At 47.4% G+C, this 57,671-nt stretch carries 57 protein-coding genes and 3 tRNA genes (1 of these 60 running past the window's edge); 49 read left to right on the top strand and 11 right to left on the bottom strand.

The window, feature by feature from the left end; translation table 11 throughout:
- The first annotated feature begins 638 nt into the window (after positions 1-638).
- The 3 genes from EFBL_RS00715 to nfsA are packed head-to-tail and all read left to right on the top strand — an operon-like array spanning position 639 to position 2,607.
- Positions 639-1,220 (top strand): HXXEE domain-containing protein, encoded by a 582-nt coding sequence (locus tag EFBL_RS00715; protein ID WP_096180227.1) that lies wholly within the window; start codon positions 639-641, stop codon positions 1,218-1,220.
- Positions 1,221-1,261: 41 nt separating this feature from the next.
- Positions 1,262-1,873, top strand: a complete 612-nt coding sequence (locus tag EFBL_RS00720; RefSeq protein WP_096180228.1) for a TetR family transcriptional regulator — start codon at positions 1,262-1,264, stop codon at positions 1,871-1,873.
- Positions 1,870-2,607 (top strand): oxygen-insensitive NADPH nitroreductase, encoded by a 738-nt coding sequence (gene nfsA, locus EFBL_RS00725; RefSeq protein ID WP_096180229.1) that lies wholly within the window; start codon positions 1,870-1,872, stop codon positions 2,605-2,607. The genes EFBL_RS00720 and nfsA overlap by 4 nt, the downstream gene beginning before the upstream one ends.
- A gap of 2 nt (positions 2,608-2,609) precedes the next feature.
- Here nfsA and EFBL_RS00730 read toward each other — a convergent pair whose 3' ends face one another.
- Both EFBL_RS00730 and EFBL_RS00735 read right to left on the bottom strand, forming a co-directional pair.
- The gene (locus EFBL_RS00730; protein ID WP_096180230.1) at positions 2,610-3,260 is read right to left on the bottom strand and encodes a hypothetical protein; all 651 of its coding nucleotides are present in this window, start codon (positions 3,258-3,260) and stop codon (positions 2,610-2,612) included.
- Positions 3,261-3,300: 40 nt separating this feature from the next.
- Entirely contained in the window at positions 3,301-3,513 is a 213-nt protein-coding gene (locus EFBL_RS00735; protein WP_096180231.1) for a hypothetical protein, read from the bottom strand.
- A 145-nt stretch (positions 3,514-3,658) separates the two neighbouring features.
- Here EFBL_RS00735 and EFBL_RS00740 point away from each other — a divergent pair, with 145 nt between their 5' ends.
- The 8 genes from EFBL_RS00740 (at position 3,659) to EFBL_RS21590 (ending at position 8,992) form a co-directional block, all read left to right on the top strand.
- On the top strand, positions 3,659-4,744 hold the full coding sequence (locus EFBL_RS00740; protein WP_096180232.1) for an HD-GYP domain-containing protein: 1,086 nt from the start codon (positions 3,659-3,661) through the stop codon (positions 4,742-4,744).
- 82 nt (positions 4,745-4,826) lie between these two features.
- Entirely contained in the window at positions 4,827-4,994 is a 168-nt protein-coding gene (locus EFBL_RS20390; protein WP_165912549.1) for a hypothetical protein, read from the top strand.
- A gap of 99 nt (positions 4,995-5,093) precedes the next feature.
- Positions 5,094-6,077 (top strand): 2-hydroxyacid dehydrogenase, encoded by a 984-nt coding sequence (locus EFBL_RS00745; RefSeq protein ID WP_096180233.1) that lies wholly within the window; start codon positions 5,094-5,096, stop codon positions 6,075-6,077.
- A 124-nt stretch (positions 6,078-6,201) separates the two neighbouring features.
- Complete coding sequence (gene bcaP / locus EFBL_RS00750) at positions 6,202-7,629, top strand: branched-chain amino acid transporter BcaP (RefSeq protein ID WP_096180234.1); 1,428 nt, start codon at positions 6,202-6,204, stop codon at positions 7,627-7,629.
- A gap of 383 nt (positions 7,630-8,012) precedes the next feature.
- Positions 8,013-8,099 (top strand) — tRNA-Leu (locus EFBL_RS00755).
- 134 nt (positions 8,100-8,233) lie between these two features.
- Positions 8,234-8,308 (top strand) — tRNA-Val (locus tag EFBL_RS00760).
- Between the two features lie 85 nt (positions 8,309-8,393).
- Positions 8,394-8,484, top strand: a tRNA-Ser gene (locus tag EFBL_RS00765).
- Between the two features lie 376 nt (positions 8,485-8,860).
- Positions 8,861-8,992: a hypothetical protein gene (locus tag EFBL_RS21590; RefSeq protein ID WP_269432668.1), complete on the top strand. Its 132-nt coding sequence runs from the start codon at positions 8,861-8,863 to the stop codon at positions 8,990-8,992.
- A gap of 13 nt (positions 8,993-9,005) precedes the next feature.
- Here the strand turns inward: EFBL_RS21590 and EFBL_RS00770 are convergent, their stop codons facing one another.
- Positions 9,006-9,929 (bottom strand): selenium metabolism-associated LysR family transcriptional regulator, encoded by a 924-nt coding sequence (locus EFBL_RS00770; RefSeq protein ID WP_096180235.1) that lies wholly within the window; start codon positions 9,927-9,929, stop codon positions 9,006-9,008.
- 119 nt (positions 9,930-10,048) lie between these two features.
- Here EFBL_RS00770 and EFBL_RS00775 point away from each other — a divergent pair, with 119 nt between their 5' ends.
- The 6 genes from EFBL_RS00775 (at position 10,049) to murC (ending at position 15,989) form a co-directional block, all read left to right on the top strand.
- Positions 10,049-10,669, top strand: coding sequence for a CAP domain-containing protein (locus EFBL_RS00775; protein ID WP_096180236.1), 621 nt, complete (start codon positions 10,049-10,051; stop codon positions 10,667-10,669).
- A 202-nt stretch (positions 10,670-10,871) separates the two neighbouring features.
- Positions 10,872-11,159, top strand: a complete 288-nt coding sequence (locus EFBL_RS00780; RefSeq protein ID WP_096180237.1) for a hypothetical protein — start codon at positions 10,872-10,874, stop codon at positions 11,157-11,159.
- A 298-nt stretch (positions 11,160-11,457) separates the two neighbouring features.
- Entirely contained in the window at positions 11,458-11,691 is a 234-nt protein-coding gene (locus tag EFBL_RS00785; protein WP_096180238.1) for a hypothetical protein, read from the top strand.
- Positions 11,692-11,838: 147 nt separating this feature from the next.
- Positions 11,839-13,125: an EF-P 5-aminopentanol modification-associated protein YfmF gene (yfmF, locus tag EFBL_RS00790; protein WP_096180239.1), complete on the top strand. Its 1,287-nt coding sequence runs from the start codon at positions 11,839-11,841 to the stop codon at positions 13,123-13,125.
- Complete coding sequence (gene yfmH, locus EFBL_RS00795) at positions 13,118-14,404, top strand: EF-P 5-aminopentanol modification-associated protein YfmH (RefSeq protein WP_096180240.1); 1,287 nt, start codon at positions 13,118-13,120, stop codon at positions 14,402-14,404. Before yfmF ends, yfmH begins: the two co-directional genes overlap by 8 nt.
- 241 nt (positions 14,405-14,645) lie before the next feature.
- Positions 14,646-15,989: a UDP-N-acetylmuramate--L-alanine ligase gene (gene murC / locus EFBL_RS00800; protein WP_096180241.1), complete on the top strand. Its 1,344-nt coding sequence runs from the start codon at positions 14,646-14,648 to the stop codon at positions 15,987-15,989.
- A 245-nt stretch (positions 15,990-16,234) separates the two neighbouring features.
- Here the strand turns inward: murC and queC are convergent, their stop codons facing one another.
- The 6 genes from queC to EFBL_RS00830 form a co-directional block, all read right to left on the bottom strand.
- Complete coding sequence (queC, locus tag EFBL_RS00805; RefSeq protein WP_096180242.1) at positions 16,235-16,942, bottom strand: 7-cyano-7-deazaguanine synthase QueC; 708 nt, start codon at positions 16,940-16,942, stop codon at positions 16,235-16,237.
- Between the two features lie 5 nt (positions 16,943-16,947).
- Positions 16,948-17,604, bottom strand: a complete 657-nt coding sequence (locus tag EFBL_RS00810) for a radical SAM protein (protein ID WP_096180243.1) — start codon at positions 17,602-17,604, stop codon at positions 16,948-16,950.
- Positions 17,591-18,013 carry a 6-carboxytetrahydropterin synthase QueD gene (gene queD, locus EFBL_RS00815; RefSeq protein ID WP_096180244.1) on the bottom strand — a complete coding sequence of 141 codons (423 nt, stop codon included), beginning with the start codon at positions 18,011-18,013 and terminating at the stop codon, positions 17,591-17,593. Before queD ends, EFBL_RS00810 begins: the two co-directional genes overlap by 14 nt.
- Positions 18,014-18,162: 149 nt before the next feature.
- Positions 18,163-18,624, bottom strand: coding sequence for a bactofilin family protein (locus EFBL_RS00820; protein WP_096180245.1), 462 nt, complete (start codon positions 18,622-18,624; stop codon positions 18,163-18,165).
- Between the two features lie 14 nt (positions 18,625-18,638).
- Positions 18,639-19,574: a M23 family metallopeptidase gene (locus tag EFBL_RS00825; protein WP_165912550.1), complete on the bottom strand. Its 936-nt coding sequence runs from the start codon at positions 19,572-19,574 to the stop codon at positions 18,639-18,641.
- A gap of 150 nt (positions 19,575-19,724) precedes the next feature.
- Positions 19,725-20,480, bottom strand: coding sequence for a tRNA threonylcarbamoyladenosine dehydratase (locus tag EFBL_RS00830; protein ID WP_096180247.1), 756 nt, complete (start codon positions 20,478-20,480; stop codon positions 19,725-19,727).
- A gap of 316 nt (positions 20,481-20,796) precedes the next feature.
- Between EFBL_RS00830 and thpR the strand changes: the two genes are divergently transcribed.
- On the top strand, positions 20,797-21,333 hold the full coding sequence (thpR, locus tag EFBL_RS00835; protein ID WP_165912551.1) for an RNA 2',3'-cyclic phosphodiesterase: 537 nt from the start codon (positions 20,797-20,799) through the stop codon (positions 21,331-21,333).
- A gap of 54 nt (positions 21,334-21,387) precedes the next feature.
- Here thpR and adhP read toward each other — a convergent pair whose 3' ends face one another.
- The gene (gene adhP / locus EFBL_RS00840) at positions 21,388-22,401 is read right to left on the bottom strand and encodes an alcohol dehydrogenase AdhP (protein ID WP_096180249.1); all 1,014 of its coding nucleotides are present in this window, start codon (positions 22,399-22,401) and stop codon (positions 21,388-21,390) included.
- 215 nt (positions 22,402-22,616) lie between these two features.
- On the opposite strand from adhP, the gene EFBL_RS00845 reads away from it, so the two are divergent.
- From EFBL_RS00845 to EFBL_RS00855, 3 genes are read left to right on the top strand one after another with little or no spacing between them, the layout of a single operon-like run.
- Positions 22,617-23,780 carry an iron-containing alcohol dehydrogenase gene (locus tag EFBL_RS00845; protein WP_096180250.1) on the top strand — a complete coding sequence of 388 codons (1,164 nt, stop codon included), beginning with the start codon at positions 22,617-22,619 and terminating at the stop codon, positions 23,778-23,780.
- Entirely contained in the window at positions 23,777-25,066 is a 1,290-nt protein-coding gene (locus tag EFBL_RS00850; RefSeq protein WP_096180251.1) for a sensor histidine kinase, read from the top strand. The genes EFBL_RS00845 and EFBL_RS00850 overlap by 4 nt, the downstream gene beginning before the upstream one ends.
- Positions 25,063-26,493 (top strand): sigma-54-dependent transcriptional regulator, encoded by a 1,431-nt coding sequence (locus EFBL_RS00855; protein ID WP_096180252.1) that lies wholly within the window; start codon positions 25,063-25,065, stop codon positions 26,491-26,493. Before EFBL_RS00850 ends, EFBL_RS00855 begins: the two co-directional genes overlap by 4 nt.
- A gap of 104 nt (positions 26,494-26,597) precedes the next feature.
- On the opposite strand, the gene ftsW is transcribed toward EFBL_RS00855, so the two are convergent.
- A complete protein-coding gene (gene ftsW, locus EFBL_RS00860) occupies positions 26,598-27,719 on the bottom strand; it encodes a putative lipid II flippase FtsW (protein WP_096180253.1) in 1,122 nt (373 codons plus the stop codon).
- Positions 27,720-28,165: 446 nt separating this feature from the next.
- Between ftsW and EFBL_RS00865 the strand changes: the two genes are divergently transcribed.
- The 28 genes from EFBL_RS00865 to EFBL_RS01000 all read left to right on the top strand — a co-directional run.
- Entirely contained in the window at positions 28,166-29,218 is a 1,053-nt protein-coding gene (locus EFBL_RS00865; protein WP_165912552.1) for a LacI family DNA-binding transcriptional regulator, read from the top strand.
- 19 nt (positions 29,219-29,237) lie between these two features.
- Positions 29,238-29,804, top strand: a complete 567-nt coding sequence (locus EFBL_RS00870) for a TRAP transporter small permease (RefSeq protein WP_165912553.1) — start codon at positions 29,238-29,240, stop codon at positions 29,802-29,804.
- The gene (locus tag EFBL_RS00875; RefSeq protein ID WP_096180256.1) at positions 29,801-31,081 is read left to right on the top strand and encodes a TRAP transporter large permease; all 1,281 of its coding nucleotides are present in this window, start codon (positions 29,801-29,803) and stop codon (positions 31,079-31,081) included. The genes EFBL_RS00870 and EFBL_RS00875 overlap by 4 nt, the downstream gene beginning before the upstream one ends.
- Before the next feature lie 155 nt (positions 31,082-31,236).
- The gene (locus tag EFBL_RS00880; RefSeq protein WP_165912554.1) at positions 31,237-32,274 is read left to right on the top strand and encodes a TRAP transporter substrate-binding protein; all 1,038 of its coding nucleotides are present in this window, start codon (positions 31,237-31,239) and stop codon (positions 32,272-32,274) included.
- A gap of 37 nt (positions 32,275-32,311) precedes the next feature.
- The gene (locus tag EFBL_RS00885; protein ID WP_207907586.1) at positions 32,312-32,737 is read left to right on the top strand and encodes a MaoC family dehydratase; all 426 of its coding nucleotides are present in this window, start codon (positions 32,312-32,314) and stop codon (positions 32,735-32,737) included.
- Positions 32,738-32,828: 91 nt separating this feature from the next.
- Complete coding sequence (locus EFBL_RS00890) at positions 32,829-34,589, top strand: FAD-binding protein (protein ID WP_096180259.1); 1,761 nt, start codon at positions 32,829-32,831, stop codon at positions 34,587-34,589.
- Positions 34,570-35,355 carry an enoyl-CoA hydratase/isomerase family protein gene (locus EFBL_RS00895; protein ID WP_096180260.1) on the top strand — a complete coding sequence of 262 codons (786 nt, stop codon included), beginning with the start codon at positions 34,570-34,572 and terminating at the stop codon, positions 35,353-35,355. The genes EFBL_RS00890 and EFBL_RS00895 overlap by 20 nt, the downstream gene beginning before the upstream one ends.
- A 4-nt stretch (positions 35,356-35,359) precedes the next feature.
- Positions 35,360-36,505 (top strand): acyl-CoA dehydrogenase family protein, encoded by a 1,146-nt coding sequence (locus tag EFBL_RS00900; RefSeq protein WP_096180261.1) that lies wholly within the window; start codon positions 35,360-35,362, stop codon positions 36,503-36,505.
- Positions 36,506-36,535: 30 nt separating this feature from the next.
- Positions 36,536-37,741 carry a CaiB/BaiF CoA transferase family protein gene (locus EFBL_RS00905; RefSeq protein WP_096180262.1) on the top strand — a complete coding sequence of 402 codons (1,206 nt, stop codon included), beginning with the start codon at positions 36,536-36,538 and terminating at the stop codon, positions 37,739-37,741.
- A gap of 33 nt (positions 37,742-37,774) precedes the next feature.
- Positions 37,775-38,203 (top strand): MaoC family dehydratase, encoded by a 429-nt coding sequence (locus EFBL_RS00910; RefSeq protein ID WP_207907587.1) that lies wholly within the window; start codon positions 37,775-37,777, stop codon positions 38,201-38,203.
- Positions 38,196-39,392 carry a hydroxyacid-oxoacid transhydrogenase gene (locus tag EFBL_RS00915; RefSeq protein ID WP_096180264.1) on the top strand — a complete coding sequence of 399 codons (1,197 nt, stop codon included), beginning with the start codon at positions 38,196-38,198 and terminating at the stop codon, positions 39,390-39,392. Before EFBL_RS00910 ends, EFBL_RS00915 begins: the two co-directional genes overlap by 8 nt.
- A 19-nt stretch (positions 39,393-39,411) precedes the next feature.
- Positions 39,412-40,173 (top strand): SDR family NAD(P)-dependent oxidoreductase, encoded by a 762-nt coding sequence (locus EFBL_RS00920; RefSeq protein WP_096180265.1) that lies wholly within the window; start codon positions 39,412-39,414, stop codon positions 40,171-40,173.
- Between the two features lie 37 nt (positions 40,174-40,210).
- Positions 40,211-41,140 carry a DMT family transporter gene (locus EFBL_RS00925; RefSeq protein ID WP_096180266.1) on the top strand — a complete coding sequence of 310 codons (930 nt, stop codon included), beginning with the start codon at positions 40,211-40,213 and terminating at the stop codon, positions 41,138-41,140.
- A gap of 28 nt (positions 41,141-41,168) precedes the next feature.
- The gene (locus tag EFBL_RS00930) at positions 41,169-42,101 is read left to right on the top strand and encodes a fumarylacetoacetate hydrolase family protein (RefSeq protein ID WP_096180267.1); all 933 of its coding nucleotides are present in this window, start codon (positions 41,169-41,171) and stop codon (positions 42,099-42,101) included.
- Positions 42,067-43,533: an alpha-ketoglutaric semialdehyde dehydrogenase GucD gene (gene gucD, locus EFBL_RS00935; protein ID WP_096180268.1), complete on the top strand. Its 1,467-nt coding sequence runs from the start codon at positions 42,067-42,069 to the stop codon at positions 43,531-43,533. Before EFBL_RS00930 ends, gucD (EFBL_RS00935) begins: the two co-directional genes overlap by 35 nt.
- A gap of 73 nt (positions 43,534-43,606) precedes the next feature.
- A complete protein-coding gene (locus EFBL_RS00940) occupies positions 43,607-44,701 on the top strand; it encodes a molybdopterin-dependent oxidoreductase (protein WP_096180269.1) in 1,095 nt (364 codons plus the stop codon).
- Positions 44,670-45,380, top strand: a complete 711-nt coding sequence (locus EFBL_RS00945; RefSeq protein WP_096180270.1) for a hypothetical protein — start codon at positions 44,670-44,672, stop codon at positions 45,378-45,380. The genes EFBL_RS00940 and EFBL_RS00945 overlap by 32 nt, the downstream gene beginning before the upstream one ends.
- Before the next feature lie 418 nt (positions 45,381-45,798).
- Complete coding sequence (locus tag EFBL_RS00950) at positions 45,799-46,605, top strand: IclR family transcriptional regulator (RefSeq protein WP_096180271.1); 807 nt, start codon at positions 45,799-45,801, stop codon at positions 46,603-46,605.
- Positions 46,606-46,618: 13 nt separating this feature from the next.
- The gene (locus tag EFBL_RS00955) at positions 46,619-47,755 is read left to right on the top strand and encodes a glycoside hydrolase family 88 protein (protein ID WP_096180272.1); all 1,137 of its coding nucleotides are present in this window, start codon (positions 46,619-46,621) and stop codon (positions 47,753-47,755) included.
- 73 nt (positions 47,756-47,828) lie between these two features.
- Positions 47,829-48,971: an acyl-CoA dehydrogenase family protein gene (locus EFBL_RS00960; protein ID WP_096180273.1), complete on the top strand. Its 1,143-nt coding sequence runs from the start codon at positions 47,829-47,831 to the stop codon at positions 48,969-48,971.
- A 15-nt stretch (positions 48,972-48,986) separates the two neighbouring features.
- Positions 48,987-50,228, top strand: coding sequence for an iron-containing alcohol dehydrogenase (locus EFBL_RS00965; RefSeq protein WP_096180274.1), 1,242 nt, complete (start codon positions 48,987-48,989; stop codon positions 50,226-50,228).
- A gap of 13 nt (positions 50,229-50,241) precedes the next feature.
- A complete protein-coding gene (locus tag EFBL_RS00970; RefSeq protein ID WP_096180275.1) occupies positions 50,242-51,180 on the top strand; it encodes a CoA transferase subunit A in 939 nt (312 codons plus the stop codon).
- A gap of 5 nt (positions 51,181-51,185) precedes the next feature.
- Positions 51,186-51,968: a CoA-transferase subunit beta gene (locus EFBL_RS00975; RefSeq protein ID WP_096180276.1), complete on the top strand. Its 783-nt coding sequence runs from the start codon at positions 51,186-51,188 to the stop codon at positions 51,966-51,968.
- A 25-nt stretch (positions 51,969-51,993) separates the two neighbouring features.
- Positions 51,994-52,761, top strand: coding sequence for an electron transfer flavoprotein subunit beta/FixA family protein (locus tag EFBL_RS00980; protein ID WP_096180277.1), 768 nt, complete (start codon positions 51,994-51,996; stop codon positions 52,759-52,761).
- Positions 52,762-52,786: 25 nt separating this feature from the next.
- A complete protein-coding gene (locus tag EFBL_RS00985; protein WP_096180278.1) occupies positions 52,787-53,764 on the top strand; it encodes an electron transfer flavoprotein subunit alpha/FixB family protein in 978 nt (325 codons plus the stop codon).
- A gap of 86 nt (positions 53,765-53,850) precedes the next feature.
- A complete protein-coding gene (gene gucD, locus EFBL_RS00990) occupies positions 53,851-55,323 on the top strand; it encodes an alpha-ketoglutaric semialdehyde dehydrogenase GucD (protein WP_096180279.1) in 1,473 nt (490 codons plus the stop codon).
- Between the two features lie 39 nt (positions 55,324-55,362).
- Positions 55,363-56,661 (top strand): MFS transporter, encoded by a 1,299-nt coding sequence (locus tag EFBL_RS00995; RefSeq protein WP_096180280.1) that lies wholly within the window; start codon positions 55,363-55,365, stop codon positions 56,659-56,661.
- Positions 56,662-56,728: 67 nt separating this feature from the next.
- On the top strand, positions 56,729-57,671 hold the 5' portion of the coding sequence (locus EFBL_RS01000) for an ornithine cyclodeaminase family protein (protein ID WP_096180281.1). Its footprint extends 47 nt past the window's final position; 943 of the gene's 990 nt are visible here — the first part of the coding sequence; it begins with the start codon at positions 56,729-56,731; the stop codon falls past the right edge of the window.

The following is a 57,671-nucleotide window of genomic DNA, read 5'->3' on the forward strand; positions in this document are numbered from 1 at the left end:
CTTCTTGAAACCCCTTCGTATGAAACGAGGGGGGAACTAAAAAGTGACATTTTCATAGAACAGTTAAGGTGACATTTTCACTGAATCTTGACAGTATATATTATCTTTCTTCTAATGGCATTTGTATAACGACATTTTATTCTATTTGTTGCATATTTTAAAGATTTAATACACCAAACAACCAACTGGAAATTACAAAGGGCTGATCAACACGATAATCCGTATAGCCAATTTTTATATAAAGCATGCGTATCGGGGAATAGGTCTGATTATCAGTCCTATTTTATATTTCTTGATTTTCTCTCCCTAATAGAACTGATTTTCAGCCTAATTCGAGGAATTTTTTGAGCTGGCAAGTAAAAAATAGCATATAGGGCTGAAAAACAGTCTTATATCTGGAAGTATCTTTGAATCATCAAAATTAGGCCTGAAATCCAGTTCTATTTTGCTCGAAGATGGCTGCTAACAGGTGGCAATATTCACATCGGAAACAGCCGCTGGAAAAAGTAACTTGACATGTAGGGATGATTTGCGTATATTCGTGTTAAACATATGTTTTAATTGGTTGTTTAAAACAAAAGTTTAAACGTGTAACGGTACCGGCGCAGCGTCAGATTAAGACTTTGGAGGGGATGACAATGATGGCTTACTTGGATGCTTGGCTTGATTTGAAGACGGTTGTCTGGTTGTTCCCGGTTGTGTTCATGTTTCATGATTTGGAGGAAATCATTACTGTTGAGGGGTGGGGACGGAGAAACAGGCACAAGCTGAACCGGTTGCTGTCAGCCAGGCTGGCTACCAATTTTGAAAAAATACTGAACATGACAACCGCCCAGTTTGCCGTAGCAGTTACAGTGATCCTGGTGTTTGTCTCGTCTTCCACTTTCCTGGCTGCAAACGAAGGAAGCTACCTGTTCTTTGTCACTTGCATCACCGTGGCCTTTCTTCACGTGTTCACCCATGCGGGACAGTCTCTTTTGCTCGGCGCCTACACCCCCGGGGTTGTAACGGCTGTTACCATAGTGCTTCCCTACTCGGCTTATGTGTACCATCGTTTGTTTGACAGCGGATTGATCGGATGGCAAACAGTAGGGCTATGTGTACTGCTGAGCTTGCTGGCAGTCCCTGTTGTAATAACGGCGCTTGCTGCGGGGAGACATATGGTTCCTTCCGGTTCCGGGGATCGATGCACAGGCAAGGAGACCGGACTGGTGAATTGAGTTGCGCTTCCCATTATGTACGGGTGTAAAGGAGGGAGAGTATGGACACGGATCCAAAAGATGTTAAGCTGAGAATCCTGCTGGCTGCCAAGAAACTATTTGCGAAGAACGGTTTTGAAGGAACGACGGTGCGTCAGATCTGTGAGGAGGCGGGGGCCAATGTGGCGCTCGTTTCCTACCATTTCGGCGGGAAGGAAAATGTGTTCTACGCCCTGATCGACACATTCTTTCCGGGAAAAAAACTGCACGAACACGAAGAGCAATTGCAGGATCCGGTGAAGGGAATCAAATTCCTGATTGCCGAGACAATCCGGTTCCGGATGCTGGATCCGGAGTTGGCCAGAATCATGCAGCAGGAAGTCTTTATGGAAAGTCCCAGGCTGGAAAGGATTATGCAATATGCCTTGCCAATCTGGAGGAGACTGGGGGAATTGCTGGACAAAGGAAGGGAGCAGGGAATCTTTCACTTCCGATCCACGACCCACACGGTGCTGCTAATCATAAGCACGCTGGTATTGCCAAACAGCAACCGGATTCATCTGGAACTGACCCAAGGGGAGGAACAACCCTTGGAAAAACGGGTGGAAGACACAACCCGGTTTATACTCGGTGGACTTGGATATCAATATGTCAACGGGGGTGACAAGGAGTGAACCAAACCGTTAAACTCCTGCAACAGCATCGATCAATTCGCAAATACAAAACCGAACCGCTGTCGGAGGATCAGATTCTCGCCATTATTCAATCCGCACAGATGGCTTCCTCCTCAAGCAATGTACAAGCCTACAGCGTGATTGGCGTAACGGATCCCGGAATGAAAAAAGAATTGGCCGTTTTGACCGGAAACCAGGCTTATGTGGAACAATGTCCGTTGTTCTTGATATGGTGTGCTGATATGTTCCGATTGCGGGAAGCATGCACCCTCCAGGACACCGAGATGGTTCATGGCACCATGGAGAATTTTATTGTAGCTACGGTGGATGTGGCTTTGGCGGCGCAAAATGCTGCTGTGGCAGCCGAATCCATGGGGCTTGGCATCGTCTATATCGGCGGAATTCGAAACAACCCGCGGGAGGTGTCAAAGCTGCTCATGCTTCCCGAACTTGTGTATCCGGTGTTTGGCATGTGTGTGGGCGTTCCCGATCATGATCCCGGCATCAGACCCCGGTTGGCCTCAGAAGCGGTCTACCATCGCAATACATATGACAGCAGCAAAACAAGGCTGGAGATTGAAAAGTACGATCAGGTGATGCGAGAGTATTACCTGGAGAGAACCAAGGGGAAGCGGGATACCGTCTGGTCAAAAGAAATGGCCGACAAATATCGTCAGCCGGTTCGTGCCCATATGCGGGCCTTTCTGGAAGAACAGGGATTTCGTTTCGAATGAACTTACAAAGAGAAACGAAAAACGAACGCAATCAGCAATCCAATCGTAATGGCCACAATGGACAGTAACACCCCGAACAGCAAGTAAGCCAACAGAGGCCCCCAGAATGCCTGTCCGGTGGATACTCCGTAAATGCGCTTGATAATCAGCACCATGACCACGATTTGAAATGCAAAGGCGCTCCAGCTTAGAAGGACATATCCAATCATCAGCACCAGTTTTGCCAGAAGGTGAAAGGAGTCCTGTCCGGTGGGAGCAGCTGCAAACGGAAGCAGAAGGGCCGGGACAACCAGCGGCATTACGTGATACGGATACAGTAAGTAAAGCTCTCGGGAGCGAGCGGTTCTTTCAACCGGGTCCCTGGGAAAGTTCCGGTTGTTGACCATCAACAGTCCCAGCGGCACCAGTTGGCGGAACAGAAAACGGGTGAAAAGCAAGCCGCCAATTGGGGCTATTGCCGCAACTGCAAGCAACCACGGATGGGTTACCGCTGTCCCCCTCTGCATCAAATAAAGAGTGACAACAGCTGACAAGCTGACAACGACCATTGTCAAAAAGAAGATTTTATTGGACTTTACATAGTTTTTCTCAGCCAAGAGGCGGTCGATGGTCCGCCCCGGATATGTAAAAAGGTCGAGAATGGTTTGCAGCATCGTCAGACCTCCTCGACCCCATGATACGTGAAGCCCATCCTTATTTCAACGTAAGAATGCAAGGCACTCCATAGCCAATGGCTCCCGGTTGGCCCATTTTGTTCATGTAAACGATTCCCCGCTGACATTTCGCCGGACATGCAATGCATGTATCCACGGTTACGATTTTCATCTGCGGTTGCGGATGGGCATCAGACTTTTTCTTCTTCCCCCCGGGTTTGGAAGCTGGTTTCTGTTGCGGTTTGCCTGCCATGTATGTCCCTTCCTTCGTGGAAATACAGTTATCCATATGTAGGAGGGAGGAAGGGTGTGCATGGAAAAAGAAGGTTAAAAGGGAGAACTTGACGAATTATTTGAATATCTGAAAAACGAGAATCCCAATTTAAGGTGGCTGCAGCATGCATATTACACAAACAACCTATTTGCAACCAGGAGATAAACTTGGCAGGCCAGTATTCACCGAGACAGGAAGAGTCCTTGTGGGGGCAGGTGTAGAATTAACTGCGGGGATGATCCGGCGGTTGCAGGAATTGGGGATTGAAACCGTGTATGTGTCTGATTCACGGACAGACGATATTGTGCCGGAAGATTCGGTTTCCGATGAAACCAGACAACGGGCTGTCCAGATGGTGCATGATACTTTTTCTTCCATGATTGAAGCAAAAAAGTGGAACCGGACCATCTCTCTTTCCAGACTGGGAACCGAATTTCGCAAGGCATTTGAGGATATTCTGCATGAATTGCAGGACAGGAAAGAGCTGTTGATTCATCTGTCCAAGATCTATACCTCGAGCAATTATTTGTACACCCATTCGGTCAATGTGGGGATTTATTCGGCCGCGTTGGGCATGGCGGTCGGGCTTAACCGCAACCAATTGATTGAACTGGGGATTGGGGCAATGCTTCACGATATTGGAAAGACCATGGTGCCGCTTGAAATATTGGAGAAACCCGGGGCTCTGACCCCGGCCGAGTTCTCGGAAATCAAGAAGCACCCCACCTACGGGTATGACATCTTGCGAGAATTCCCGGACATCCCGCTTTTGTCGGCGCACTGTGCACTGCAACACCATGAGCGAATCGATGGTTCGGGCTATCCCCGGGGGCTGAAAGACAACGAGATTCACTTGTATGGAAAGATCGTGGGATTGGCTGATGTCTATGACGCTCTCATTTCGAACCGTTCCTATCGAAAAGGATATCTGCCGCATGAAGCGCTTGATATCATTTTTGCTTCCACCGACAAGTATGATATGGATTTAATGACCAAGTTCCGGAATCATATTGTTATATATCCGGTAGGCATGATGGTGGCCTTGTCAACCGGCGAACGAGCGGTCGTCGTGGATGTGAACTCCAAACACCCGCACCGTCCGATCGTCCGTGTATTGAAAAATGAAAAAGGAGAAAATGTGAAACCTTACGAAATTGACCTGTCGACCCATTTGTCGGTGATGGTAACGGAATGTGAAGATCCGTTGTAAAAGGACCCCTCTTCCAACTTTAAGGGAAGATGACGGAATCCCCGTAATATACTTCAAGTAACAGAATGGGGGAGGCATGCGAATGATCTACGTAGTACGGACCATCTTCCAGAACCGGATTCTCAATGAGAAGGAATTGGTTGTCCCGGATGACATCAGCGAAGATCAGGTAGTGGAACTGGAACTGGCACGAATTCGGGAGGTGTACCCGGAAGCTGACTGTTACATTGCGGAAAGGAAAAAAGGGTAGGACTTGGCCCGGGATTTCTTAAAGCAGAGGAATTCCGGGCTTTTTCTTGTATATTTATAACAGGTGATTGTGAATCAGTGGAATTGGAAGAGGTGGAACATGGACAAACCTAAAGTCGTCATCACAAGAAGAATCCCGGACGAAGCACTGGAAATTGTCAGGAAACACGCGGAAGCATATCTGTGGGATTCCGAGGAGCAACCGATCCCGAGGGAAGTCCTGCTGCAGGAGATTCGGGATGCGGCGGGCATTTTGGCCAACGTGTCCGATAGAATCGACAAGGCAATATTTGAAGGAGCCCCACGATTGCGGGTCGTAAGTACCATGGCGGTTGGGTACGACAATATTGACACGGCAGAGGCAACGAACAGGAAGATTCCGGTTGGACACACACCGGGCGTACTGACAGAAACAACCGCCGATCTGACATTTGCCTTGCTGATGGCTACCGCCCGAAGGATTGTGGAAGCGGCCGACTTCTTGCGGGATGGCAAGTGGAAAAGCTGGGCCCCCATGCTGTTGACGGGACCGGATGTATATGGAGCGACAATCGGCATCATTGGAATGGGGCGGATTGGGGAAGCTGTTGCCAAGCGGGCAGCCGGTTTTGGCATGAAGATTCTTTACCACAACCGGACCCGCCGGCATGAAATCGAGGAACGGTTGAATGCTCAATACCGCTCCCTTGAGAATTTATTGAGGGAGTCCGACTTTGTGGTATTGCTTGCGCCTTCCACTCCGGAAACGTACCGGATGATGGGGCGGAAAGAGTTTGACATGATGAAACCATCCGCCATTTTTATCAATACATCAAGAGGGCAGAATGTGGATGAAAGAGCATTGTATGAGGCGCTCAAAGACAACAAGATTTGGGCGGCAGGCATAGATGTGTTCGAACATGAACCGGCTCCGCCGGACCATCCGCTTCTGTCACTTCCCAACATTACGGCACTTCCTCATATCGGAAGCGCGAGCATTGCCACCCGAACAGCAATGGCAGTGCTTGCCGCCAAGAATCTGGCTGCCGGCTTGGCTGGGGAAAAATTGTTGTTCTGTGCGAACCCGATAGTTTATAATGACTGACGGACAATGTTTGATGACCTGTTTAATGAGCGGTAGTAACGGCTCTCCAGTGGGCCTTTTTTATAATGAAAAACATGTTTTTGCAAACAATAGGGACATCATGATGGAGTGGGGAGTACTTAACATGAATATCGCAAGAGCCGTTGCAATTATTGCTGCCTTTATTTCCAGTTTATTCCGAACAAAAGACATTTCAACGTTATTGGCTGAGAAAGAAAAGGGACATCAGCTGAAAAAAGCGCTCGGTGCCTTTGACCTTACCATGCTTGGAATTGGCGGGATCATCGGAACCGGGATTTTTGTCCTGACAGGTGTTGCAGCTGCCAAACATGCCGGGCCAGCCCTTCCGCTCTCTTTTATTTTTGCAGGTTTTGCCTGCGCGTTTGCGGCGCTGTGTTATGCGGAATTTTCATCTGCGGTTCCCGTGTCCGGGAGCGTATACACTTACAGCTACGCTACTCTGGGCGAAATTATTGCGTGGATTATCGGTTGGGACTTGATTCTTGAGTATCTGCTTGCAGCAAGTACGGTTGCTGTCGGATGGTCCGGGTATTTCCAGAAACTGCTAAACGGCTTCGGTCTTCACTTGCCTCCCGTGGTGGCATCCGTTGACACCCCGGAAGGAGTCTTCAATCTGCCGGCGTTCCTGATCGTGCTGCTGATTACGTGGTTGTTGAGCCGGGGGGTAAAGGAATCGGCCCGTTTGAACAACATTATGGTTTTGATTAAAGTAGCGGTAGTTCTGTTGTTCATTGTTGTTGGGGTGTGGTATGTCAAACCTGCCAACTGGACTCCTTTCATGCCCTTCGGCTGGGGCGGGGTGTTCAGCGGCGCTGCATTTGTGTTCTTCGCCTACATCGGGTTTGATGCGGTTGCAACAGCAGCTGAGGAAGTCAGAAATCCGAAACGGGATCTGCCGATTGGCATTATTGCATCCCTGGCCATATGCACAGTTCTATATATTATTGTGTCCGCGCTGATGACGGGCATCGTTCCTTACCCGAAGCTGGATGATCCGGCACCGATTTCTTTGGTGCTGCAAGTTGCGGGACAAGACTGGGTTGCCGGTTTCGTATCCCTTGGGGCCATTCTCGGGATTACAACGGTGTTGATGGTGATGCTTTACGGGCAGACCCGTATTTTCTTCGCCATGTCCCGGGACGGGCTGTTGCCCAGGATGTTCTCCGGCGTTCATCCCCGATTCCAAACGCCTTATCGGAGCACTTGGCTAATTGGTGTCATTGCCTCCGCTTTGGGTGGGTTCTTCCCCCTCAACAAATTGGCGGAGTTGGTCAACATCGGAACTTTGGCGGCATTTACGCTGATCTCCATCGGTGTAATAGTCCTTCGGTACAGCCGTCCGGATCTTCCGCGTTCCTTCAAAGTTCCGTTTGTACCCGCAATTCCGTTGTTGGCTGCCGGTTTCTGCATCTTCTTGATGTCCCAACTCCCCGCTGACACCTGGACATTATTCGGGGTCTGGCTCCTGATCGGTTTGGCAGTCTACTTCACATACAGCCGCCGTCATAGTACGTTGAGGGCCCACAACTGATATGAAAGAAAACACTCTGGACAATCGGTGCTCGCCGATGTACCAGGGGTGTTGTTTTGTATGGAATCATCAATACTCGGTGGCTTGGGTGTAAGGAAACTGGATCAGACACAGAAAAAGAGACGCTATGGGGAAGCGCCTCTTTTTCCGAACCAAACGAAGGTGGGTTGCCTGAGTTGTCCTCAAGCTAGTTCTAATTGTAGTTTGAATATTTATTCATGTCAACGTTTATTTATCCTGGTTGATCAATGAGCAAACCCTAGAAAAAGCTGATAAGGACAAGAACAGGTGAAAAAACTTCGGGTATCTGTTGGATTTGTTTCGAGAATGCTCTTGAAATTCTTGTTCGGGCATAGTATCATTACATTCGTCACTGTTGCGATGCGGTCGTGGCGGAATTGGCAGACGCGCAAGATTCAGGTTCTTGTGGGCGCAAGCTCGTGGAGGTTCAAGTCCTCTCGACCGCACCAGTAAAACCCCACAAAGTGAAGAACAGGTTCCCAGCTTATTCCGAGTACTTTGCACCCACAGGGCACAAGTCGTGCCACGGTGCAAGCACCGGGTCACGCTATGCGGGGCCCCGAAAAATAAAAATCTTTATCGCGCGGCTATAGCTCAGAGGGAGAGCACCACCTTGACACGGTGGGGGCCATAGGTTCGATTCCTATTAGCCGCACCACTATGATGCCCACTACATACGTGGGATCCCCAGAAAGTACCCGGAGTACTCCGTGAGCTTATCGCACTTTCTGGGGTTGTTTCTTGGAGAGGTGTCCGAGTTGGTCGAAGGAGCACGACTCGAAATCGTGTAGGCGGGGAACCGTCTCGTGGGTTCGAATCCCACCCTCTCCGCCAGATAAACGAAAAGGAGCGGTTTCCGCTCCTTTTCGTTTACTTTCGTTGGTAGGTGGGATGAGAACCCACGCCCGCTTATGCTTCGGAAGTAAATACATCGGTGGGTCGTCGGAACTGCGCTTCGATAGGATTTACTTTGCAGCCGGACGCTTGCGTCCGTATCCCACTCTCTCCGCCAGATAAGTAAACAGGGCTGTCCGAGAAAGCAGTTCGAACTGCTTTCTCGGACAGTTTTTTATTGTTCGGCGTGCGAGTCGGACTGCAACGTGGAGATAGCGGTCCTGGAAAAAATCAGTATACCGTCCAGGGATACTCTACTTAAGTTGCGGAAGACAGGGCAATAATAAGATGACTAATGAAAAAGTGGGGGATGAGGATGGAGTCCATATCCTGGGCCGTGTCGATTCTGGCTGTTGTGGGGTTGGCGTCAGCCGGTTTCTGGCTGGCGCGGAACAAGAAGTACCAGCTGCCTGCTTTCTATCTGCGAAAACGTAAGAACAAATCCTGATTAAAAAAAGGGTTCATTCCAAAGGTGAAGGGAATGAACCCTTTTCCAATGCGGTCAAAAAATCGGATGAGCCAGTCAGGTTGACAAATTCTTTCATGGCTCGGGTTTGAAACTGCCCCTTTTTCCAAATGACCGAAAAAGGTCTTGGGAACGAATGGCCCTTCACACGGACTGCCGACAGGGTCCCCAACTGAATTTCTTTCTGAATGCTCCATTTGGAAATGAAGGCCACCCCGAGTCCTGCTTCGACCGCTTCTTTAATCGCCTGTGTGGAACCAAACTGGATTTCCCGCTTCGGGTGAAATTCCAAAGTCCGAAACACTTCCTCCACCACATACCGGGTTCCGGATCCCACTTCCCGCACTATGAAAGTTTCATTCGACAAATCGGATGTTTCCGCAGTATCGACAGATGCCAAACGGTGCCGGGACGGAACAATCAATACCATTTCATCTTCAAGGAATGGGGTGATCATAAGATTCGCCGGGTTGACCGGTCCTTCGACAAGTCCTACGTCAATTCGGCTGTTCAGGGCATTGTCGGCAATGACCTCCGTGTTGCCGATTGATACGGCCACTTCCACGTCCGGAAACTGCCGGGTAAATACAGCCAGCAACCGCGGCAGCACATATTCTCCGATGGTCAAAGAAGCCCCAATCATCAACTTGCCGGTTACAAGCCCCACCAAATCATTAATGGCCTGTCGGGCTTCCTGGTGCAAATTGAGGATTTGCACCGCATAGTCATGAAGAATCTCTCCCGCTCTTGTCAGTTCCACCCGCTTGCTGTTCCGTTCAAACAGCTTGACTCCGTAATGATCCTCCAGAGAATGAATCTGTTGGGAAACGGCCGGTTGCGTCATATTCAGCGATTCAGCCGCACGGGAAAAGTTCTTCTTCTCTACAACGGTTACAAATACCAGCAGTTGAATTTGCATGGGTTTTCCCCCTGTTTCCTTGAGGATCTTTGCTTTCATTGTACATGATTCAGGATGAAAGAACAGGGGATAGAGCAAATTATAATTGGATTTGCAGAAACCCCAAGGAGGCAGCCAAAATGAAACGACTGTCGCTTGCCGTTTTGCTTTGCTTTTCCCTGCTTGCAGCCGGTCAGCCTGCAAGGGCGGAAACTCCCCCTGTTCCTTATACTGTGAAAGCGGGGGATTCAGTATGGAAGATTGCACTGAAATTTCAAGTCGGAGTCGATGAGATTGTCGGACAGAACAAGCTGAAAAATCCGAACCTGATTTATCCGGGGCAAAAACTCCTGATTCCGCAAGTGGATCCAAAGGTTCGAAGCTTCGAGCGGCGGGTTTTGGAGCTGACCAATCAGGCCCGAGCTGCGAACGGACTAAAACCCCTTCGCTATAATTGGGAAGTCACCCGGGTGGCCCGGCACAAATCGGAGGACATGCGGGACAGAGGGTATTTCTCCCATCAAAGCCCGACATACGGATCTCCTTTTGACATGCTTCGGGCCTATGGCGTTTCGTTCCGCGGAGCCGGTGAGAATATTGCAGCAGGTCAGCCGACCCCGGAAGAAGTGGTAAAAAACTGGCTGAATTCACCCGGACACCGCCGAAACATCATGAATCCTTCATTCACAGAACTTGGCTGTGGTGTGGCATTAGGCGGAAACATGAGAGTTTATTATACCCAAATGTTTGTTACTCGTTAAAAAGATCCGGTCCTTCCCGCAATACGGGAGAGGATCGATTTTGTGGAGACTGAAGTCAAGATTTTTTTCCTGCTGATACCGCTTGTCAAAAGTTAATGGATTACGTGATAAAAATCCGCTTTTGTCTATCGAACATTCCTCTCGCTTTTCATAAAGTAGTAACAAAGCAATTGCTTGTATACTTTTTGGGGAGGAAAGAGGAATGGTCTCAGGGTACATGCTGTATGCCCTCTGGCTGGTGCTGGCGGCAATTGGTTTGAATGTATTGCTGGGAGTTTTTCAGTCTTTGAGGGCACAGTCTTTTAGCGTCGGCAAGTTTACCAATTTCCTTAAATCCGGCATTCTTTTCAGTGTTTTGCCTTTGTTGATCGTTGCTCACATGATGCCTCTGGATCCGACCGGATGGATATTGAAAATCGCTTATTATGCCGGTGCGATTGGAGTTTTCCTCAATTACATGATGGATGTGTTTGCAAAAATTAAAAAATAGGCTGTAAAACGAACATTGTGCCGTTTCGAGTATGGATGGCACGATGTTCGTTTTCGTTTGGAATGAGACGGGCAAACGGCACATAGCGTACTAACAGTAGAGATTAGGGCTTCGGACATGTATCCAAAGACCTAGAAACAAGCGGGGGGAGACTTGAATTTTTTGTAAGTTCAGTCTGGAGTCCCTTGTAAACTAGCCATTTTTCAAGTAAACTGTGGAAAACAACTGAATATTGGAGATACAGGACCCAGCACGACCTATATTCTGGCCGGACTTCGGCCGTTTAGGAGGAATGTCAATGTTTCAGTGTCCAGTATGTGGAGAGCTTATGGAGATCCTGACCAACTATCATTGCATTCAGAAGCATGATATTACCAAGAAGGAACTTGTGGAAATGTACGGTGCTCCCAAGTACGTATCTCCGACTATCAGTCGTGAAGTTCAGAACTGGATTCGCGAATCGGCCATTATTACCCGAGTCGACTTTGACATTGCTCAGGCAGCGGCAAGAAGCCAGACCCGCCGCAGTTAAGATCATACAGCAGCACACCCACCGTTCCCGGACGGTGGGTTTTTTGCTTTGATTTGTCTTTGGTTTGATTTTCCTGCATACATATGTCCATACTAGTATTGACTGAGAACCATTTGCGAAATTCAAAAAAGGGGCAGGTGCGGCAGATTGAAAACCTTTGTTTCAGATAAAGGGAACGGCGTCAACATCCATGTCCTTCCCACTGGAAAATTCAAGCTCAATACCATTGTGGTAACCTTTCATACCGATTTGGAAGAGGACAAAGCGACACAACGGGCCATGATTCCCCATGTGCTGCTGAGAGGATCAAAGAACCATCCGAATTCCGAATCGATTCAGCTTGCGCTGTCCGATCTTTACGGGGCAACTCTTACAGGCGGTGTGTCAAAAAAAGGGGAGCGGCAGCTCGTGGAATTCTTGTGCAAGGTTGTCAACGAGAGATACCTGTCCGACTCGGAATCGCTGTTGGAAAAAGGGTTTGAACTGATGTCAGAAGTGCTTTTCCAACCTGTTATGGAAGATGGCGGATTTTCCGAAGACTTTGTGGAAAAGGAAAAGGAACAGCATGCCAAGCGAATTGATTCTCTTCTGGACGACAAGATTGTATATGCTGCCGAGCGATGCCTTGAGGAGATGACCAAAGGGGAGAGGTTCTCCATTCCCAAGTTCGGGCGGAAATCCCATCTCGATCACATTGACGGCAAGAATTTGTATGAAGTCTACAAGGATCTGGTCAACACCGCTCCCTTGCATGTATATGTGGTGGGGAATGTGGATCCTGAAAGAGTCAAGGCGTTGGTGGAGAAATACTTTCCCAATAACCGGCAGCCAACGGATCGGCTGCGACCGGCGGAAGTCAAGAACGCACCGGAACAGCCGAAGGAAATTGTGGAACAATTGGATGTCAATCAAGGGAAGCTCAACATCGGACTGCGCACCCGGGTAAGTCACGGGGATGATTCGTATCCGGCATTGTTAATGTACAACGGAATTCTTGGCGGCTTTCCCCATTCCAAACTGTTTGTCAATGTAAGGGAAAAAGCGTCATTGGCCTATTATGCATCAAGCCGTCTGGAGTCCTACAAGGGAATCTTGTATATCCAATCGGGCATCCAGATTGATCAATATGAGAAAGCCCTGACTATTATCAAGCAACAATTGGAGGAAATAAGAGCCGGCAAAATTTCCGATACAGAGATGGAATTCACCAGAAACGGACTTGTCAATTCGTTCCAAACGGTTCAGGATTCTCCGGAAAATCTGGCCGATGTGCATGCAGGCGGGGTGGTATCCGGCAGGCAGCGTACCGTGGAAGAGTTGATTGAATCGGTGAAGAAGGTAACGAAAGAAGAGGTTGTGCAAATGGCTAACCAGGTACAGCTGGACACCATCTATTTCTTGAGAGATCGGAAGGGGGCGGCTGCCAATGCGTGAGATTCGTTATGATCAGCTCCAGGAATCTGTATTTCATGAGCAGTTGGACAACGGATTGCACATATATATAATGCCGAAGCCGGAATTCCACCAGGCATATGCGACTTTTACCGCCAAATACGGCTCGATAGACCGGGAGTTTGTGATTCCGGGCGATACAAAACCGACAGTGGTTCCGGACGGAATTGCCCACTTCCTGGAACACAAAATGTTTGAGGAAGAGCATGGGGATGTATTCCAGGAATTCGCCAAATATGGTGCTTCAGCCAACGCGTATACCACCTTCGACATGACCACCTACCTGTTCTCTGCAACCGATCATTTGTATGAGAACCTGCAGATCTTGGTCGACTTCGTGCAGCGCACACACTTGACCGATGAGAATGTGGAAAAGGAAAAAGGGATCATCGGGCAGGAAATTCAAATGTATGACGACAACCCGGACTGGCGCTCGTATTTTGGCGTTTTGCAGGGGTTGTTCAAAGAACATCCGGTAAGAATTGATATAGCGGGAACCATCGACAGCATCGCGAAGATCACGAAAGAGACCCTGAACGACTGCTACAAGACCTTTTATCATCCGAGCAACATGCTACTGTTTGTGGTCGGTCCCTTTGATCCGCCAAAGGTGGTCGATTTGGTTGCCAAGAACCAGTCTGCCAAGCAGTTTCAGCCGCAAGCGGAAATCCAGAGAATCTACCCGCAAGAGCCCCTGGAAGCGGCAAATCCCAGGATGGAAGTGCATCTTTCCGTTTCCATTCCCCGTTGTTTGTTTGGATTCAAAGAGGTCAATCCGGGGGTAACGGGGCGGAGTCTTCTGGAGCGGGAACTTTCGACCGCTGTAGGATTTGATACCCTGTTTTCCCGCAGTGCCGAATTGTTCAACAGGCTCTATAATGCGGGTTTGATTGACAAAGGATTTACCTGGGAATACGAGGTGAACAAAGACTATGGCTTTTCGGTGATCGGAGGCAACAGCAAAGACCCGGATCGCCTGATGTCCATCATCAACGCGGAAGTGGCAAAAGTTCGCCAAGAGGGAGTCCCGCGTGACGCATTCGAACTGAGCCGCAAGAAGATGATTGGGAAGTTCCTCGAGGGTATGGACTCTCCAAGGTACATAGCAAGGAATTTCACTTCCTACAGGTTCAAGGATGCCGATTTCTTCGAATCGGTATCGGTATTGGAACAATTGACCCATGAGCAGGTTAACAGGCGTCTGGCGGAGCACTTTGAACCGAAGGCACAGACCGTTTCGCTGGTCCTTCCGAATTCGTAGGAGCATTCCACCGGCACAAGGTATAGTATATATGGGCGGAGCACCCACTACTGACGAAAAGTCATGACTCTCCTCGAAATGTATAAAGTGGGAGTGCCCAGATATGCGGCAATTCTAGAAATTACCAGCCATATTATCCGGGAAACTGGGTCTTTTCGGGAAAAAAGGCCCTTGTAAATTCAATTTAAGCAGGGCAAACTAAGTACAGGCGATTATCTAAGGATTGGTGGAGGACTACGGAATGCGGATCCATTTTACAGGCATTAAAGGTTCGGGAATGAGCTCGCTTGCTCAAATTTTCAAGCTGAAAGGCCACTTGATAACAGGCAGTGACGTGGAAGAAACTTTCTTTACCGACAAGCTGCTGGATAAAGCGGGGATTGAAGTGCTTCCGTTTTGCAAAGAGAATGTCCGGGATGTGGACATTGTATGCGCGTCTGCCGCTTATGGCAGTACCCATGTGGAATTGCAGGAAGCCGCCGAACGACAAATTCCCGTTTACACCTATCCGATGCTGCTCGGGGAACTTACCAGAGAACACGAAACGATTTTGGTTACCGGCACTCACGGAAAGACAACCACTACGGGGCTAATCGGATCCCTGCTGACGAATGCCGAACTGGATCCGACAATTGTTGTCGGTTCATACATTGAAACTATCAAAAACAATGCCCGCTTTGGCACGGGAAGGCAGTTGGTGGTGGAAGCCTGCGAGTACAAGCGCCACTTCCTTAATTATCAGGGAAAGGTGATGGTGGTTACCAATATCGATTTTGACCACCCGGATTATTTTAAGGACATTCAGGATACATTCGACGCATTTCAGGAATGTGCGGCTCAGCTTCCGGAGGACGGAGCATTGATTGTATGCGGTGACAATCTGGCTCGCAATCTGGAAGCTCCCTGCCGGCTCATCACCTACGGATTGTCCCAAGACAATGACATATATGCAGTGAAAAAAGGTCCCGGCGAGTTTAAGGTGTTTGTCCAAGGGGAGTACCTTGGCGACATGACGACCAATCTGTTGGGAGAACATAACATTCAAAACGCCCTGGCCATGGTGTCGGTGGGGCTTTACTACAACATCCCCTTTGAGGTTATGCAGAGAACCTTGGCCAATTATGTGGGGGTCAAGCGGCGTCTGGAATTGAAGGGACACTTGAATCAGCATCTGGTAATTGATGACTATGCTCATCATCCGACCGAAATTCGCGTCACCCTTCATGCGGTGAAGGAAAACTACCCGAACGCCAACGTCGTTTCTATTTTCCAGCCGCACACCTATTCCCGCACCAAACGGCTGCTCAGCGAGTTTGCCCAGTCTTTCCAATCGGCAGATTGGGTGGTGCTTACCGATATCTTTGCATCGGAACGGGAAAAAGAAAAGTTGGTGGACATCATCGAACTGGTGGAAGAGACCAAGAAGTTTCACCCGCGCGTCAGCTACATTCCCAAGTCGGAACTGATCCAATGGCTGGAAGAAGTCAGCATGGAGCGGGACGACCACGTGTTCCTGACTATGGGAGCCGGCGACATCTACAAAGCGGGCGAGAAGGCGCTGCAGAAGTTAAAGCTTTCGTCTTAAAAGTGAGGGCTGGCTCTGCCGCCGGCGTTGGTGGACTGGTGGGTTCTGGCGGCTCAAATAAGCGCCTCTCGGGGTCTTATACGTCAAGTTTGATGGGGGGCATTCAAAGTAAGGGATTTTCAGGATCTTATTCAGGCAAACTTCGGACGGGGAAAGATATGGAATCATCAAATAAGGGCAACAAACTCCCTTATTCTTGATTTGTACCCAATGGAATGCCAGAATAAGGGACTGAAAATCCCTTTTTAATTTTCCCAATCAATCTGAATCGCATAAGGAACCGGATCGGGAACCCCGGCTTCCTTGAAACCCTTGATCCGCAACTGGCACGAATCACAGACGCCGCATGCGGGGTCTGTGCCCAGATAGCAGGAGTGAGTGAATTGCAGTGGAGCGCCCAGCCGTAATCCCAGTCTGGCAATCTCCGCTTTGGTCAAGTTCTGCAATGGTGCTTCAATCCGGATACCTTGTCCGTGAGCGCCCGCCACAGTCCCTTTGTTGATGACTTCCTGGAAGGCCTGGATAAATTCCGGGCGGCAGTCCGGGTACCCGGAGTAGTCGAGGGCGTTGACCCCGATGTAGATCGCTTCTGCCCCAATGGATTCAGCATACGAGAGAGCAATCGATAGAAAGATGATGTTTCGAGCCGGTACGTAGGTAACCGGGATTTCGGAGGTCATCTCTTCTTCCGAGCGGCCCACGGGGATTTCTTTGTCTGCGTCCGTCAGAGCCGAACCACGAATGATCCCGTTCAGGTCCGCAATGAAGTGACGGTCTTTGTAGCCGTAGTATTCAGCCACCTTCCGGGCCGACTCCAGTTCAATGGAATGTTTCTGTCCGTAAAAAAAAGTCAGCGGCCACACGTCATACCCTGCCTCACGAGCCACCGCCATGCATGTGGTGGAATCCAGGCCGCCGGATAGAACGACAACCGATTTTTTCGCATCTGCCATAATTGTTAAACCCCCCGCTGATTGGGATCCCAGACGATTTTGTGCAGCTGCACCTGGAAACGGGCGTCAATCCGGTCTTCCAGGAGCCATTCGACCAGCTGTTGATAGGTCAATTCGCCATAAATCGGAGAGAAGATCAGTTGGTACCCAAGTCCTGGGTCCAGATTGTACTGCCGGATTAGGTCCTTCGACCATTCGTAGTCTTCCCGGTTCCCCACGACAAACTTGATCTCATCCCGTTCCGGGACAATCCGCTTCAGGTTCTCAAAGTTCATCTTGTCCGACATGGCGGAGGATGGAACTTTCATGTCCAGGATAAACCGCTGTTTGTCATGCAGCCGAAACCTGGAGATGTCGATGGAACCGTCCGTCTCAATGGAAACCTCGTACCCATCTTCCCCCAACAGATCGAGCAGCTGCTGCATTTCTTCCCGTGGTTGAATCAACGGTTCCCCGCCCGTCAAACAGACCCGCTTGATCCCGTAAGACCGGACTTTGTCCATGACACCTTCCGGCGTATCCGGTTCTCCCTCAAAGTAGGAATACTTCGTGTCACAGTAAGTACAGCGCAGATTGCAGCCGGTAAACCTTACGAAGATCGTAGGGAGACCGATGGAACCGGACTCGCCCTGAATCGAGAAGAAGATCTCATTCACTTTCACGGTCGAATTCCTCCCGTGTGATTTCCGCGTAACAGGTCGGCGTTTCCCACAACCGGCAGCGCTGCAGGGTGATATTCTGGGCATCGTCCAGTTTGTTCAGATAGGTATCGATAATTTCAAAGAAAAATACGACCATGTTCTCGGCGGTGGTGTTAAAGGGCATGTGGTCATTCAGAAACTGGTGGTCGTATTTGGCGATGATCTGCTCGTTCACGATCTTCTTCAGATCGGTAAAGTCAATCACAATCCCCCTGTGGTCCGTGCGGCCTTTCACTTCCACTTCCAGCTTGTACGTGTGGCCGTGCAAGTTGGCGCACTTGCCTATATAATCATCCAGCCTGTGGGCGGAATCGAAGGTGAAGATCTTGGTCACGAAAACTTTTTTGTTGTGATAACGTTCTTTGTTCATTCTCAAGCCCTCCTTTCATGGCCTAAACTTCATCATAAAACAAAATCGGGTTGATCACAATAACGTGGAAGTTGGAAAAAACAATCCCCTCGTTGGTCGGAGCCAAGACGAGGGGATGGCAATTTGGTTCTGTTCTTTAAATTGTAGGGTCAGGTAGTGGTGACGGTTGATGCCGGTTCCGGAACGGGGGACGGAGCTTTGGACTCCGGTTCCTCCTGTTGACTCTTGAGTTCCGGTTTGACCGGGTGACTTGCGTCAGACTTTGGATCGACCATTTTGCATACACCTTTGATGTAAGCTCCTTCTTCAATCACGATGGTGCCTGCCTCAATATCTCCCTGAATGGAACCGGTTTTCATAAGGTGCATCTTGCCCGAGGCGAGAACATTCCCGTATACCTTGCCACCCACTGTAACATGCCGTGCCAATACATTGGCATGGACTTCCCCTTTTTCGCCAACTATAACGTCGCCGTCCGACATCAACTCGCCGCGGATGCGACCCTCTACCCGAAGGATTCCGTTTGTCTGGATCATACCTTCAATTGTAGTGCCTGCGCCGATTAAGGTGTCCACTTTACCGTTGGCAGCCGGTGCTTCCTTCTTGAACATCAGTTACTGCCTCCTCACGGGAGATATTGGGTGGGGCTTACCTGCACGCCGTCCTTGATCACTTCATAATGAAGATGGGTTCCTGTGCTGCGGCCCGTGCTTCCCATCTGTCCGACTTGGTCGCCTTTCTTGACTGCCTGTCCGCTTTCCACACTGACTCCTGAAAGATGACCATATCTGGTTACCAGGCCGTTTCCATGGTCTACCGTAACACTTATGCCATATCCGCCGTCCCAACCGGCGTGGGTGACTACCCCTTTTGCGGTGGAGATGACCGGAGAGCCATAGCTGCCTGAAATGTCGATCCCAGTATGTAAAGAGTAGTATCCGTTATACGGGTCTTTTCTGTAGCCGAAACCGGATGTTACATTACGGGAACCTGTCGGCCAGATATCAGGTGTGCGCGCTATTGCTTCCTGCTTTCTCTGTTCTTCCGCCTTGCGATCCGCTTCTTTCCTGGCCACCATATCCATCGTTTGGTGCGTGCTCTCAATCCGCTGGTTGGCTTTCTTGTCCAGAACAGCAAGGGCGTCTTTGTTCAGGATCATATAGGGCCGTTTCAGACCGCTGCGGCTTTGCAGCACTCCGCCCTGGCCCTCCTCGGCGGTTGGTTTTTCGGTTACGGGCGGCAGGCCGTTTTTGGTTCGCAGATCGTTCTCCAGCTGCTGCAGAACTTCCAGTTTCTGATTGACTGTTTCGGCAGTGCCGGCCAAGGAATCGTATTCTTTCCGGATCTGTTCGGTTTGTTGTTTATATGTTTCAAACTCATTTGTTGAACGCCGGTACTCGGAGAACTTGTAGACAAAGTACCCGGCCCCTGCGCCCATCATAAAAATTATGCCCACAAGCAGCCAAATAAGAGTCTTGGAAATGAATATCGAACGAACCTGTGCGCTCGAATGGGGAACAAGCATGATCGTAAACGGTTTCCAAAGTTGTCGCTTCTGCATGATCGGCCCCCTTGAACAGAAAAAAATCAGATTCAAAAAATAGAATCCAACCAGTATCATTCGACAGCAATCGACCATTTCCTGCCAAATACCATAAAGCAATACCACTTGACGATCTCAAGTGGTATTGCTTATTGGAACTCAGTATGGTCACAGCTTGAACCCCAGCATATCCCTGACAACCACCGAAGCCAGGATCATTCCCGCAACCGGCGGAACGAAGGCAATGGAAGCGGGTGGTTGCTTTGCTTTGCGTGGTCCCTGACCTTGCTCAACCTCAGGCGATACAATCTGCTGCCTTACATCCTCCCGGGGTTTCATGGGCAATTCGGTTGAGCAAACCACCTTGACCCCTTTTTGGATGCCGTAATCTTTCAATTTGCGGCGGATCACTTTGGCAATCGGATCCACTTCTGTTTTCGAAATGTCCACCACTTTGAAGCGGGTGGGATCCATTTTGTTGGCCGCTCCCATGGAAGAGACTATCGGGATGCCACGGCGTTTGCATTCGACGATCAACAGGATTTTGGCCGTAATGGTGTCGATTGCATCCACCACATAATCAGGCTTATAAGCAAAGATTTCTTCCTTTGTCTCTTCGTTGAAGAACATGTCCAGGGCAATCACTTCGCACTCCGGATTGATTTGTTTCACGCGCTCTGCCATTACCTGGGTCTTAGACATGCCGACCGTGTGGGTAAGGGCGGGAATTTGGCGGTTGATGTTTGTGATGTCCACTACGTCTTTGTCCACGAGAATCAGCTTCCCAACTCCGGTTCGGGCCAAGGCCTCCACGGCGTAGGATCCGACGCCTCCCATCCCAAGGATGCAGACAGTGGATTTTTTCATTTTCTCAAGGCCTTCCGGGCCAATAACAAGTTCCGTTCGTGAAAATCTGTGCAGCATACGAGGCAGACTCCTTTTTCTGACTATGATTCCATATGCTCCACCATGATAACACAAATAAAAGCTGCAAAAAATAGCCCCTTTTCCTGGAAGCCAGGAAGGGGAAAAGTGACTGTATCCCTCTTCTATTCTTGTGTATCAATAAAGTATGCGGAGAGTTTGTCCGGCGAATCTGTAAAAAAGCCCAATTAAGCAGGGGATCACATTGTTGGCCCGCACCGGCTTTCGTGAGGGACTTGCCCACCCGGGTTTGGAATGGCAAGATTGCAATGAACCCATCTGAGGAAACGGAGAGATTGCGGTGAGGAGATTCTTTGTGGGAATTCAGGTACCGGAGTCAATTGGCGACAGATTGCTCCGGCTTGAACAGGTGCTGAAACCCCGGGTGCCGGTCAAGCGCTGGTACGGGGTAGAGCAGTTTCACATTACGACCAACTTCTTGGGGGAACTGGAGGATGCGGGATTTGAACAGGCCGTTCGCGCTTTGAAGGTGGCAAGTTCCCATCCCGTTTTTTCCCTGTCGTTAGAAGGGGTTGGAGTGTTTCCCAATGCCAGGGTTGTCTGGGGCGGAGTCGGTGGGGAGACGGACAAACTGGCATTGCTGCAGAAGGATCTAGGGGAGGCGTTTCGCCCACTGGGAGCAGAAAAATACGCCAAGCCACAGTTTATCCCCCACATCACTCTTGCCAGGACGGGAGATTTGAGTGGGGTCGATCTGTCGGGTGTTGATTTGGGGCGCATTCTTGAAGATTCATTCTGGTTGGTTGACTCTGCATGTATGTTTGAATCGGTATTGGACCCTGCGGGAGCCCGGTATCCAGTGGTTCACAAGGTGCCTCTTGTCAATAAGTAAGGGCTGTCCCAACCATGTGAGACAGCCGGATTCCCTTTTTCCTTATCAGCAGTCCTATTCCATTGTCAGCACGATACGACCGTTGATTTGTCCTTTTTCCATGCGGTCGAATACTTCGTTGATGTCATCCAATGCATAGGTTTCAATAATTGGTTTTACTTTTCCGCGGGCAGCAAACTCCAGTGACTCCTGCAGATCTTTCCGTGTACCGACGATGGATCCTTTGACCGTGACCCCGTTCAGCACCGTATCAAAAATTGGCAGCGGAATGTCACCCGTGGGCAGTCCCACAACTACGAGTGTTCCGCCCCGTTTAACCGAGCGGTATGCTTGTTCAAACGCTTTCGGCGTGACTGCCACACTAATGGCTGCCTGCGCTCCTCCCACTTGTTTCTGGATTTCTTCCTCCGGGTTTACTTTCTTGCCGTTAATGGTCAGATCGGCGCCCAAACTCTTCGCCAGTTCAAGCTTCTCATTCTGGATGTCGACGGCAATTACATTGAATCCCATTGCTTTCGCATATTGGAGAGCCACATGACCAAGTCCGCCTATTCCATAGATGGCGACCCAGTCCCCCGGTTTGGCGCCGGATACTTTCAGGGCCTTGTAGGTGGTTACACCGGCGCAGAAGATGGGAGCGGCTTCCTCATAGCTGAGACCATCCGGAATTTTTGCCACATACGCGGCAGGCGCCTTGCAATATTCCGCATACCCTCCGTCGACCGAATACCCGGCATTCAATTGATTCTTACACAACGTTTCCCATCCGGTCAGACAATATTCACATTCACCGCAGGCTGAGTAAAGCCAGGGGACCCCGACGCGGTCTCCCACTTTCAGAGAAGTGACGCCGGGACCGACTTTTTCGACGACCCCTACTCCCTCATGTCCCGGAATCAACGGGAGTTTTGGTTTGATAGGCCAATCTCCGTGCGCGGCATGCAAGTCGGTGTGGCATACTCCGCATGCTTTGATCCGCACCAATACCTCTCCGTATCCGATTTCGGGAACTGGTACTTCTTTGATTTCAAGTGCCTGATGAAACTGGTTAACGACAGCCGCTTTCATTTCTCTTCCCCCTTGGAAAAAATGTGGACTTCTGTATCCCACAATTGAAATATGCAAGGTTTATGCCAACTCTTCCCGCAGCGGTTTAGACAGGCATACAATCGGCCGGGGCCAAAAAAATTGGCAGATATGACAAAAAAACGGCTGAAAAGACATTTTTTTGCACTTAGCAAAATTATCGAAATTTTATAAAATGGGACAAGGGGGGATTGAACGTGGGGATTTCCAAATTTATGGCTCCGGAAATTATTTTCGGTTTCAACTCATTGGAACAGGTTGGGGAAAGCGTACTTCGTCTGGGAGCAAAAAAGGTCTTTATCGTATCCGATCCGGGAGTTGTCAGTGCGGGGTGGGTGGAGGAAGCCATTCATTACCTGAAGCAATGCAAGCTTGACTGCTGCTTGTGGACAAGCGTCACTTCAAACCCGAAGGACTACGAAGTGGCGGCAGGCGTTGCCGAATACACGGAAAGCGGTTGCAATGCGGTGGTGGGAATCGGGGGTGGCAGCGCCATTGATGCGGCCAAATCGATTGCTTTGCTGGGAAGCAACGGAGGGTCCATCCGTCAGTATGAGGGAGTGGATCTTGTTCTTCACCCGCTCCCCCCGATGGTGATGGTACCCACAACTGCGGGGTCCGGCTCGGAAGTGTCCCAGTTTTCGATTGTGGTGGACACGGAAAGAAAAGTGAAAATGACAATCGTGTCCAAGTCACTGATTCCCGACATTGCGATCGTGGATCCCCGAACCTTGATGACCAAAGACCGGAAGCTTACCGCTCATACCGGCATGGATGCGCTGACGCATGCCATAGAATCCTACATTTCTCTGGCGGCTACACCCTTGACAGAAGGGTATTCGCTGCAGGCTATGCGATTGATCTCCGAATTTCTGAGGCCTTCTGTGGCCAGTCAGCATAACCGTGAAGCGAAAGAAGCGATGGCCATGGCAAGTTTGCAGGCAGGCATCGCATTTTCCAACGCGATCCTGGGTGCTGTTCATGCCATGTCCCATCAACTGGGAGGGTTGTTGGATCTTCCCCACGGGGAGGTGAATGCCATTTTGCTTCCCCATGTAATGGAATTCAACCTGATTTCCACACCGGAAAAATACAAAAAGATCGCTTGCGCATTTGGGGAAAACGTCAATTCGCTGAGTCCCGCCGATGCGGCCAAACTGGCAATCAAAGCAGTGAAAAGCCTGGCCGACGATCTCGGAATTCCGCATTCGCTGCCAATCAGGAATCTGGAGGAAGATACGATCGAATTGTTGAGCCAAAACGCGGTTCAGGATGCCTGCATGATTACCAATCCAAGAGACTTGTCGGCAGAGGATGTGAAGATGCTGTTCCACAAGGTGTTGGGGAGTGGCCATCAATGAACGGAAAACAGGAATTGATCGATAAACTCACAGGAATCCGTTCCTCACGCAAAAGCTATTACAGCGAGTTAAGCTCCATGGTGGAAGAGATGCAGAAACAGAATATGCAGTTGGAAGTGATCAATCAATTGACGCAAATTCATGTCAATAAATCGTGGGAGGAAGTCTCAACCTATATTGCTTCCAGACTGTCCCAGGTTCTGCGTTTTGACGGATTTGTTCTGACTTTGCTGGACGGCTCCGATTTATACTTTTACATTTCCGTGCCGGAACATCAGGAGTGGGCTTGCCGGTTGGTCAAACGGCGCATGTCGGATGTCTCCTTCATGACGCTTGCCGATTTTGAAAAGCTGTTGCTGCAGGAAATCCCGGACCATTATGGAACTTCTGTTTCTTTAATCAATCAGACGGGCAGAGCCATCGGGTTTTTGACTCTGCTTACCAGTTCCCATGTTTCCTATACTCCAAAGGAGCTTCAGTTTTATAAGGGAGTCGGGGAACATGTGCGTGTGTCGATCGAAAACATCCTGTTGTTTAAGGATGTCAGCGAGAAAGTCAAAATCGAGGCGCAACTGATTCAATCCGCCAAATTGGCCGCACTGGGTGAAATGGCTGCAGGCATCGCCCATGAACTGAACAGTCCCCTGACCGCCATTCTCGGCAATGTACAGTTGCTTAAACGAACCATCAAGGAAGGCCGTCCCGGCAAGATGCTGGCAGACATCTATCAGTGCGGACTCAGAAGCAAGAAGATCATTCAAAACCTGCTGGCCTTTTCCAGACAGGAAGAGTATCAGTTTGAACCCATCCATCCCTGTGATGTGGTGGAAGATGCACTCAGCCTTGTCGGGTATCAGTTGTCCGTATCCGGAATCACGGTCAGGAAACATACAGACATCACGCTTCCCCTTATCGAAGGAAGCCGCCATCAAATCGAACAGGTGCTTGTCAATCTCCTGTTAAACGCAAGAGACGCTGTACAGGGAAAAGCCAACGCGGAGGTTGTCATAGGAACCCGCCTTGTCCGGCTGGAGGAGCGAGGTTACCTGTCCATATACGTTCGGGACAACGGAGTCGGCATTGAACAGCAGCATCTCACACGGATCTTCAATCCGTTTTTTACAACCAAAGAGAAAACAAAAGGGACGGGTCTGGGGCTCTCCGTCAGTCTTGGCATTGCCGAATCCCACGGCGGGAAGCTTGTTGTGGACAGCAAGACGGGTGAGTACAGCGAATTCTCGCTTCTGCTGCCAATCCCTGATCATGAAGGAGGGGACGAAGAATGAACCGTGTGCTTGTTGTGGATGATGAAGTGGAAGTGACCTCTTTTTTCCAGTACTTCCTGGAAGACAAGGGGTGTGACGTAACAGTTGCCAATTCAGGACGGGATGTGGACCAATTGCTTCAATCACATGGAGCCGGTTTTCATCTGGCTTTGGTGGATCTGAAATTGCCTGACACAAACGGATTGGACCTATTGGCTAAGATCAAAAACCGGCAACTTGCCTGTGAAGTTCTCATCATGACCGGTTACAGCACGGTCAAAACCGCAGTTCAGGCAATCCAGGCGGGTGCCAGAGACTACCTGGAGAAACCGTTTGATAATCTGGAGAGCCTTGAGGGGATTATTCATTCCTTGTTGCAACGTTCAGCGGGCAAGGAAGACCCGTTCAACCAAATGGCTGCTAGTTACGGGATCGTTTATGCTCCTGGCAGTGAAATGGAGAAAGTGTTAACGGTAGCGTACAAGTTGGCCAAGAAAGCGATAAATGTGCTGATAGAAGGGGAAACGGGAACCGGCAAGGAACTGTTGGCCAGATTCATCCACGGTGTCAGTTTACGGGCAACTCATCCGTTTGTGGGCATTAACTGCGGCGCAGTGTCGGAATCACTGTTGGAGAGCGAGTTGTTTGGCCATGAAAAAGGGGCTTTCTCCGGAGCGGTGAAAACTCGCAAGGGATACTTTGAATTGGCCCACAACGGAACCTTGTTTCTGGATGAAATCGGAGAAGCGCCGCACTCAATTCAGGTGAAATTGCTTCGTGCCATTGAGACAGGCGAATTCATGCGGGTGGGAAGTGAAGAGACATTCAAAAGCAATGTGAGGTTGATTTCGGCCACCAATCGCAATCTTGAGTCGGAGGTGGGACAAAACAGGTTTCGCGCCGATCTTTTGTACCGGTTGGAAGGAGTAAAGTTATCCATCCCGCCTCTCCGGGACAGGAGGGAAGACATTCCCGCAATTGCAAACCACTATCTTGAGAAAAAGTTTGGCGGGGCTTGCCGGTTGGATCCGGAGACCGCCGAGATCCTGAAAGGGTATGACTGGCCGGGAAATGTAAGGCAATTGCTGAATGTGTTGAATCAAACCCACTCCATTCACGACTGTCCTACTTTAAAACCCGATAAGTTGCCGCCCCGGCTGTTACAGCATGCAGTTGCCAATGAGGAAGAAACTTCCTTTCAAAAGCAACTGGAGTCTTTCATGGAACGCGAGATCAGGCTGTTTGTCGAAAACATCACAAATGGGATCGAGACTATCGATCACATTGATTTCCCGAATCTGATGAAGCGAATCAAAAAAATGGAAGGAGAGATCGGCCGAAAGATCATCCAAAAAGGCTTGTCTGAAACAAAGGGGAACAGACAACTGCTCAGTCACAAACTCCGGATTACGGAACGAACCCTTCGTTATATCCTGAATGAAAAATAAACGCAAAACAGCCACCTGAATAAGTCAGGTGGCTGTTTCATCATTCTTCAATGTCCCGCTCCAACGGCGTTTCCATCATGATTCCTGCTTTACCATAAAAAGTATCATCTTCTTGACACATGGTGGTCTTCTACGGTATATCGCGAAAGATTCAAAAGTATACCCATAGCCATCATCTTGATGACCAGTGCACTGCCGCCGTATGTAATGAACGGAAGCGGGATTCCCATTACGGGTATGGTGCCAGTGACCACGCCGATATTGATGACGACTGCAACCCCAATCATAGATGTAATGCCGACCGCCATCAATGCGCCGAAACGATCGGGCAAACGGGCGGCAATGCGGCCGCCGCGCCAGATCAATATGGCAAACAGACTGATCAGAAAGACCCCGCCGATGATTCCCCATTCCTCGATAAAAATGGCGAATATAAAATCGGTATGCGGTTCCGGCAGATACAGAAATTTTTCGATGCTTCTCCCAAGGCCCTTTCCCATCCAACCGCCGGAAGCGATTGCGTACAAAGAGTGTGCCTGCTGAAAGCCCCAATCCTGCAGGTTCTCTTCTGCAAACGGATCCAGAAATGCAAGAACCCTTTGTCTTCTCCATTCGGAAGTGAAAATGAAAATGAAGGCCAGGAAGGTGGCCGGAAGCACCACTCTTGCCAGATGAAGAAGCGGTGTGCCTGCGGCGAACATAACCGCAAGAGCGGTTACCACAATCAGCGCAGCCGCGTCCATGTCCGGCTGCAATAGAACCAGAAAGGCAAACAGTCCGGTTATGACCATCGGCGGCACGATCCCTTTTTTGAAATCCTGGAGTTTGTCCTTTTTCTTGGTGAGAATGTGGGCGCAATAGATAATGATGGTCAAAGTGGCCACTTCAGACGGCTGAATGGAGAAACTCCCCAACTGGATCCATCTGTGCACATCTTTCACCGGTTCAAAGACAAATACCAGCAACAGCATGAAGAAAGATCCCGGAAGCATCAGAACCAACAGTTTCCGCCAGTTCCAATAGGGCATGTTCATTGTAAGAAACAGAAAAAACAGGCCGATGATCGAAAATATGCACTGCCTGATGAAAAAATGGTTCGGAGAGACCCCGAGTTTTTGATACGCCCATATGATACTGGCGCTGTATATTGTCAAGAGTCCAATACTGACCAGCAGGAGGATGACGATCAGCAAGACGAAGTCGGGACGATGACGGGTGGGATTCATCCGATCTCCCCCTTTTGGCAAATTCAATTTCTGCATTAAAGAATTATTCGACGTGAAGTCCCGAACCCCTTTCGCCGGGCTGAAGTACATCATCGGAGGATTAAATTTCGAAAACACAAATTTTCAAAAAACTATTGACCGGTTGGTAGATGTCGTTATAAAATAATCACAACATATAAGGGACCCCCGCTGTAAATTGATAAAGCAAGATGGGTATGTTCAAATGGATTGTAAACGCTTACAAAAAACTTCGAACTGTTCATTTTTTCCCTTGACTTGATTATCGTTTTTATTGAAAGAGCATCCGGTTTTGTCCTTTATTGCCCTGCCTTCTAACAGAATAGAATGGAAATGAATAAATATTGCTATAAGCATTTTTTGTAAACGTTTACAATCGTAAAGTGCAAAACCTTACAATGAATAATAAAAAGAAATTAGGTGGAGTTATGAATTCAACAATCGTTGATATTGCAAAAAAGGCCGGAGTGTCTACCGCCACAGTTTCTAGAGTTATTAATAATTATCCTTTTGTAAAGGAATCGACAAGAAAAAAAGTTCTGAAAGTAATTGATGAGTTGAATTATTATCCCGATTTGATTGCCAGAAGTATGGTTAAGGGAAGAACGTATAATATTGGTCTGATTGTAGGGGGGCTTGGCAATCCGTTTTTCGCTGAGACTGCTGAGGTGATTGTGAAGACGGCAGAACGATATAACTGTCATGTAACTTTATGCGTGACAGAAGAGAAGCCCTGGAAGATGGCAGAATATATTGATCTCTTGATTACAAAGCGCGTAGATGGAGTGATTATCGGTTCTGTTTTCAAAGATGATCCGATTAGCCGCCTCCGTGACAGCAAGATCCCTTATGTTCTTTATAACCGCCGCAATGGTCATGAAGATGCGGATTACATAGTTCAAGACAACGTAAAGGGTTCTTTTGAAGCGGTTAAACATTTGATTCAGCTGGGCCATACGAGAGTCGGCATCTTACACGGCCCGCTTGCGTTCGACACGGTGGAAGGCAGGGTTGCAGGATACCGCCAAGCCCTGGATGCATTCAAGTTAAAAACCTTTGACCATTTCGTTCATGAAATTGATTTTTCGGAACCGGAAAACAAAGTGCAGCAAGCAATGGATAAAATGTTCGGCGGAAAAATAAAACCGACGGCGATTTTTACCACTGCAGATTTCTTGGCGCTCGATGCAATGGAATATTTATTGAACAAAAATTACCGCGTGCCGGAAGATGTGGCTTTAGCCAGCTTTGATAACCTCCGTCTGTCGGGACATAGTCTGATCAGCCTGACCACAGTAGGGCAACGAGCCGAAGAAATGGCAAGGCTGGCAGTCGAACGCCTTATGCAAAAGATTGAGAACAAGTTAAATGGCAATGAAAGTGAAGCCATAAGTCCGTGGAAAATCACTCTTCAACCTGAACTTGTGATTCGCCGCTCATGCGGCTCACATTTAAAAAGCTATCAAAATTATCAACTATAACTCTAGGGGGATGGAGTGCATGGCGTTTGTGAGATGGGTGGATAAGGTAAACAAATGGCTCGAGATTCTGGTCGGATTGGCCCTTGGGGTGATGACCTTGGTGGTGTTTTATCAAGTGCTGGTTCGATTTTTTCTCACCTCATTTGGTGAGCAGATTTCCGCCCCTTGGACAGAAGAATTAGCTCGCTATCTTATGATTTGGCTCGTTTTTATAGGTGGAGCCGTGGCTGCGCGCAAAGCCGATTCAAATGCTGTTGAAGCATTGATTCACGCTGTTCCGCCTTTGGTTGGCAAACTGATAAAAATAGGTGCGCATATTACATCTCTTATTTTCTATGCTTGCATTTTTGTTATTGGTTTAGAATGGACACAATTCGGGCTCTCAGAAACGGCCCCGGTCATGAAAGTGCCAATGTCTTACGTATACTCCGCCATGTCAATTGGGGCAGGATTAATGATAGTAAATACGATTACAATCCTAGTCGATGCTTATGTGAATAAGAAAGACATTCGGGATACCTCAGACGAAGAAGTAGAAGCAGCGTTAGCGGATTATAAGAGCGATGGAAAGGAGGCAGCCGTATGATTTCAACATTGTTCATTTCTCTTTTGATCTTTTTATTAATTAGCGTTCCCATTGCGGTTTGTTTGGGATTCTCATCCCTGGTGGCATTACAAGTGAAAGATCTTCCCCTCATTACTTTGGCTCAAAGCGTATTTGAAAGTTTGGACTCCTTTCCCCTGATGGCCATCCCCTTTTTTATCTTGGCAGGCAATCTGATGCAGACTGGCGGCATGTCCAGACGTTTAATCAGACTGGCGAATGTTTTGGTGGGATGGTTCAGAGGCGGACTTGGTTCGGTGGCTGTGTTAACCGCCATGTTTTTTTCAACTATTTCGGGTTCGTCTGCTGCCACAACCGCAGCTATCGGTTCGACATTGATTCCGGAAATGGGGAAAAAGGGGTATCCAAAACCGTTTGCAACGGCAACCTGTGCTTCCGCCGGTGAGCTCGGAGTGATTATCCCTCCATCTATTCCGATGGTTGTTTACGGTCTTGTTGCGAATGTATCAATTGGCAGCCTGTTCATGGCCGGTTTTATCCCAGGCATTTTAATTGGTCTTTCCCTTATTTTGACCATTATCATTGTTGCGAGAGTGAAAGGTTTTGATATTGTTAATCGTTCAAGCAAACGTCAATGGTTGAAAGATCTGTGGATTGCATTTACGGACTCATTTCTGGCCCTGGTCATGCCGGTGATTATTCTCGGGGGCATCTATAAAGGTGTGTTTACACCAACAGAGGCGGCTGTCATTGCGGTGGTTTACGGGTTTATCATTGGTATGTTTGTTTATCGTGAGATAAAATGGAAAGATTTAATGCCCATTCTTGGAAAATCAGCTGTTTCAACCTCCATTATTATGTTGATTGTAGCTTATGCTTCAATTTTTGGTTACATCTTAACCGTGGAAGAAGTTCCACAAAAACTCGGAAAAGCTATAGCACAATTTTCAGATAATCCGATTGTATTTTTACTGTTAGTCAATATCTTTTTGTTTATTACGGGAACGTTAATGGAAGCTTTAGTTACTATCATTATTGTTGCCCCAATTTTAGCGCCGATTGCTGTTCAATTTGGAATTGACCCGGTTCATTTCGGAATCATCATGGTGGTTAACGTAGCTATCGGAATGTTGACTCCACCGGTAGCAGTAAACCTGGTTGTCGCTTGTCAAATTGCCAATTTAAAAATGAGTCAATTGACTCGTCCTGTATTGCTCTTCTTAGGTGTTTTAACTCTTGATGTGTTAATCATCAGTTATGTGCCCTCCCTTTCTCTGTGGCTTCCATCATTTATGTAATAAGAGCAGGGAGTGTATATATAAAATAATCGCAATATTGGGAATAGATCGAAGAGGAGGTGGATCCAAGTACATACAGATTGTTGGAAGGACAGACGGTGTCGCGGATGGATCAAGCAGTTTTTGGTTTTTTATGGAAAAGGAGGATTGAAATAATGAAGAAAAAAGTGTTGACTGCCGCTTTGGCATCCGTGTTTACTCTGAGCACTATTCTGGTTGGATGTGGCAGTAACCCCACCAGTGCTCCGACCGAATCTAAAAAGTCTACAGAAGTTGTCGAATTAAACTTGGGTCATACCTTGTCGCCTCAAAGTCATTATCAGGCGATGGCGACCAAACTGGCGGAACTTGCCGCCCAAAAGTCAAACGGAACTATTAAGATCAGTGTTTTTCCGCAATCTCAGCTGGGCGGCGAGGTGAAGATGATTCAGTCGGCTCGCACCGGTTCCATTGGAATGCTCGTTACGGCGCAGGCCCCGCTTGAGAACACGGTTAAGGAGTATTCAATCTTTGACCTGCCATACCTTTTCGACAGTATTGACCAGGCCAATCAAGTTCTCGGTGGCGAAGTCGGCAAAAAATATCTGGGCATGCTGCCGCAACATGGTCTGGTTGGTTTGGGATGGCTCTCCGTGATGGAACGAAACGTGTTCTCTTCAAAGCCAATTAAATCTGTCGACGATATAAAATCGTTTAAAATCCGGATTATGCAGTCGCCTGGCTATGTGAAGGCATATGAAGCGCTTGGCACTCAACCCACCCCGATGGCGTATTCCGAAGTGTATTTGTCGCTGCAGCAAGGAGTCGTTGACGGGGCGGATACATCACCTGACCAGTTTGTAGAAGACAAATTTATTGAGGTATCAAAGTATTACAACAAAACAAAGGTTCATTACCTGCCGGCTCTTCTCATCATTTCGAAAGCAAAATGGGATAAGTTGACACCTGACCAGCAGAAGGTACTGCAAGAGGCAGCCAATGAAGCTCTGAAGTACGGAATTGACTACTACAAAAAGGCTTACGACGATTCCATTGAGAAAATGAAAAAAGCGGGTGTGCAGGTTACTGAACCGGATTTAACCCAGTTTAAGAAGGTGTCTGAGAAAACTTACGATCAACTGCTGAAAGAAATCCCGGATGGAAAGAAACTGTTTGATGAAATCCAGGCGGCAAAGCAAAAGGCGGGTAAATAACAGAAGTAACAATGACGGAGAGAAAGGATGTTTTCCGGTGGCGAAACGACCTAACATGGATATTTTCAAACTTGGAGATACCGCTGAATTTTCCAAGACGGTAAGCGAATATGACGTTTACGGATTTGCCGGGATTGTAGGGGATTTTTACGGTGTTCATCTGAATGAAGAATTTGCCCAAAAAACCCGTTTTGGGAAGAGGATTGCCCAAGGGGCTCTATCGGTCGGTTTTCTGGCAACCGTCATGGGCTATATGGCTGCTCGCGTACCAGAACCTGGTGCCGTATCGTACCGTTATGACATTACTTTTACGGCTCCGGTGTATCTTGGCGACACGGTAACAGCCCGTCTGGATTTAATTGAGAAGGAAGAAGAGCGAAACACTTGCATTTTCAGGGCAACCGTAACCAATCAGGTGGGGGTTGTCGTGGCTGAAGGAAGAACGTATCTGAAAGTCTTGTAAAAAACAAGTATAGATTGTAAACGTTTGCAATTTTGCGTTTGCGCCGGCTAGTGGTTATGAGGGTTAGATTTAGAAGGAGTGACGCAAAAAAATGGTCGTACAATGTGATGTCCTGGTCATCGGAGGAGGAGCCGCAGCAGGCCGGGCCGCGATAGAGGCACACGACAATGGTGCTTCGGTGGTCGTTGTGATGAAAGGAGCTTTTGGAACAAGCGGCGCCAGCGCTTATAAGATCGCTGAAATTGCCGGTTATAATGTTGCCGACGGAGTGGTGGATCCTGAGGACACTCCGGAGACACATTTTGCTGACATCATGAGAGCAGCCGCAGGGATGGCTGATCCCAAACTGGCTAAAATCTTGGCAGAGGAGGCCCCTCAATCCCTGAGGGGCTTAGAAAAAATGAATGTACCGTTTCACAAAGACGAAGACGGTAAATATTTTGAGGTTCTGGGCTGCTTTGCCACAAAACCTCGCATGCACTTGATTCCCGGACATGCGGAACCGATTGTACACGAGCAAAAACGTGAGATTCTTGAACGCAAGATACCGATCTATGAGTGGACCATACTCACTCGATTCTTGGTGGAAAAGAATCGGATCGTGGGAGCCATGGGAATCAATCGCGAAGGAAAAAACATTGTGTTTCATGCCAAGGCAGTGGTTATGGGTACGGGTGGAGCAGGTCAGCTTTTCTCCTATAATATTAACCCGGCTGATATTACAGGCGACGGCTACTCACTCGGTTTCCGAGCGGGTGCCGAGCTGATCAATATGGAGTTTATGCAGGTCGGTCCGGGGCTGATTTATCCTTGTAAAAATATGTTCAATTCGTGGCTATGGGCTCTTCATCCAAAAGTAACAAATGGCCTCGGTGATGAGTTTATTCAAAACTATTTGCCGGAAGGAATGACCGTAGAGCGATGTATGGACCTTCGTTCCGGCCACTATCCTTTTTCCAGTTATGACGGTTCGCAATGGATCGATATTGCCATCCAGACAGAGATAAAGGAAGGAAGAGGGGGGCCGCACGGTGGAGTAATCGTTGATTTTACAGGAGTCAGCGAAGAGGATCTGCCAAAAACGCCGCGTGGGGAAGAGCTTCGAAAATCCTGGAATATTACGGTAAAGTGGTTGCTTGAAAACCGCAATCTGGATCTCAGGAAGACACCTGTAGAAGTTGCCATCTTGGGTCATGCGATTAACGGCGGACTGCTCATTGATGAGAAGGCTCGCACAACAATCCAGGGACTTTTTGCCGCCGGGGAGACTGCAGGCGGACCACATGGTGCGGACCGGTTGGGCGGAAATATGATTCTTACCTGTCAGGTATATGGAAAGAGAGCCGGTCGTTTTGCCGCTGAATATGCCAGCCAAAATGAGTTGTGTCCATTACCGATTCAACAGATTGAAGAGGAAAAAAATCGCCTGTTGATGATGAGCGTGAAAAAAGGGACAGTAAAGCCTCATCATATCAAAAAGGAATTGCAGGAAATCATGTGGCGCTACGTACTGGTTACGCGTAGTGAAGAAAGCTTGAACACAGCGATTGAAAAGCTCACCGCTCTGCGCGAAAAGTGTAAAAATGCTATGTCTATCAACAATAACAAAGAGTTAATGCATGCAATTGAGGCAGAAAATATGGTGTTGGTGGGAGAGATTATTTCCAGAGCAGCGAGGTTGAGAAAAGAAACAAGGGGAAGCCATTTCCGTGTGGACTACCCGCAACGAAACGATGAAAACTTCCTTTTCCGGGTTGTTAGCTGGCTTGAGGCAGATGAAATCAGACATCGCACGATTGCCAGTGATCCCGAAACGGTAAGGAGATATCCATATGAAATCGTCCACGTTTAACACGCTTTTGATTGAAACGGAAGGTGGGGTAATGGTTGCAACGATCAACCGCCCCGATAAACTCAATGCATTCAGTCCACAGGTTATGAAAGAATTAAATGAAATGCTGGATCGTGCGGAAAAAGACGATGCGGTAAAAGCATTGGTGATAACAGGTGCCGGGGAAAAGGCGTTTGTGGTGGGAAACGATTTAACTCAACTGGCGGGGCTTGACACAATCGGTGCTTATGAACAAATGGTGGCCGGGCAAACTACGTTCCTTCGCATCCATGAATTTCCGAAACCGGTGATTGCAATGGTGAACGGATATGCTCTTGGAGGCGGATTTGAACTTGCTCTCTCGTGCGACATGATTATCGCTTCCGATAACGCCAAGTTCGGTTTTCCGGAAATTAATTTAAATACGATGCCGGGATGGGGTGGCACTCAACTCGCGGCGAAAAAACTCGGACTGAACCGGGCAAAAGAAATGATATTCACGGGTAACTACTACACAGCCGACAACTGCCGGGAATTCGGATTTGTCAACCGGGTGGTGCCAAAGGAACAATTGCGTGAAGTTACGATGGAACTCGCAAAAACGCTGGCCTCTAAAGAATCCTTTAGTTTAAAAATGGCTAAGCAATCTGTAAATCGTGGTGTGGAACTGGATTTGGCGGCCGGTTTTCGCTATGAGGCGCAAGCTTATTCCGTTAATTTCAGTGCCTCGCATGCCAAGGCAGGATTTGAAGCTTTTCTAAACCGAAACAAGGAAAAGAAGGTGTAATGCGATGTTGGTGAATCTGTCCCAAGAGCAAAATATGATTCGCAAAATGGTGCGGGAATTTGCGGAAAGTGAAATTGCTCCGATTTCTGAAAAACTTTGGGAAGATCAGTCATTTCCTTACGAAATATGGAAAATGGCAGGTGAGTTGGGGCTGATCGGACTTCCCTATGATGAAGAATTTGGAGGCGGCGGCGGAGATTGGCTCTCATTTGTTATTGTACTTGAGGAGTTGGCCCGGGTCGATTGTGCCGTGGCAAACTCCATCATGGCAAATTCTTCTGTAGCAAGTCTGCTTAGTAATTTCGGGACAACGGAGCAAAAACAAACCTACCTGCGTCCGATTCTCACAGGCGAAAAAATTGGAGCCATAGCCTTAACGGAGCCGAATGCCGGTTCCGATGCGGCGGCGATACAAACTACCGCCATACTTGAAGGCGATGAATGGGTGATTACCGGTTCAAAGATTTTTATCAGCAATTCAGCAACCGATGTGACCGGCCCGGTCGTAATCGCAGCGGTTACAGGCAAAAAAGCGGACGGTCGCAATGAAATTTCAAATTTTATTGTACCGAAAGGGACTCCCGGATTCGCTTACGGGCGAAAGCTGAATAAAATCGGATGGCGTGCTTCGGATACCTGGGAACTGTTTTTTGACAGTTGCCGAATTCCGAAAGAAAATCTGTTAGGCGACCGGGGAGCGGGTTTAAAACAAACGTTATCTACAATTAGTACGGGAAGAATTTTAATTGCTGCCATGGGACTTGGAATTCTGCAAGGTTCTTTGGATCGTTCAATTTCTTACATGAAGGAACGAACCGCATTCGGAAAGCAATTGACCGACTTTCAAGCGCTTCAATTCAAAATTGCCGATATGGCAACTCACGCCGAAGCAGCTCGATTAATGATTTATCATGCCGCGGCACTAAAGGATGCAGGGAAGTCTTTTGACAAAGATGCATCCATGGCTAAGCTGTTTGCCACCGAGAAAGCGATGGAGGCAGCCCATCAAGCGATTCAGATTCACGGCGGCTACGGGATTATGAGTGAATATGCCGTATCACGCGCTTTTGGTGACGCCAAGGTGCTGGAGATTGTGGAAGGGACTTCGGAAATCCAGCGGGTGATTATTGCGCGAATGATGGTCAAGTAGAAACTGTCGACGAACAGGGAGGCGTGAACCATGCTTAACGGAGTGAAAGTTCTGAGCTTTACCCATTTTTTGCAAGGACCTTCAGCTGTTCAGATGCTGGCTGACTTAGGGGCGGATGTGATTAAAATTGAATCGCCTAAAGGTGCTTTTGAGCGTCATTGGTCCGGTTTTGACGCTTTTGTCAATGATGTCAGCGTGTTTTTCTTGTTGGGAAACCGCAATCAAAGAAGTTTGTCGATAGATCTCAGGACCGAGACAGGCAAAGAGATTATTCAGCGTTTAGTAATGGAAGCGGACATACTGGTTGAAAATTTTCGTCCCGGCGTAATGGACCGGCTCGGTTTTGGATATGAAACTTTGAAGGAAATCAATCCCCGATTGATTTACTGTTCCTGTACGGGCTATGGGTCTGATGGACCGTACCGTGACCGTCCCGGACAGGATCTTCTCCTGCAGGCAATGAGCGGCTTGGCTACGTTGAACGGGGCAAAAGATGCCCCGCCCACCCCGGTCGGAACAGCCGCTGTTGATCAACACGCAGCCGTATTGGCAGCCTTTGGAATCGTGGCAGCATTATTCAATCGGGAAAAAACAGGCAAAGGCTGCAAAGTGGAAAGCAATCTTCTAAATGCCGCTTTGGATTTGCAGATTGAACCTTTAACGTACTATTTAAACAAGGGACCGCTTTGGGAACGCAGCAATACCGGATTGGGAAGCCGGTTCCACCAGGCTCCCTACGGAATTTATAAGACGTTGGATGGGTGGATTGCCATTTCCCTGACTCCGATAGAAAAGTTGGCAAAAGCGTTTCATTCAAACAGCTTGGCACGGTACTCGGAAAAGGATCAGATGCTTAAGCGGGAAGAGGTAAATCAAATCATTTGCGAAGAAATCAAGAAAAAAACTACCGAAGAATGGTTTGCCGTTTTCGAACAAACGGATATCTGGTGTGCGCCTGTTAACGGGTACGAAGAAATTGAAAAAGACCCGCAGGTGGAATGGAACAAAATGATTATGACAGTAGAACACCCTGATGCAGGCAACATTCGTTTGTTAAGCCACCCTATACGCTTTGACGGTCAGGTACCGGCTGTGCGGCAATACCCGCCGCGGTTGGGAGAACACACAGAACAGATCTTGCGGGAATACGGGTTCTCCGAAGCGGAAATTCAAAAATTCATTGAAGACCGCATTGTGGCTGCACAACCGGGTAAACAGGAAATCAATGAAAAGTAATTTGAAAGGATGGGGGACATGGCTGCTTCCCTATTGAAGTTTGAAGAAATCGAAATTGGAAAACAGGAAGTTACAGTTTGCACGATTACCGAAGAAGATGTGAATGCTTTTGGACATCTGTCAGGAGACTTAAATCCACTTCATATGGATGACGAATTTGCCTCTGGAACCCCGTTTGGCCGCCGGGTGGTGCACGGGATGTTTACGGCAGCCATCATTTCAACAACGCATACGAAGTTAACCGGGCCGGGTTTTGTTTACGTAGGTCAGGAACTCAATTTTAAAGGTCCTGTTTACATCGCTGACACGATTACCGTCACATTGACCGTAACAGGAAAGAAAACTGAAAAAGGAATTCTTCTTTTGGAAACAGTTGTTACCAATCAAAATAAGCAGGTCGTCCTCCAGGGCAAATCTGCATTAATGGAATTGGAACGAGTGGGAAGGAATCGACATGAATGATGTCTGGAAATTCCATAGCGCGGGCTCAATTCTATTCGGTCATGGTTCTATTACACAACTGCCTAATGTGATCCAAAAGTTTGAGGCGAATCAAATTGTTATTATTACCGATCCGGGTATTACACGGGCCGGGATTTTAGATCAAGCCATTCAGGTATTAAAGAAAGCCGATATCAAACCGGTTATCTATGATCAAGCCGTTCCCGAGCCGACTATGTCATCTGTGTTGAGCTGTTTTTCACACCTGCAACCGTATCAACCTGATCTGCTTGTTGCACTTGGAGGAGGCTCTTGTATCGATCTGGCCAAGATCACTTCCTTGCTTTTGACTTATGGCGGGCATCCATCCGATTACTACGGCGAGAATAAAGTTCCGGGCAAAGTCCGGCCTGTCATAGCGATTCCGACTACAGCCGGAACAGGATCGGAGGTGTCTCCTGTTGCGGTTGTAACAGATGACAAATCGAATCTGAAGGTCGGGATTTCGGATCATCATTTGCGACCCGAAGTTGCTTTGTTGGATCCGGGACTTACGCTAAAACTGCCTGCCTTTATTACCGCCTGTACCGGAATAGATGCTTTATCGCAGGCAATTGAGGCGTATTTTGCAAAGGATTATCGCTATCTCCATGGACAAGAGAATTTAATTTATCAAGGTTCAAATCCGACCAGCGATCTTTTTGCAGAAAAGGCCATCCGGCTGATTGCCCCAAATTTACCGATCGCGGTGCACCAGGGGGACAATTTGGAAGCCCGATCCAACATGTTGTTGGGAAACTTGTATTCAGCGCTTGCTTTTACAAATTCCGGAACTTCCCTGATTCATGCTCTGGCCTATCCTATCGCGGAAAAGACGAAAAAAGCGCACGGGGAGATCATCGGAGTCCTGCTCCCGTACGTAATGGAATATAACGCTGCCGTGTGTCCCGAAAAGTTTGCCAGGATAGCGGAATTCTTGGGGGAACCATCGGAACTGCCGCAACAGGAAAAGACAGTGCGGAGCGTCGAGGCGGTATTCCGGCTGCTCAAGGTTTTGGGATTGCCGACAAAACTGTCAGAGATCGGCATTAAGAACGAACAAATCGGGGAAATCGTTGAGAGTGCTCTGTCGATTGAACGGCTGGTCCGAATTAACCCCAGAACCCCAAACGTAAAGGATACGGCAGCCCTTCTTGCGAAAGCATTATGACACAGGAGGAAAGGAATTGATGAGATTACACGGGGAAGTTGCTGTTATTACCGGGGCTACTTCAGGGATAGGAGAAGCGATTGCCAGACGTTTCTCGGAAGAAGGGGCCAAAGTTGCTGTTGTAGGTCGAAATAAGGAACGGGGAGAGGCGGTAGTGTCCGCCATAAAATCTCGTGGCGGCACCGCTTCCTTTTTCTCCGTGGATGTAACCAGCGACAAAGATGTAAAGAACATGGTGGATTCGGTGATTCGTCACTTTGGAACCCTTACTATAATTGTGAATAATGCAGGTCTTGTTGTTCCGGGAACTGTTATTGACATGACACCGGATCAATGGGAAAACGTGTTTCGAACTAATGTCACTTCCACCTATCTTGTCAGTCATTATTCAATGCCGTATTTAGTGAAACAAAGGAAGGGTTCGGTCATCAATATTTCCTCTGAAGCGGGATTAAAGGGATTTAAGGATCGTTCCGCTTACTGTGCCGCAAAAGCTGCAATCGTTGGATTGACAAAAGCAATGGCTGTGGATCATTCCGGAAGCGGCGTTCGGATAAACTGCATTTGTCCGGGAACAGTGGAAACTCCAATGGTGCAGCGGGTTATTGATTGTCATGCAAATCCGGTTTTGATGAGAGAAGAATTTTTACTGAGGCGGCTCACTCCGTATCTTGGAGTTCCCGAAGATATCGCCGAGGCGGCACTTTATTTTGCTCTGCCGGAAAACCGATACACAACGGGAGCCATATTATCAGTCGATGGGGGGGCGCTTGCCAAATAAGGCATGTATGCCTCCGGAATGAAAAGGGGTCCTGCATGTGGGAGTTGATCGATCAGACCGGGTCGTCTACATGATTTTGTTTTATACGGCGTCAATCTGGGGTTTGAACGTGGTGATTATCAAGACGTTGACAGGTTATTTTGACGTAAATTTAGTGACCGTGCTGAGGATGGGAATCGCATTTTTGGCCATCTGGCTGTTTACTTGGATCAGATTCCGAAATTTTCCCCGGTTAACGTTGCGTCAATGGTTATGGATAGGGCTTGCCAGTTTTCTTCTTGTTTATATTCATCAGTTCACTTTGGCTTTGGGGTTGGATCTGTCCACAGCAACGAACGGATCGCTGATCCTTGCCTTAAACCCTCTTTTCTCCGTTTTGTTAGCGTCCATGTTTTACGGAGAGAAATTAACTTTGACCCGAACCTCAGGGATTTTAATCGGATTATTCGGAGTATGCGTTGTTGTTCTTAACAAGAGCGGATCAACGATTGGACCTGCGAGTCTGGGAGATTTGATTTTGGCTTTCTCAATGTTTTGCTATGTATTCGGTACCATCTGCATTCGTAAGATAGCTGACGAAATGGATCCATTGGTGATTGCTTCTTATATGCACCTCTTAGGGACAGTGATGCTATTTATTCACTCGGCTATTACCCCGTCTTTCTATCAGATAGACAACTGGTTTCCCGGTTGGGGGCCCTGGTTGCTCGTTCTTTTTTCCGGAGTCGCATCAACTGCGCTTGGGAATGTTTTTTGGTATATAGGCATTGCACGAATCGGGGTTGGGAGAACAGCGATTTTTCTCAACTGGCTGCCTGTGTCAGGTTTGATTTTTTCAGTTTTATTTTTAGGTGAGACCATTAAGTTTGTGCACATTATCGGACTTGCAAGTGTTTTAACGGGGGTCTATCTGGGGGTTCGCAAAGCGGGAAATGCAGATTCCGCTTTCCCTTCGAAGACCGCTTAGAATCAGAAAAGAATGGGAGGTAGGAACTATGCGTATCATTCGATTTGCCGAAGATAAATCTGTCCCTGCTCTTGCGGCTGTAACTGATGATTGCAAAATTTACCGGCTGCCCTATCAGGATTTTCTCAGTTTTATCAACGAGGCGGAAAAGCAAGGAATCAGTCCCATCAGTCTTATTCAACAGATCATGGAAGATTCCGCTCCTCTTACTGCGGGTTTGGAAGATTTGGATCTGCTTGTTCCAATTGAGGCCCCTGAAGTCTGGGCTGCAGGCGTAACCTATGAGAGAAGCAGAGATGCCCGGAACTATGAAGCTACCGGCGGTAAACTGGACGCAACGACATTTTACGATAAAGTGTATGAGGCAGAACGTCCGGAAATATTCTTTAAGTCAACAGCCGCCCGCACGGTTGGACCCAACCGGCCCGTATATTTGCGAAGTGATTCCAACTGGCAGATTCCCGAGCCGGAGGTTGGAGTGGTGATTAATAGAGAAGGAAGAATTTTGGGGTATACGATTGGGAATGACATGAGTTGCCGGGATATTGAAGGAGAAAATCCATTGTATCTTCCTCAGGCCAAAATCTGGAGAAATTCTTGTTCGATCGGACCGTCAATCCGGTTGGCGGAAACCGTGGAGGATCCATATGATTTCCGGATTTCCTGCAGAATCTTCCGGAACGGAGAACAGGTTGTGGAAGGAACCGCCAATACGTCACAACTTAAGAGAAAATTTGATGAACTGGTTTCTTATCTCATCAGGGACAATGTAATTTTCGACGGTACTGTTCTGTTGACAGGGACTTGTATTGTTCCGCCAAATGAATTTACCCTCAACGACGGGGATCGGATAGAAATTGAAATTTCGGGTATTGGTGTATTGAATAACCCTGTTTGTCAACAAGCAAGCAGCGAGGAGAGTAATGATGACCGTGCAAACACAAGTGAAGACATACAATAATTACATTAATGGGGAATGGACGCCGGCTTCAACGGGTGAGGTTGAAAAAAGTATGAATCCGGCCAATAAATACGATATTGTTGGGTATATACAGAAATCCGGTATCGAAGACTTGGATAAAGCGGTGACAGCCGCGAAGAAAGCGCAGGTGCTATGGCGAAAGCTGTCCGGTCCGGCGAGAGGGGAGTATCTCTATAAAATCGCCAACGCATTGGAAAGACGGCTCGATGAAATAGCGGAAACCATGACCAGGGAAATGGGAAAAACTTACCCGGAAGCAAAAGGAGAAACGGCAAGAGGCATTGCGATTCTCCACTATTATGCAGGTGAAGGAATGCGCAAGATTGGGGATGTAATTCCGTCCAGCGACAGTGAAGCACTGATGTTTACAACCCGAGTGCCTATTGGTGTGGTAGGAGTTATCACACCATGGAACTTTCCTGTGGCGATTCCGATTTGGAAAATGGCACCCGCTCTTGTCTACGGAAATACCCTGGTTCTTAAACCTGCACAGGAAACAGCCGTAACTGCCGCTAAAATCATAGAATGTATGGATGAAGCAGGATTGCCTGCAGGTGTTGTAAACATGGTTACGGGCAGCGGCTCAGTAATAGGGCAGGGAATCATCGATCACCCGGACGTCAACGGCATCACATTCACAGGTTCTAACCAGGTAGGGAAGATGGTCGGTCAGGGGGCTCTTGCCCGCGGAGCGAAATATCAGCTTGAAATGGGCGGTAAAAATCCGGTTCTTGTATTGAAAGATGCCGACCTGGATCTGGCAGTCGATGCGACCATCAGCGGCGGTCTGCGCTCCACCGGCCAGAAATGCACGGCCACAAGCCGGGTGTTTGTACAAAGCGAGATCTATGATGCGTTTAAAGAAAAGCTTCTGGCTAAAGTAAAACAAATCAAAATTGGGGACGGAATGCATCCTGATACGTGGATGGGGCCTTGTGCCAGTGAAAGTCAATTAAACACGGTCCTTTCCTATATTCAGAAAGGGATTGAGGAAGGAGCCACACTTCTCTGCGGCGGCGGGAAGCCGGAAGGAAAAGAATTTGAAGGCGGTTTCTTTGTTGAACCCACGGTATTTGAGAATGTTTCTCCATCGATGACAATTGCTCAGGAAGAAATATTTGGTCCGGTGCTTGCGTTGATCAAAGTTGACACGATCGAAGAAGCGTTGAAGCTGGCAAACGACGTTCAGTTCGGTCTTAGTGCCTCGATTTTCACGAAAGACATCGGAAACATGCTGTCTTTTATCAACGAAATCGAGGCGGGTCTTGTGAGGATCAATGCGGAGAGCGCCGGAGTGGAACTGCAGGCACCGTTTGGCGGCATGAAGCAATCCAGCTCGCATTCGCGCGAACAGGGGCAAGCGGCGATCGAATTTTTTACTTCGATCAAAACGGTATTTGTAAAAGCATAGTGGTCAAGGCAAACCCAGGGAGAAAATCCTTGGGTTTGCCTTAATAGACTTTCTCCATGAAAGGAAGGAGTCTATGAGAAAACAGTTGGCGTTTCTCCATTGGATTCACGCGGTTTTTATATTCTTGTTGTTGGCCACCGGTGTAATCCTTTATTTTGCGGGGGTACCGTTTATCTCAAAGAAAGATGTACGAAATGTTCATTTAGTCCTGGCTTCATTTTATGCTCTTTTTTTAATATATTCCGCTTTTCCCGTAGGCAAGTATATGTTTGTCCTAAAGAAAGCCGGATTGAAAAGGCTTCATATTGCCATTATGTATATCTTTGCGCTAATTTGGAGTGTTTCAGGGGTGGTGTTGTGGCAAAATCATCCCGTTTTTTTGGATTATCGAATCGGGGCGTTACTGGTTCATGATTGGTTGAGCGTGGTTATAGTACCATGGGTATTCCTGCATATCTCCTGGAAGCTGTTGAAAAAACGGTTTGGAGACCGCACAGCAGTAAAATTTACCGGTAAATACATGTCCAGACGAGAATTTTTAACTTTCACGGCCGGTGCCGTTCAGTTTTTTATGTTTGGGTTTCTGTTGAAGTGGTTAAGGCCTTTTCTGACGGAAGAAGAGACTGTTCAAATGTTGAATCGGAGAAGGGGATATTTTCGAATTTTTAAAGTGACAAGTGAGATCCCGAAGTTTGAGGAAACCGGGTGGAAACTGACTGTAGATGGATTGGTAGAGACCCCTCGCCAGTTTTCTTTTTCGGATTTGAAACATATGGAGTGGCGCAAGATTGTCAGAGATTTTCATTGTGTAACCGGCTGGAGCGTAATAGGTGCCGAGTGGAACGGAATCCCTTTTCCGCAGTTCGTTGAGTTAGTGAAACCGAAGGCAGAGGGGATTTTTGTAAAAATGTACTCATCAGACAAACTCTATACGGAAACCTATACGTTGAATCAATTAATGAATCAGGATGTTTTACTTGTTTTTCATCTCGACGGTAAACCGTTGACGCCGAGTCAAGGCGCCCCATGTCGTCTCTTTCATCCGGGAATGTATGGGTACAAATCGATTAAATGGGTGGAGAGAATTGAATTTGTAAACACACGGGAATTGGGATATTGGGAGGCGGCAGAACGATATGATCTTGACGGGTATATTGAAACCGGGTAAGAGATTGTTATTTTGGGTATTTGTTGTCTCAGCCTGGGTAATAATTGCTTACGCCGGCTATCAGGTGGCTCCCAGTAAAGCAAAAGCCGATTGGAATCAAATCCATCGTTCTGTTGTCCGGGCCGCTGAATGGAACTCCTATCAGGTAGAGGAATTTGTCGAAACGGACGGGATCGAACAACTTCACTTAAGCGGTAAAATTCAGCAGCAGCCTAAGCAAAGTTTTTTTGAAGTGCAGGTTAAGTTGAAGGAAGATCATTTCTTTTCCTTCGAAGCCTATCTAACTGCAAACCGAATTGACCTTCACAATAAAGAACAGGATCATTGGGTACAGATGGATATTAATCATCCCGCGGCGGGGGAATTAACCGGAATGTCCAATCCGATTGAGTTTTGGAAAAACTTGCTTTCGTCTGTAAAAACCATCAAAAAGGTTCAGGATGTTTCCAAAGTCGGGTTTCATATGACTTTACGAACTTTTTTTGAAAGCGTACACGGTATAGCGTTTGAGGGTGACAGTGCAGAAATGGAGATTTGGATAGATAAAGAAAAGGGGAATTTATTAGAAGCGAAATTAAAAGCAAAACTGCCCCAAAATACCCATTATAATTATAAGGAAGTTGAATATCGGGCGAATTTCACCGGGGTGAATCAAACAAATGTACCGAATATGCCCTAACAACTATTTGATTTGGTGAATTATATTAACTAGTATAGTTGGCTTAATTGAATGGCTTCCAAGTATCATTTTTACCAGGCATTGATGTCGATTGGGTTAAAAGAACTAAAAACGCTCCTGGAGAAGGCCATGGAGCTCGGTTATATTTTAAAATGTTCAGAAACATGTTGCTATACTTAATAGTGCATATTATAATAACATTTGAAAACCCAGATTTAGTGAATATTGTTCACTAAATATAATGGACATATAACGTTTTTGGAGGGACATATTGAGAGTACGACCTTTTGTTATTGAATGCGCTTTCGTAAAGTGTATAACACCTTTATCAATATTCATTCTAGTGGGGGGGAAAGTGATTGTGTGAAAATTTTCCCGATTTTAAAAATCGATATTTTTTTAAGGAGGTGACAACCGATTGTCCAGAAATTCCGATCGAGCCGCAAACTCTTATGGTAACGTTGCCCACGCGCTGGATGTGTTATTAACATTCAAGCACAGAGATGAATATACATTAGCCGAAATTTCAGAGAATTTAAAGATAAGGAAAAGTTATTTGCTCAAATTGCTGGAGACTCTTAAAGAAAAAGAATTTATTGTCCAGGATTCAACTACTGGAAAATATCAATTGGGTTTGGCATGCCTTGAGCTTGGCAATGCGTTCGAACAGAGGTTGGATATACGCAAAGTAACCCATCCTCACCTGGTGGAGCTGGCTAACAAAACAAATGAATTGGTGCATTTAGGCGTACTTGATTCTAATGTAGTCGTGTTGCTGGAACGAATTATGGGTGAGGATTCTTCTTTACGATTGCAGTTTCATTTGTCTTTAACGTCACCGCCATACTCAACGGCATTGGGCAAAGTATTGCTGGCATTTAGTGAAGAAAAAAGGGTGGAGCAATATCTTTCAACCGCAAAACTCGAACCGTATACACCCCATACTACGGTTGACCCCAACATCCTAAAATTGGAATTGGCTCAGATCCGTCAAAAAGGGTACTACCTGTCTTTTGAAACATTCGAAAGTGGTATTTCGTGTATTGCGGCACCCGTATTTGCAAGAAACGGAAAAATAGCCGCAGCTATAAGTATTTGTGCTCCAACTATTCGAATAATGGCAAAGGAACGGGAATTGGTGCAGCATGTACTTGAAACCACCGGCAATGTTTCCAAAAAACTGGGTTATAACCCTAAAAATAATGATGGTAGAGAGGGAATATAAGGAGTTTGATCCGATGGAAAAAGAGTTACTAAGAGAGGCTTATCATCGAATTCTTGAAGGTATAAAAATTACAGCTGCCAGCACAAAGGGTAAATTTCCCCACTACGCCGACGGACAAACGGGAGAATGGACCTGCTCCCCGTCAGGCGATTGGACGGGGGGCTACTGGAATGGAATGCTTTGGTTAGCTGCAGCCTCAACGAAAGATTCCCAATACCTCAATTGGGCTCGTGAGTGGACCGCATTGTTGGAACAGCGAATTGAGTCAAAAACGGTTTTCCGAGGGTTCCTATTCTATTATGGTGCTATCCTTGGAAGCATTTTGGCCGGTGATCAAATGGCGAAAGACATTGCGATTCGTGCGGCCAAATCGGTCGCTTCGCAATATAACTCGAATGCAGGGTTAATCCCCCTTGGAGATGAGGCGGAAGAAGCGAGCAGTGTAGGGCCAACGGAGACGAATATTGATGGCGTAATCTCATCGCCGCTGCTCTTCTGGGCTTCCAAGGAAATAGGCGAGACTTCGCTGGTTGACATCGGGATCAATCATGCATTAAAGCACATCGAATTGTGTATTCGGGAAGACGGATCGGTTTGTCAATCTGCTACTTTTGATCCATCAGGAAACCTGATTCGCCGTTATACCCATAAAGGGTATAGTGACAACAGTACATGGGGTCGTGCGCAGGCTTGGGCGATGATGCATTTTACTCTGTCATATATGTGGGCACCCCACGAACAAAAATTATTGGATGCGGCCATTCAAGTATCGGATTGGTGGGTTCGTCATCTTCCGGATAATGGCGTAGCTTTCTGGGATTTCGATGACCCTGGAAAACCCCATACGAACCGGGATACGTCCGCTACGGCGATTGGTGCTTCGGCGTTGTTAAAGTTAAGCTGCCTTGTTCAGGATGAAAAGCGGGGTAAGGTATATCAAGAAACAGCAGTTAAGTCTATTACTCGATTAGTTTCAGACTATTTAACTCCTACGAGTGAGCAGGACAGAAGACGACCGGGCATGTTGCTGGGAGGGTGTTTTAACAAAAAATTGGGTGTTGCAACCGAAAGTGAACTGATTTGGGGGGACTATTATTTATTCGAGAGTTTAGGTGGTTTGCTCGGATATTTTAAGCCAAACATGTTCTGAGCGGGAAACCCAATAAATAACGATGATCCAAGGCCATTATTGTTGATATTGAATTGAAAGGAGTAAATCACTTATGTTGTTAGAATTCACCAAGGAACAAGAAATGCTAAGAAACGTTGTAAGAGAATACGCGGAGGAAAAGATTTCTCCGGAAATCGATAAGTATGTCCATAGCGGTAAATTTCCAACGGAAATGATTCTAGGACTTGCTGAATTGGGGGTTTTTGGAATTCCTTATCCCGAGGAGTACGGCGGAATGGGGGAAGGAATGGTTTCGTTTGCACTGGCCTTGGAAGAATTATCCCGGATAGATGCATCTATTTCTGCCATTGTTATGGCTCATAGTTCACCGTCTACACTGATCAATCTTTTTGGTACTGAAGAGCAAAAACAGAAGTGGTTGGTTCCCATGGCTACCGGTAAGTTCCTCGGTTCTATAGGATTAACCGAAGCAAATGGCGGATCTGACGCAGCAGCTATGAATACAAGAGCAACCAAAGTGGATAACGGGTGGATCATAAACGGAAGTAAACTGTTTATTACGAATTCCGGCAACGAGCTTAACGGAGTAGCCGTAATTGCTGCCGTAAGCGGTACAAAAGATGGGAAAAATGAAACATCAAGTTTTATTATTCCGAGAAATACGCCGGGTTACAGCGTTGGGCCTAAAATTCATACGATCGGTTGGCAGGCTGCGGACAGCCGTGAACTTACTTTTGAAGATGTGTTTATTCCAGATGATTGTATTTTGGGAGAGCGCGGAGCCGGTGTTAAACAACTCCTTACTTCCATTACCTATGGCAGAATCAGTATAGCGGCTTGTGCACTGGGGGTTGCTCAAGGTGCCTTTGAATCAGCTTTAGAGTACGCCAAAATTAGAGAAGCGTTTGGCAAGCCAATTTCGAAATATCAGGGAATTTCATTTAAATTGGCGGATATGGCGACCCAAATTGATGCGGCGAGGCTAATGGTATATAGGGCTGCGAAACTTGCGGATTTAAAGAAAGATTTTCGCAAAGAAGCTTCAATGGCTAAGCTGTTTGCTACAGAGACAGCAATGTCAGTTGTTCAACAGGCAATTCAGATTCATGGCGGTATCGGACTATCAAAAGAACATAGGGTATCAAAAATGTTGGGTGATGCGAAGCTCTTGGAAATTGTCGAGGGTACTTCGGAGATTCAAAGACTGTTTATTGCCCGGTTATTGGGATGTTAAACGAGGAGTCTTTCAATGCAAGGAACACTAATACAAAAATGCTTATTTCGAAGCATTCCAATAGAGGGCAGCAATAAAGGAGTGAACAAATTGTCATCTATTCATTTACCTGTACGGATCGAATTTGGTTTGGACAGCAGCATAACCATAGGTAGTGAATTTCGTTCACTAAAGTGTAGCAAGGTGATGGTTGTGTCGGACAAAGGGGTAATCAACGCCGGATTGTTGGACAAGATTCTGAAAAGCTTGGCCGATGCGAAGGTGGAATCTGTGCTATACGACAATGTCGTACCGGACCCCGATGTAAAATGTGTGGAACAAGCCAGGGATTTTTATATTTCAGAAAGGTGTGACGGTATTTTAGCCGTGGGGGGCGGAAGTTCGATCGATACGGCGAAAGCAGCCGGCGCCCTCATTACCAATTCCGAGCCAATCGTCAGTATGGGGGGGATGGGGAAAGTAAAAAATCCTCTCCCGCCATTAATTGCCATACCTACTACTTGTGGAACAGGATCAGAAGTAACGAATGTAACAGTGGTCACCGACGAATACCATTTTAAAGTTCCAATAATATCTCCCTATTTAATTCCAAAAGTAGCGGTACTCGATCCAAATTTGCTCACGAGCTTGCCCCCGTCCCTGGTTGCAGCTACCGGGATGGATGCTTTGACACATGCAATCGAAGCGCTTACGAATAAACTTGAAAATTGGTACGCAGACATGTGTGCGATTAAAGCCATTGAGATGATCGGCAAGGCGATTAGACCTGCCGCTGCTGGCGGCAATGTTAAAGCCCTAAGTGAAATGCTGTATGCAAGTACACTTGCCGGGATTTCTTTTACGTTGTCCCGTTTGGGATTGGTACACGCGATGTCCCATCCCATCAGCGGTTTTGCGGGTGTTCCGCATGGAGTTGCGAACGCAATTTTACTGCCTTATGTAATGAGTTTTAACCTTGTCGGAAATCCTGAAGGCTATGCTCTTGTTGCTAAAGCGTTAGGAATTGTCGGGCGCAGTGGAGTGCTTGAAACTGCAAAGGCTGGTGTCGAAGAAGTAATCGGCTTGAACCATCAGCTTGGTATTCCGAAATCGTTCAAGGATGTTGGTGTGAAGGAAAATCTTTTTCCGCAGATGATCACAGATACGTTCAAGAGCGGAAATGTAGCCATTAACCCAAGACGGGTATCGGAAAAGGATGTTGAAATAATTTATCAAGCTTCTTTTGCCGGGGATTCCCCGCTTCTATTTATTGAGTGAAAGGGGATCAGCAATGGATAAAGTCTGTTCTATGAAAGAAGCAATCAGTCGATATGTTCACGATGGAAATCTCATCTATATTGGCGGTTGGCAGGGAAGTGTTCCCTACGCGGCAGCCCATGAGATTATCAGGCAAGAAAAGAAAAATATGAAACTTATTGCGGGGGCAAGCTGCGAAGTTGGCGATCATCTGGTCGCTGCCGGTTGTATCAATGAGGTTTATATCAGTTGGATCGGCAATGATGCAACGAAGGGAAGCCATGCAATTCGCAGGGCATGGCAGGAAGGAATTCCGCAAAAGCTTACGATCCACGACTTTAACAATATGGGGATAGTGGGGATGTTGCTGGGCGGTTATTATAACCTTCCGTTTGTTCCACTCATGGGAATGGTCGGTTCGGATATGATTGAGCACAATTCGATCATTCGCTTTACGTATGATCCTTTTTCTCCTGATGAAAATATTGAAGTGCCTGTTGTGCCGTCCATACAACCCGATGTTGCAATCCTGCATGTGCAGCGAGCCGATGGAAACGGAAATTCGCATCGGTGGGGAGCGCTTTCGTTGGATCAACTGGCCGGCATGGCTGCTAAGAAAGTGATTATTACTTGTGAAGAACTGGTTACTTCCGATTTGATTCGCAATGATCCGAACAGAACGATGATTCCCGGGATGAAAGTAGCGGCCGTTGTACATGAACCATGGGGAGCCCATCCGTCTCATATGCCGGGTTTTTATGAAGCCGATTGGGATTATCGACTTAACGTTTCCGGAGAAGCATCAAAAAAATTTGATTCGCACGAGGCCTTTTTGACAGAGTGGGTTTATGAATTAGAAGATCGGAAAGCCTATCTTGAACATTATGTAAAACTTTTCGGCTACGAAAGACTTGAAAAATTACGGCTTAAAGAGCCGATTCTCAGTGCATCCGTAAATTATGGCTGGAGGTGAGTGTTATGATTACAAAAAGCATGCATGCTTTTTCGTTAAATGAATTGATGTGTGTTACGGCTTCACGGGAACTTAAAAACGGTGAAATCGTGTTTGCCGGATATGGTTTACCGTTGGTCGCTACTTATCTTGCCCAATGCACCCACGCGCCGCAACTCGTCTTTATTACTGAGACCGGGAACGTCAGGCTAACTCCGCCGTCCTCCTTGCCCCGATCTGTCGACGACATTGCCTTAAGCGCCTATTCCGACATGGCTACAGGTCTTCCTGAAGTGACCGCGATGTTGGTTCGCGGAGAAATTGATGTGGGATTTTTAGGAGGAGCCCAAGTCGACCGGTTCGGTAATTTAAATTCGACCTGTATCGGACCGTATACCAACCCAAAAGCTAGATTAATGGGAAGCGGTGGCGCCAATGACATCGCTACGTTTGCGAAACGAACGATTTTGATTTTAAACCAGGATAGACCTGAACGTTTTGTGGAGCGTGTCGACTATATGACATCGCCAGGTTATTTATCCGGCGCGGGCGAGAGAGAAAAAGCAGGATTTATGGAAAATACCGGACCCTCTTGTGTGGTAACAAACAAAGGGGTTTATCGATTCGATAAACATACAAAGGAAATGTATTTGGCATCGTATCACCCGGGAGTCAGCATCAAGGAAATCAAAGAGTTGGTTTCGTGGGATTTGAAGATCGCTGATGATGTTCATGAAACTCCTAGTCCGACAGAGGAAGAATTGCATTTATTGCGTGAAAAAATCGATCCTAACAGATTTTACATTTAATATGGAATGGTTCAGGGGGAACAATATGAACATTTTGGTTTTGCTTAAAGAAACTTTTGATACTGCGGAAAAAATAGTGATTCATAACGGGAAAATCACTGTGGATGATGTGAAATTTATCATCAATCCTTATGATGAATATGCGGTGGAAGAGGCAATCAAGCTGAAAGAAACCCATGGAGGAGAAGTGACGGTCATTACAGTCGGTCCTGCACGTGCCGAGAACGCATTGCGTACAGCTCTTGCAATGGGGGCGGATAAAGCGATTCTCGTTGACGACGAGTCGTTGTTTGGCGATGAATATACGATTTCCATGGTACTGGCTGCCGTTGCGAAAAAAGAGAAATACGACATGATTCTGGCAGGGTATATGGCGGTTGATGATGGAGCAGCTCAGGTTGGACCTCGTTTGGCGGAACTGTTGGATATTCCGCACATATCGACGATTACTAAGTTGGAGGTAGAGGAAGACAGAGTGATAGTTGAAAAAGACGTTGAAGGGAATACGGAGATTATTGAAGCTTCACTGCCTATATTATTGACAGCACAGCAGGGATTAAACGAACCGCGTTATCCGTCTCTTCCAGGAATTATGAAAGCCAAGAAGAAGCCCTTGATCCGTTTGACAGCGGCCGATCTAAATGTAAGACCTGAAGAAATGACAGCGAAAACCGAAGTGCTGGATCAATATTTGCCGGCTCAAAAAAAAGCCAGAAAGATTCTAACTGGCGAGTTGATCAGTCAGGTAAGAGAATTGGTTGAACTGCTTCGCAATGAAACAAAGGTAGTTTAATCAAAAAGTAATAGAGGTGGCATGGATGAGCAAAAATGTATTGGTTTTAGCGGAAGTCCGCAGTGGAAATTTGCGAAATGTCTCTTTGGAAGCGTTAAGCGCAGCGAAGCAAGTAGCTAATGGCGGGAAAGTGATTGCAGCACTGTTTGGCAGTGATATGGATTCCTTTGTTACTCCTTTGGCTCATTATGGAGCGGATCAAATCTACCTGATTCGCAATAAACAGTTGGATATCTATACGACAGATGCCTATACTCAAGCATTTACACAGGTTATCCAAGAAGTGAAACCTGATGCAATTTTTCTTGGACATACCGCAATAGGCAAAGATCTTGCTCCGAGAGTCGCTGCCAGACTTCAATTGGGGTTAATTTCCGACTGCACCGGCTTGGAAGTGAATGGGGATGAGGTGATTTTTACTCGTCCTATTTATGCGGGGAAGGCATTCCAGAAAAAGAAAATATCGGCGGGGACTATTTTCGCCACAATTCGTCCCAATAACATTCCGATCGGTGATCCCAACCCAAACGGTATCGCCAGTACGGTATCTTTTGAAGCAGAGATTAAAGATATTCGTACAGTCGTAAAGGAAGTGGTTCGTAAAGCATCTGAAAGCATCGATTTGAGCGAAGCTAAAATTATTGTTTCCGGAGGCCGGGGAGTAAAAAGCGCGGACGGTTTCAAGTCATTATACGAGTTGGCTGAAGTTCTCGGGGCTGCGGTAGGGGCTTCCCGCGGAGCATGCGATGCCGGATATTGCGATTACTCCTTGCAAATCGGTCAAACAGGCAAGGTGGTTACACCGGATTTGTATATCGCCTGTGGAATTTCCGGGGCCATTCAACATTTGGCAGGGATGTCCAACTCAAAAATTATCGTGGCCATCAACAAGGATCCCGAAGCTCCGATTTTTCAAGTCGCCGACTTTGGAATTGTAGGTGATCTGTTTGAAGTAGTACCTCTATTGACGGAACAATTCAAGAAAGTTTTGGTGGAAGCATAGAATTTCTCGCCTTCATGGCGAGGGATCCTGGTATGAGTGGTCTGCGATAGAGTAGAGCCAAAGTGGAGAACGGGATAAGGAGGGGCATGAACGTGACAGTACAAACGACAGTGAACACATACTTCAATTACATCAACGGGGAATGGACACCGTCCTCAACGGGTAATGTTGATGCAAGCGTTAATCCGGCGAATAAAAATGAAATCGTGGGATATGTTCAAAGATCGAGTAAAGAGGATTTGGATAAGGCAGTGGCTGCCGCAAAAAAAGCACAAGTACAGTGGCGAAAGCTGTCCGGTCCCGCAAGAGGGGAATATCTGTATAAGATAGCCAATGCAATGGAAAAGCGAATTGATGAAATTGCCGAGACAATGACAAGAGAAATGGGAAAAACTTTGCCGGAAGCGAAGGGAGAAACGGCAAGAGGCATTGCGATTCTCCGTTATTATGCAGGTGAAGGGATGCGCAAGATTGGGGAGGTAATTCCTTCTTCCGACAGTGAAGCATTGATGTTTACAACCCGAGTGCCTCTTGGTGTGGTGGGTGTGATTACACCGTGGAACTTCCCTGTGGCGATTCCAATTTGGAAAATGGCACCCGCTCTTGTCTACGGAAATACCGTGGTTCTTAAACCTGCACAGGAAACAGCCGTAACTGCCGCTAAAATCATAGAATGTATGGATGAAGCAGGATTGCCTGCAGGTGTTGTAAACATGGTTACAGGTAGCGGCTCAGTAATAGGGCAGGGAATCATCGATCACCCGGACGTCAATGGCATCACATTTACAGGTTCTAACCAGGTAGGGAAAATGGTCGGTCAGGGGGCTCTTGCCCGCGGAGCGAAATATCAGCTTGAAATGGGCGGTAAAAACCCAGTCATCGTACTCGAAGATGCTGACCTTGAATTGGCAGTCGATGCGACAATCAGCGGCGGACTCCGTTCCACCGGCCAAAAATGCACCTGCACCAGCCGTGTGTTTGTACAAAGGGGAGTATATGATCAATTCAAAGAAAAGTTGTTGGCTAAAATCAAGCAATTAAAAATTGGAAACGGACTCGACGGCGACACCTGGATGGGGCCTTGTGCCAGTGAAAGCCAACTCAATACGGTTCTCTACTATATTGAAAAAGGGATTGAAGAGGGAGCCACTCTTCTCTACGGCGGCGGACGGCCTGAAGGAGGTGAGTTTCAGAACGGTTTCTATGTTCAACCTACCGTATTTGAAAATGTTTCGCCGAAAATGACGATTGCTCAAGAAGAGATCTTTGGTCCCGTTCTTGCGTTGATGAAAGTCGACACAGTCGAGGAAGCGATTGCCTTGGCCAACGACGTTCAATTTGGGCTAAGTGCCTCGATCTTCACCAAAGACATCAGCAGCATGCTGTCTTTCATCAATGAAATCGAAGCCGGACTTGTTCGTATAAACGCAGAGAGTGCCGGCGTGGAACTGCAGGCTCCGTTTGGCGGCATGAAGCAATCCAGCTCCCATTCCCGCGAACAGGGTCAGGCAGCAATTGAATTCTTTACTTCGATTAAAACGGTGTTTGTAAAGGCATAGTTAGACTATGTCAAAAATGTGAAAACAGGAGGTCAGGGTATGTCTAAAAACCAACAAAGAAGAGCATTAGTTGCAAGTCTCATTGGAAACTCGATTGAATGGTTCGACTATTTCCTGTATGGTACGGCAGCATCTCTTGTGTTTGGGAAGCTTTTTTTCCCCAAATCCGACCCAACGGTTGGTCTGCTACTGTCGTATTTAACGTTTGCAATCCCGTTCTTCATTCGCCCGCTTGGAGGAATCATTTTTAGTCATATCGGGGATAAGATTGGACGGAAGAAAACGCTGGTACTTACTCTGATGCTGATGGGCGGATCGACTGTTTTGATCGGCCTGTTGCCAACGTATGAATCTTGGGGACTGGCAGCACCTGTTCTCTTAATTACTTTGCGTGTGATTCAAGGACTTGGAATTGGCGGTGAGTGGGGGGGCGCCTTGCTCCTTGCCGTTGAGAACTCTGACAAGAAAAAACGTGGATTATTTGGTTCTGTTCCACAAATGGGAGTCCCCATTGGAATGCTCATGGGAACGGCTGCGATGTCCATTATGACAGCGGTTACAGATGATAAAGAGTTTCTTTCATGGGGATGGCGGGTGCCGTTTGTTCTTAGCATGATCCTGGTTGTCATCGGACTTTGGATTCGTGGAGGAATTGATGAAAGCCCTGTATTTGAAGAAACCAAGCAAAAAGGGGAAATTTCCAAACTTCCGATTGCCGATACCTTTAAGTATCACTGGAAAGAAGTGTTGTTGGCAACTGGTATGAAAGTGGTAGAAACTGCACCTTTTTATATCTTAACTACCTTTGTAATCACTTATGCCACAGGCAATCTGAAACTTGACAAAACAGGTGTTTTAAACGCAGTTACGATCGCAAGTTTGGTTACAACCATATTGATTCCGCTTATGGGACGTTGGGCAGATAAGCACGGCAGAAAGCCGATGTATATATGGGGGACACTCTTCATGCTTCTCTTTGTCTTCCCATACTTTTGGCTCTTAAACCTGGGGACGATTTTTTCTGTTACAGTTGCAACTATCATCGGTCTTGGAGTTATCTGGGCTCCGATAACTGCCGTTTTGGGAACCTTGTATTCAGAAATCTTTTCGACAAACGTCCGTTACACAGGCGTGACTGTCGGTTACCAGTTGGGAGCAGCCCTCGCTGGCGGTACAGCGCCTCTTATAGCAACTTATCTGTTGAAACAATATAATACGTGGGTAGCTGTTGCAATCTATCTTGCCATCACTTGTTTGATTTCGCTGTTCTCCATTCTCCTTGTAAAGGAAACCAAGCATGTGGAATTAACCAATGTGGGCAAAAATTTAGGGGTATAAACAAAACAACAAGAAAGAGGCTGCGATTGCGCGCCTCTTTTCTTATCAACAAATGGGGTGTTTCAACGTGTTATTGTTATCCGAGAAAGAGATTCGCAACCTATATTCTATGAAAGAGTGTATCGGAGATATTGAACAGGCATTTCGCTATTATACGGAAGGAAAAACAGTGACCCCCGTAAGAACCGCTCTTACAGAAAAAAAGTTGGAGGCGGCCACACTATATATGCCATCCTATGTGGAGGCCGCCAAGCACATGGGAATCAAAATCGTAAGTGTGGTTCCACACAACAGGGAGATGGGGAAACCTACAGTGCAAGGCGTTACGCTTCTGACGGACGCAGCAACAGGCGAACATGTAGCCATGCTAAACGCTACTTATTTGACTGTCCTTCGAACGGGAGCATCCAGTGGAGTTGCAACCAAGTATTTGGCAAGGACTGATTCGAAAATTTGTGCCGTATTGGGGTGTGGAGCCCAGGCATTCGGACAAGTCCAAGCGGTAATGGAAGTGCGGGAGCTAAAACAGCTTCTATTATACAACCGAAATAGAGCCAAGGCAGAAGACCTTAAGAAGAGGATTCTGGAACTGTACCCGGATTGGCGGGGGGATATCGTTATTTGCGATCAGCCCGATAAAGCAGTTCAAGCTTCGGATATCGTAATTTGTTCCACCAGAGCCACCAGTCCCATTTTTGATGGTGATTCCCTAAGCCCTGGAACCCATATAAACGCAATTGGTTCTTTTTTGCCTCACATGCAGGAAATCGACCTGACAACGCTTCGAAGAAGCTCAAAGATTGTGGCTGACACATTGGAGGGTGTCCTTCATGAGGCAGGCGATTTTTTGATTCCAATGGAAAAAGGGGAGTGGAGCCACGACGAAATCTATGCAGAACTGGGTGAAATCGTAACAGGAAGGAAGAGCGGCCGACAAACAGATAAGGAAATTACACTGTTTAAATCTGTTGGGGTCGCCTTCCTGGATCTGGTCGTGGCAAAAGCGGTCT

The sequence above is a fragment of the Effusibacillus lacus genome (genome assembly GCF_002335525.1).
In the GTDB taxonomy this organism is placed as follows: domain Bacteria; phylum Bacillota; class Bacilli; order Tumebacillales; family Effusibacillaceae; genus Effusibacillus; species Effusibacillus lacus.

Bases quoted from the DNA above. Each gene is read 5' to 3' on its own strand.
- EFBL_RS00715 (WP_096180227.1), top strand. From the start codon at position 639: ATGATGGCTTACTTGGATGCTTGGCTTGATTTGAAGACGGTTGTCTGG.
- EFBL_RS00720 (WP_096180228.1), top strand. From the start codon at position 1,262: ATGGACACGGATCCAAAAGATGTTAAGCTGAGAATCCTGCTGGCTGCC.
- EFBL_RS00730 (WP_096180230.1), bottom strand. From the start codon at position 3,260: ATGCTGCAAACCATTCTCGACCTTTTTACATATCCGGGGCGGACCATC.
- EFBL_RS00735 (WP_096180231.1), bottom strand. From the start codon at position 3,513: ATGGCAGGCAAACCGCAACAGAAACCAGCTTCCAAACCCGGGGGGAAG.
- EFBL_RS00740 (WP_096180232.1), top strand. From the start codon at position 3,659: ATGCATATTACACAAACAACCTATTTGCAACCAGGAGATAAACTTGGC.
- EFBL_RS20390 (WP_165912549.1), top strand. From the start codon at position 4,827: ATGATCTACGTAGTACGGACCATCTTCCAGAACCGGATTCTCAATGAG.
- EFBL_RS00745 (WP_096180233.1), top strand. From the start codon at position 5,094: ATGGACAAACCTAAAGTCGTCATCACAAGAAGAATCCCGGACGAAGCA.
- bcaP (WP_096180234.1), top strand. From the start codon at position 6,202: ATGAATATCGCAAGAGCCGTTGCAATTATTGCTGCCTTTATTTCCAGT.
- EFBL_RS21590 (WP_269432668.1), top strand. From the start codon at position 8,861: ATGGAGTCCATATCCTGGGCCGTGTCGATTCTGGCTGTTGTGGGGTTG.
- EFBL_RS00770 (WP_096180235.1), bottom strand. From the start codon at position 9,929: ATGCAAATTCAACTGCTGGTATTTGTAACCGTTGTAGAGAAGAAGAAC.
- EFBL_RS00775 (WP_096180236.1), top strand. From the start codon at position 10,049: ATGAAACGACTGTCGCTTGCCGTTTTGCTTTGCTTTTCCCTGCTTGCA.
- EFBL_RS00780 (WP_096180237.1), top strand. From the start codon at position 10,872: ATGGTCTCAGGGTACATGCTGTATGCCCTCTGGCTGGTGCTGGCGGCA.
- EFBL_RS00785 (WP_096180238.1), top strand. From the start codon at position 11,458: ATGTTTCAGTGTCCAGTATGTGGAGAGCTTATGGAGATCCTGACCAAC.
- yfmH (WP_096180240.1), top strand. From the start codon at position 13,118: ATGCGTGAGATTCGTTATGATCAGCTCCAGGAATCTGTATTTCATGAG.
- murC (WP_096180241.1), top strand. From the start codon at position 14,646: ATGCGGATCCATTTTACAGGCATTAAAGGTTCGGGAATGAGCTCGCTT.
- queC (WP_096180242.1), bottom strand. From the start codon at position 16,942: ATGGCAGATGCGAAAAAATCGGTTGTCGTTCTATCCGGCGGCCTGGAT.
- queD (WP_096180244.1), bottom strand. From the start codon at position 18,013: ATGAACAAAGAACGTTATCACAACAAAAAAGTTTTCGTGACCAAGATC.
- EFBL_RS00820 (WP_096180245.1), bottom strand. From the start codon at position 18,624: ATGTTCAAGAAGGAAGCACCGGCTGCCAACGGTAAAGTGGACACCTTA.
- EFBL_RS00825 (WP_165912550.1), bottom strand. From the start codon at position 19,574: ATGCAGAAGCGACAACTTTGGAAACCGTTTACGATCATGCTTGTTCCC.
- EFBL_RS00830 (WP_096180247.1), bottom strand. From the start codon at position 20,480: ATGCTGCACAGATTTTCACGAACGGAACTTGTTATTGGCCCGGAAGGC.
- adhP (WP_096180249.1), bottom strand. From the start codon at position 22,401: ATGAAAGCGGCTGTCGTTAACCAGTTTCATCAGGCACTTGAAATCAAA.
- EFBL_RS00850 (WP_096180251.1), top strand. From the start codon at position 23,777: ATGAACGGAAAACAGGAATTGATCGATAAACTCACAGGAATCCGTTCC.
- EFBL_RS00855 (WP_096180252.1), top strand. From the start codon at position 25,063: ATGAACCGTGTGCTTGTTGTGGATGATGAAGTGGAAGTGACCTCTTTT.
- ftsW (WP_096180253.1), bottom strand. From the start codon at position 27,719: ATGAATCCCACCCGTCATCGTCCCGACTTCGTCTTGCTGATCGTCATC.
- EFBL_RS00865 (WP_165912552.1), top strand. From the start codon at position 28,166: ATGAATTCAACAATCGTTGATATTGCAAAAAAGGCCGGAGTGTCTACC.
- EFBL_RS00870 (WP_165912553.1), top strand. From the start codon at position 29,238: ATGGCGTTTGTGAGATGGGTGGATAAGGTAAACAAATGGCTCGAGATT.
- EFBL_RS00875 (WP_096180256.1), top strand. From the start codon at position 29,801: ATGATTTCAACATTGTTCATTTCTCTTTTGATCTTTTTATTAATTAGC.
- EFBL_RS00880 (WP_165912554.1), top strand. From the start codon at position 31,237: ATGAAGAAAAAAGTGTTGACTGCCGCTTTGGCATCCGTGTTTACTCTG.
- EFBL_RS00890 (WP_096180259.1), top strand. From the start codon at position 32,829: ATGGTCGTACAATGTGATGTCCTGGTCATCGGAGGAGGAGCCGCAGCA.
- EFBL_RS00895 (WP_096180260.1), top strand. From the start codon at position 34,570: ATGAAATCGTCCACGTTTAACACGCTTTTGATTGAAACGGAAGGTGGG.
- EFBL_RS00900 (WP_096180261.1), top strand. From the start codon at position 35,360: ATGTTGGTGAATCTGTCCCAAGAGCAAAATATGATTCGCAAAATGGTG.
- EFBL_RS00905 (WP_096180262.1), top strand. From the start codon at position 36,536: ATGCTTAACGGAGTGAAAGTTCTGAGCTTTACCCATTTTTTGCAAGGA.
- EFBL_RS00915 (WP_096180264.1), top strand. From the start codon at position 38,196: ATGAATGATGTCTGGAAATTCCATAGCGCGGGCTCAATTCTATTCGGT.
- EFBL_RS00920 (WP_096180265.1), top strand. From the start codon at position 39,412: ATGAGATTACACGGGGAAGTTGCTGTTATTACCGGGGCTACTTCAGGG.
- EFBL_RS00930 (WP_096180267.1), top strand. From the start codon at position 41,169: ATGCGTATCATTCGATTTGCCGAAGATAAATCTGTCCCTGCTCTTGCG.
- gucD (WP_096180268.1), top strand. From the start codon at position 42,067: ATGACCGTGCAAACACAAGTGAAGACATACAATAATTACATTAATGGG.
- EFBL_RS00940 (WP_096180269.1), top strand. From the start codon at position 43,607: ATGAGAAAACAGTTGGCGTTTCTCCATTGGATTCACGCGGTTTTTATA.
- EFBL_RS00945 (WP_096180270.1), top strand. From the start codon at position 44,670: ATGATCTTGACGGGTATATTGAAACCGGGTAAGAGATTGTTATTTTGG.
- EFBL_RS00955 (WP_096180272.1), top strand. From the start codon at position 46,619: ATGGAAAAAGAGTTACTAAGAGAGGCTTATCATCGAATTCTTGAAGGT.
- EFBL_RS00960 (WP_096180273.1), top strand. From the start codon at position 47,829: ATGTTGTTAGAATTCACCAAGGAACAAGAAATGCTAAGAAACGTTGTA.
- EFBL_RS00965 (WP_096180274.1), top strand. From the start codon at position 48,987: ATGCAAGGAACACTAATACAAAAATGCTTATTTCGAAGCATTCCAATA.
- EFBL_RS00970 (WP_096180275.1), top strand. From the start codon at position 50,242: ATGGATAAAGTCTGTTCTATGAAAGAAGCAATCAGTCGATATGTTCAC.
- EFBL_RS00975 (WP_096180276.1), top strand. From the start codon at position 51,186: ATGATTACAAAAAGCATGCATGCTTTTTCGTTAAATGAATTGATGTGT.
- EFBL_RS00980 (WP_096180277.1), top strand. From the start codon at position 51,994: ATGAACATTTTGGTTTTGCTTAAAGAAACTTTTGATACTGCGGAAAAA.
- EFBL_RS00985 (WP_096180278.1), top strand. From the start codon at position 52,787: ATGAGCAAAAATGTATTGGTTTTAGCGGAAGTCCGCAGTGGAAATTTG.
- gucD (WP_096180279.1), top strand. From the start codon at position 53,851: ATGAACGTGACAGTACAAACGACAGTGAACACATACTTCAATTACATC.
- EFBL_RS00995 (WP_096180280.1), top strand. From the start codon at position 55,363: ATGTCTAAAAACCAACAAAGAAGAGCATTAGTTGCAAGTCTCATTGGA.